The organism is Candidatus Curculioniphilus buchneri endosymbiont of Curculio glandium, from assembly GCF_964275155.1.
GTDB lineage: Bacteria > Pseudomonadota > Gammaproteobacteria > Enterobacterales > Enterobacteriaceae > Curculioniphilus > Curculioniphilus buchneri.
In genome coordinates this window covers 173,014-230,684 of the sequence record NZ_OZ193413.1, presented here as the reverse complement: position 1 = coordinate 230,684, position 57,671 = coordinate 173,014, and the positions used below count along the sequence as shown (strand labels likewise).

The following is a 57,671-nucleotide window of genomic DNA, read 5'->3' as shown; positions in this document are numbered from 1 at the left end:
TGATGGATTTTTTTATCGCAACGAAAAGGTTGCGATAGTTGGCGGTGGCAATACTGCTGTTGAGGAAAGTCTATATCTTTCTAAAATTGCTAAAGAAGTACATTTGATTCACTATCGAGATAGTTTTCGTTCAGAAAAAATTCTTATTAGCAGGCTGATGAACAAAGTAAATAATGGTAATATTATTTTGCATACCAATCGTATTCTAAAAGAAGTATTAGGCGATGGTATAGGAGTCACCGGCGTACGTCTTCAAGATATATCTGATACTCGCCTCCATGAGGATTTATCTATATCTGGATTATTTATTGCTATTGGTCATATTCCTAATACTACTATTTTCAATAATCAGTTAGCGCTCCAAGATGGTTATATCTGTGTACGATCTGATTTAAACAACATTAAAACTTCAACTTCCATCGAAGGGGTATTTGCTGCCGGTGATGTAATAGATTGTAATTATCGCCAGGCAATTACTGCTGCTGGAAGTGGTTGTATGGCAGCACTAGACGCCGAACGCTATCTCAATGGAGTATCATAGATTAATGTTTTATTACTGTTTATTATTTAATTGGATGCATGTAGAATGACTATCGGTTTTCATTAAAAGGATGTATAACGAATACGGCACTACCTATAGTATAGTAGTAAACATCCTATTTATTTTAATATGATTAAATAAAGAATATGTCTTTAATAGATATTAAATATATTCATAAATAAGAAAACATTAATTTTTTAAGCTTTAGATCCTTTTTAATTTGTGATGTTAATTTTTATTCCTTTATAAGGAATATGATTCTGAGTTTAAGATGAATACTAACAGGATAAAATTAAATTAGTTCTGTTATAATATGCTTATGTATTTAATCGAAATGCCTAAATGATTAATGTTCGGATCTACATCTTTTTTATAAGATCATAAATAGTGCGCATTCGATCTTTTTAAATAATCCATTCAGTTTAAAATTATTGAATTGATCCAAAATTCCTTATAATAACTTAGTATATTTACTATATAAGGTACTACAGTTCTAGGTCTCTAGACCTATTAACTCCATTTTTTAATTATCAATTTATTTTTCTTTTCTATTTATTTAGTGAAAAACACTATCATTGGATTAATGATCTTAGTTTTCAAAATAAATATCTTAAATAAAAACTAATTTATTAGAATAAGTATATTTATGATTTCTTCAAAAATTTATATAGTTAATAATACTAAAAAACTTAGTTTCTTATTTTATTAATATATTCTATTAGCATAGAATGCTAAGAGTTTTGTTATAATTACGATATAAAAATAAAATTTACATGAATTTAAATTCTTTTTGTTAACTTATATAATGAGTTAAAACAACATTCATAGATAATAAAAGTATTATTGGTTATAGAAAGATATAGTTTATTTATTTGAAAATCATGTGAATTCACATTCGAAATTTTTAAATAAATTTCATATAAAGTTTACAATACGCTCATTTAAAAGCTAAAAATGTCGTATATGCTAATTTATTTTACATAATCGGATTATGTGATTATTGTACTCAATTACAAATACAAATGATTTTAAATCATACATAATTACTACATAAAATTTGATATTTATAATAATATTGCAATTATTAATATCTACTATTGATAGATATTAAGCATTAACATTAATACTGATGGTAATAGCCGATCAATTAGTAAAGTACAAACCTAATGTTGTTAATAACAAATTTGATATTAACATTAGTTTTTATAGTTAATGAAGAATCACTTCAGCAATATATCATATGATCTAAAGAAGGTCATATATACGTTAATTTTTCCTATTTTAGCAATGTTGAAGTTATCTAGTATAGTTTTAATCTTATTAGGAAAGAGGTACACACAGAATATTTCTATGCACCTTAATCTTAATCTATTATAAATACTGCAAATAATTTGATTTCCTAAGAAAAGGTAATGCAGTTAAAATTTATAAAAATTGAATATTATTTTTCTAATGAATTGCCACTTCCATTAATAACAGTTAGGTTCGATTAATATATTTTAATTTTTAGTTATTTAGATAGTGATTATAAATTAATTATATGAATAATATTTATATAAAACTACCTTTTAGTAACGAAAATCATTATTAAGTTCATGCTATTTCGTTTGTGTTATAAAAACAAACAACATATTTTATGCTGTAATTATTATTACAGTTAATCTATAATTTTAATGGACTAATGTTTAATTTAAAGTTTTAATAAAGCTAAATGTTACATCCTGTATTATAGTTAATTAATTTTGTTATTTCTACCAATGATGTTAAAAAACCTTATGTGCTATTGCACAATATTTTTCATATTGACTTGTAGTAAATTTCCATGAAGCATACTGAATACAGAATATTTAGCTAAATTATGTTAAAAAAGAAATAATTTTATTCATATATTGAAAAAATAAAACATTATATCATACATATATTATGTATCAAAATGATAAGTATATCTAATTTACGATTATTAATCATATGGATCATCTGAAAAAATATACATTATATTGTGGTACGGGGTTAATAATAGTTAATTTTGATTTTCAATGAATATTTGAAGAAATTAAAAAGAACATTATTAAGCATAATATGTGAATAAAATTAGTGTAACTCTGAGCGTTTTTTCTATTAACAGATTAATCTTAATTAAATTTGATATAGAACATGTTAACATACTATTTTTTTAAATAGAGATAATTATTCCATGAATGTTGTGACATATTAAAAGTATTCTCCAATTTTAGGCTTTTCTTTTTAATGTAATGATTTTTCAATGTTTACTTTCAATGTTTACATTGAATCGATAAAATGTAACTTATGTGAAAATAGTTATTTTAAAGATCAATATTCATGAATACTAATGTATAGTACGATTATACTGTGATATACTCTTATATATCGAGATGTATAATAAATCGTTAATGCAATAATTGTCATTTAAAATCAATTCAGGTATTGTATTATATAATCAGTATCTATTTTTATTTTAAAATCATAATTTTTAAATTTTCATTTTTTATAAATCTTATGGATTATAAAATATAATATGATGTTACTTTGTTTAAATAAAAAAATTTTTTAATTTATTCCACTAACTAATTATTTCCATGAAAACTATTTAAGGGAATGCGATGCCTAAAGAAGAAAATATTGAAATGCAAGGCACAGTTCTAGATATGTTACCCAATACTATGTTTCGTGTGGAATTAGAAAATGGACATATCATCACTGCGCATATCTCTGGTAAAATGCGAAAAAATTACATTCGTATTCTAACTGGAGATAATGTAACTGTGGAGTTAACTCCATATGACCTAAGTAAAGGTCGAATCATATTCCGTAGCCGTTAAAAAATAAGTTTAATCATTATGATTTTATTTTTTATCATAACTCTAAATTACTTTAGTATTGCTTTCCACTATATGCATACTAACATATAATCCATTGAAAAATTTTCATATAAAAACTAGTGGTAGTGGTTTAAAATTGAAATGCGCGATCTACCATTGCTAAAACAGCAATTTTTTTGAAGTTATTTATTTTAAATGTATTTACATGTTAACATGTTAAAAAGAATGTTAGCCGATTTATTTTATGTTATATGCCCAATACTGATATTTGAATTTTTAATTATTTAGTTAAGTTAAATTTCTTTTGAAAAGTGATTAATTACTGTACTAAATAATTACTCATTAACTAATTATTTTTTTTGAAAAACTTTGTACCCCATGCAACTAACCATGCACCTATGCGAAGAACGAGTGGCCATCTTGTTATTGTAGAATTTATTACATGATAAATGGAATATACCAATTCTACATTTAATGTAACAACCTGATCATTGAAGCGTATTAAAAATACGATTATACAATTATCAATTTCCTATTGGATTATAGAGGTAAAAAAAATAATTTAGGAAAATTATATTATTTCAACAATTTTAAAATAAAATGTTGATATTTTTCAAGTTCTTTTAGACTATAAACTAATGATAATTTTTATCACTAAAATCACATTGTAAATATATCGCCTGGAAGTCATTATTTTTTAATACATCATCATACATAATCTATAATAACATATTAAATATACCAAAATGTACTTCTTTAATTCTATCTAAAAATCAAGTTTAGATACTAAAGCATAGTATCAGTAATTATAAGCCTTTGATTAAAACTTATACCACTAGGTGGTGCTACTTCTAACTATTTCTTATTAAACAATATACAGACAGTATGTGCTCTACATGTTCTTCTAATATATCAAATCATCAGACTTAAATATTTAATATTTTTGACAGTATGTATTGTCACTTCAGTTCAAAATATTTACTTTTTAATAAAAAAACACCCTACTTTATTTTATGGTGTTTTAATGTCTCGATTTTGATCAAATATCGTAATTTTAGATATTCACACTAGTTTTTAAGAACGTTATGCTTACTTATTAAAATATTTTTTTGAAATGTAACATACATAATGAACGAATATTGATTCAATCAATAAAATATCAGTAGTCTTTTGTGTCTATTGATTGGAATTAGACTACTATAAATTCTCGCTTCATCGATTATATGATTTAGTTTTTTATTAAAAATATAATAATCATTTATGTACTTTTTTAACGATTTTATTACCATACTATATTATCATTAACGTATTAGTACAAATCACTTTTTTATGGTCTAATAGATAGATAACATAAACTTTATTAAATTTATTAAATTGACTTTGATTACATTAATATGGTAAAGCATTCTTGAAATGGATATTATCCAAGTTGCCAATTTTGATAATGTAGTAAATAACTAACTAAAGAAATAGTAAGTCAATAAATTTTTATTATAACATCATACTTCGTAATAAGTATGACTAAATCAATGTTTCTTTTGAAGACTTGATTTAAGTTTCCATGGCTGTTTTTATATAAATTTTATACTAAAATAATATCTGTTATTTATATAGATACTTTATGGTACATTTTAAATAAATTAAGAACAACAGTCATACTAAACATCATGTAGTACAAAAGCGATATGCGTCTTCTATAAACTAACATGATGTAAACAGCTACACTTTGTAATCAGTACTTCATTCATCAACGAATGTTTTAGAAAAACAACATTTTTATTACTATATTTTAAAATGTTCATGTAATACATATAACCTGTATGTTGGACATAACTTTATCTAGTAAAAATAAAGTTATAATATAATTTACTTACACATAGCTATTATAAAAAAATAAATTTTTTTGAAAAATTATTCATTTTCTATGAAAACATTATAAAAAGATGAATAAAAATAATTTTTTCGAAAAAGAAAAATAAATAATCTATAATGAATATTACTATATAATATAAGTACCGTTATTTTTTTGTACTATATTTTATATTTTAACTTTAATAATATTAAAGGTAATTGATAGTACTACTAAATAATATGGATACAGTAAGACAAAAAGAGAATCATAACCGATGTTGAAGCTTTCTTAAAATAACAAGCCGTTTTTATTTCCGGGTCTATTCTTCATAATTTCTATCTTTTGTCAAAATAGTTGTTTTGATATATAGTTTTTTCAACCGTAAATCTATCCTGATATAATATTTTAAATAAATTACAATTTAATCTATTATTAACGTACAATATAATTTCACTCGGTGATCCAGATTTTATAACCATTCAATACTCAATTTTAGTAACATTATGGATAACCATTTGAAAAAACCTAAGATCTATCATGTAGATATCATCGCTAAGTCTCATTTATTTACTATCGAATCTGTTGCCTTGGAGTTTAGTAATGGAGTGCAACGAGTCTATGAGCGCATGAAACCATCTCAACGAGATGTAGTAATGATTGTACCGATAAAAAATAATCAGTTATTACTAATCCGTGAATATAGTGCTGGAATTGAAGATTATGAACTAGGTTTTCCAAAGGGATTGATCAATCCCAACGAAGGATTGATAGAAGCTGCTAATCGAGAACTCATGGAAGAAATAGGATTTGGTGCACAATGTATTACTTTTTTAAAGCGGTTAAGTATGTCGCCATCTTATTTTTCTAGCACAACTAATATAGTAATTGCCCAAGAGCTATATCCTAATCGTCTATTAGGAGATGAACCAGAGCCTTTATCTGTAGTACAGTGGCCAGTTCATCACATGCTTAAGCTTCTTGATGAACCAGACTTCTGTGAAGCACGTAACGTAAGTGCACTTTTTTTAACTCATGCTTATTTTAATTAAAGCATATAAGGTCATTAATTTTTAAATTACCAGTCACATACTTGTGAGTAAGTATGAATATAAAAATTATATTTTTAATAATATTACTTTCAAAATAATATTATTAAATTAATGATGGATTATCTTTTCCTATGAAAAACTTAATTAAAAAATGAAATTACAATAGAAGAAATATCTCTGTTTATTAGCCTATATTACTATGTAGAACTAATTATTAGTATAATTCTAAATAAAATTTATAGGCATAAGATATCATCGATATGACAATTTTTAGCTATATTCTCTTTGACTAGACAATTAATATAACATATTACTACTAGATTAATTTATATGTAATGATAGTGAATATTAAATTAATAAAAGATCTAATTGTGATTAGACATTATCTTAATTTTTATTGTTTATATAATATCTTGATTATATAACTTTCTTTCTATTATTATAGATAATAGCATGATTAAAGTTTAAAAATTAAGAATTTGGCAACAAAATTGCTTATATAATTTACAATATTAACATATTGTAAATACGATAATTCAACATTGCTTTTTAAATAAAAATTTTTAAAAAAAGATATTCTTTTAATATTACATCAAATTATAATATAATGTCATGAATTTAGAATTAAACAATAATAATAAATACTTGTATTTAGTAAAAATAAATACATCCTCGATTCATAAATACATCCTCGATTGAGGAAATGTCATTCTAATTTAATTAATCGCTATCTGTATTAAATATTTTGAATTACATACAAATAATGCTTGATATCTAGATCAAATAATTAATCATTATATTGATAATATTACATTCACAGTATGATATATTGATGTTAAAGGTGGCTTCAAAATGGTAAATAGTTATCTTAACTATTGGCAATCAATATAATATATTAATAAATTTAAACACTAGTGATGATATATCAAATAATATTATTATGTACGTTACATTCATATCTGTATGGTTTTATACAGATAAATTTTTATCAAAATGATGATAGGAAAATCTAAAAAATGTCTCCTTCAAAAGATTATTGGAAGGAATATTGAGTTCATCGTCTTTCAATAAAATGATGGGCCGTACAGGATTCGAACCTGCGACCAATTGATTAAAAGTCAACTGCTCTACCAACTGAGCTAACGACCCAATGCAATTGAAGCAATAATGGTAGGTGATGACGGGATCGAACCGCCGACCCCCTCCTTGTAAGGGAGGTGCTCTCCCAACTGAGCTAATCACCCAATGAAACAAATTTAGATTATAAAGAACATTTAAAGAATGAGTCAATCATTTTCTTATAAGTATGTATATTATCTCAATATATCTAATCATAAAAATTAAAAATAGTTAAAAAAGACCAAAATAAAAATGAATTGAAAATTCAACTTTTAATGGTAAAATGGTAAAATGTTTGGTCTTCTTACAGCACTATTGCTATAAAATTTATTATTTACATACGTCACGAAGGCATTCTGTTTTGATGCAAATAAAAACCCGTTTTGCCCCCAGTCCTACTGGCTATTTACATATCGGCAGCGTACGTACTGCACTTTATTCATGGCTTTTTGCTCGAAGCCAAGGAGGTAAATTTGTATTGCGTATAGAAGATACTGATTTAGAGCGCTCAACTCAACCAGCAATTGAAGCTATTATAAATAGCATGAACTGGTTGAATCTAGACTGGGATGAGGGCCCATATTTTCAAACAACACGTTTCAACCGTTATAACATAGTTATTGAAAATATGTTGTCTAACGGAAATGCTTATAGGTGCTACTGCTCTAAAGAACGAATAAATTCACTACGTAAAAAACAAATAGCACAATTGAAAAAACCACGTTATGACGGCCATTGTCGTAATCGTAATAGACATTATATTAGTAAGAATCCCTATGTAGTACGTTTTCGTAATCCACAAGAAGGTTCAATCATTTTTAACGACTTGATTCACGGACCTATTGAATTTAAGAACCAAGAGCTAGATGATCTTGTCATTCGCCGTGCTGATGGATCGCCTACTTATAATTTCTGTGCAGCAATTGATGATCATGATATGAAAATTACTCATGTAATTCGAGGAAATGATCATATTAATAACACGCCACGTCAAATTAATATCTTAAAATCATTAGATGCCCCAATACCTAGCTACGCTCATCTATCAATAATTTTAGGTAATGATGGTAAAAAACTTTCTAAACGACATGATGTGGGCAGTATCATACAATACCGAGATGACGGCTTCTTACCAGAAGCATTATTAAACTATCTTGTGCGTCTTGGATGGTCTCATGGTAATCAGGAAATTTTTAATTTAGAACAAATGAAGAATATGTTTAATTTGAAATCTGTTAGTAAATCGAATAGTACATTTAATGTAGAAAAACTACTTTGGTTAAACCAGTATTACATCAAGCATCTTCCTACAGAAGATATTGCTACACGCCTTCTCTGGTATGTTAAAAAACAGGAAATTAATATTTTTAATGGTCCAAAATTGACAGATATCTTAACATTGTTAAGCGGACGTTGCAGAACTCTAAAAGAGTTAGCCACTAGTTGTCACTATTTCTACGAAGATTTTAATGAATTTGACGTTAATTCTGCCAATAAATATTTATGCTCAACAGCAATAGAATCTCTAAATATGATACGAAAAATATTAGCATCACTGAATGAATGGACACCCGCTTCAATACATGAAGCGATTAAAAAGACATCCAAAGAATTACATATGAACATCAATCAGATAGGAATGCCCCTTCGTGTTGCCGTCATTGGTACTGATCGATCGCCATCATTAAACTTGACTATTCATGCTATCGGACGATCAAGGTCCTTAGCACGTATTGACAAAGCATTAGCATTTATTGCTACTACTATACATGCACATTCTCAGAAACATTAGAAGACGATACTGATCGAACAGTATTTTAATATTAAAAAAACACTTGATATTATTATCTTAATCAAGAATCACTAGAGATTTGATAATCTGTTATAAATTATTTTCCATAATATACGGGGCTATAGCTCATTTGGAAGAGCATTTGCATGGCATGCAATAGGTAGGCGGTTCAATTCCGCCTAGCTCCACTAAAAATTTTAACTATTTTTTATATTGTACTTACTGCAAAATAATATTGCGTTAAAGTATTCTCAAGAATCTTGAGTCTTTGCCAATTTATAACTTACCACCATTAATATGGATCAATGATTAACAATTACAACAAAACCTAATGATATGATATATTTTTTAGAGAATCTTTATATCAAATTACTAGACCAGCAACAGAAGAAGATAGCATACTAACTAACGTAGAACCATAGATAAGTTTCAAACCATAGCGTGAAACTACATTTCCTTGCTGTTCATGTAGTCCTTTTATAGCTCCTGCAATGATTCCAATAGATGAAAAATTAGCAAAAGACACTAAAAAGATAGATAAAATTCCTACTGAACGTTCTGATAACGTTTCAGAAATTTTTTGTAATTCAATCATTGCGACAAATTCATTAGAGACTAGCTTAGTAGCCATAATACTACCAACTTGTAATGCTTCATGCAGAGGTATCCCCATCATCCAAGCAAAAGGGAAAAAAATATAGCCAAGTATACTTTGGAAACTAATATCAAATAACATAGTAAATAAGGCATTAATTGCAGCAAGAAATGCTATAAATCCAATAAGCATTGCAGTAATAATGATTGCTACTTTAAAACCAGCAAGAATATATTCTCCTAACATTTCAAAAAAACTTTGATTTTCATTTAAATTAGCCATTTGAAGAAGATCGTCTTTTTCATCTATTTGATAAGGATTCAGCAACGATAGTATAATAAATGTACTAGACATATTCAAAAATAGAGCCGCCACTATATACTTTGGTATTAACATTGTCATATAAGCACCAACAATAGACATTGATACCGTGGACATGGCTGTAACAGCCATGGTGTACATGCGCTGCTCTGATATTTTTCCAAGAATATCTTTATAAGCAATAAAATTTTCTGATTGTCCAAGCATTAATGAACTCAATGCATTAAATGATTCTAGTCTTCCCATACCGCTAATTTTAGATAGCACGGTACCAACAATACGAACTACAATAGGTAGTACATGGATGTATTGTAAAACACCAATTAACATGGAAATAAAAACGATTGGACAAAGTACATTCAAAAAAAAGAATGCTAGTCCTTGACTATTCATATTGCCAAAAACGAAGTTTGTGCCTTCAGTAGCAAAGTATAACAATTTATCGAATAGGGAGGCACAACGTTGTACTAAAGTAATACCTATTTGAGAATGAAGAAAAAAATAAGCAAAGAAAATTTCAGTCATTAACAACTGAATAATAAAACGTACTCGGATCTTTTTATAGTCGCGGCTTACTAATATTGCTAAAATTGATATAATGGTAAACGAAAGAGTGAAATGCAATATTCGAGACATGGCTGCTCCGATAATAGATTAGAAATCATTCTTGGAGTATTGTATATGCAACTTTGATGAGAAAAATGAGTTACAAGTGATAAAGATAAAAATTTTTAAGCTATTTAGCGATAAATAATGTTAGAAAGGTTCTTCTAGAATATCCTTATATACTTAATTTTAAGATCAGTATCTGAATTATAATTCAATTATATTTTAGATGTCCATCTAATTGTTGTGTTAAAATCTCGACCTTTTTAACTAAAAATATAAATATTATAAATATTATAAAATCAAATACTACATACATAGCACTATGCTATTGATATTTTCATTGATATTAGTATTTTTTTCATAAAAATAATTATATTGTAAGAAGATACTAAAATCTACTCTTTACTAGATACATGTTCTACTGATTTCTCTGATTTCTTCAATTTTTGTTTCATATGTGACATTTAATAGCAATTTACAGGTTATCGATTTATGTCCGTTTTTATTATTATATGTGTACATATTATGTATATGTACACTTTTTTTATAATAGGAAATCTACTATAGATTTAGTTTTTAACACACTAAACTAGTTTACATTACATCTTAACATCTTAATTAAGATTAAGACCAAAAATTTATTAAAAACAACAATTTTTACATTAAAATGTACTTTTCTATACTAAACGTAGCTTGCTTAACTAATTTTTAAATTGAATGATTATTTATTGCTAATAATGTGTTTTTTTAAATCATTTAATTTGATTGAATCATCACTACAAATAAACAAATAAGTTAATAGTTAGTAACATATAATATATTAATGTTTTTAAAAACATTATGTAATAGTAAAATACTAAATATAGTGATAGCTAATATTATATGAAAATTTTAATCTATACAATTTATTTATGCTTTTTTATCTAAAAAATCATAAGAATCATATTACGCGTATGAAATTATTAAAAATAATAACATACTGGTCTTTATGACATAAATTTAATCGTCTTTATCCTATATAATGTTATTATAATTTAATCTGGATTCGATAATCCAATTACTCGAATACTTTAGAATTTAGATATGCTGTAACACAGACTTCAATTTAAATTATCCTCATAACTAATATGAATATAATTTTATATACACTAAACAATACTTTTACTTCAAACAATACTTTTACTTCTTAAGCTAATTTTATAAAAACATTATCTTACCTATCATCAAACAATAATGATGTAATCATAATTATAAAAAAATATATTCATAGTGTAAGATATGAAAACAATTATTAATCACCCTAATACTAATATATACGATATATATAGTAAATCAAAACCATGTAGCTAGAGCAGAAAAACTAGCTGCTGCAATTATAATTTAGTAAATTCGTGTGATATAATTTTTTTATTACAATTAATCTTCTATTGCTAAACGTAATTTTTTCATTGCGCTTTTTTCTAGTTGACGCACACGTTCTGCAGAAACCCCATAGCGGTTGGCAAGCTCTTGCAGCGTACTTCTATTATTGTCATCTAACCAACGTAACCGAATGATGTCCTGGCTCCGTGTGTCCAAACTTTTTAATGCTGCACTTAATTTATCTGTAGTATGATTATCCCAGTTATTTTCTTCAATATCATCAGCAAAATCAGATGTTTTATCTTGTAAATAAAGCATTGGTACTATGAACTGCCCTTCGTTTATTTCATCTTCCGGAGCTGGATCAAAAGTCATATCCTGTGCTGACATACGAAATTCCATTTCACGGATATCTTTGCTAGTCACACCTAACTCTTTAGCTACCATTTCTACTTCATCTTGGTTAAACCAGCCTAAACGCTGCTTTGTTTTACGTAAATTAAAAAATAATTTTCGTTGTGCTTTAGTAGTTGCTACTTTGACAATACGCCAATTTCGTAAAACGTATTCATGAATTTCTGCTTTAATCCAATGCACAGCAAAAGATACTAATCTCACGCCTACTTCCGGATTAAAACGGCGTACAGCTTTCATCAAACCAATATTACCTTCCTGAATTAAGTCAGCTTGAGGTAAGCCATAGCCTGAATAGGTACGTGCAATATTAACAACAAATCGCAAGTGAGATAGAATTAGACGCTTAGCTGCTTCTAAATCGCCATGATAATGCAGCCGTTCAGCCAAAGCACGTTCTTCTTCTGCTGTAAGTATTGGATAAACATTAGCAGCTCTAAAATAGTCTTCCAGACTACGATGAGGAACATAGGCTGAAATTTGCATATCTTTTATCATTCATAACCTCTCGATAAAATGTAAGTACCTTTTGATTCAGACTTATATGTAGACATAACATATAAAAAAGATATAACTAATAATAAAATTACAAATTACTAGTTAACTAAAAATAACATATTCTCTAAAACTTATTCAATAAAAATACATATCAATAACGTATGAATTATAAAAATATTATTTATATATTTGTCTAGTGAGACAACGAGCTAGTATAGCTTAGCCTATCAATGTTAATTATATAACATTTTAAATTTAAATGATAAGTGTGAACATAGCAAATATTGCTAATATGTTCACTTCCGTCAATTTTAACTTCTGGACTAGGTAATAAAATATATGATGACATATATATTATGCTTGTTTAAATAGAATTTAATTCTATAAAATTTAATTTTAAAGAAAGTAAAGTAAGATAGTCACTGTAATTTCATTAATACATTCAATAAGTTAATAATATATATCTTAATATAACACGCTAGCTTAATGTCATACATTATATAACAATGTTATTTTTGATAATTCTTATAATACCATTTATAGTAAAATGTTATATCGCTTTAATAAACTACTACTGTTATGGTATAGTAGTGCACTAGCTATGAATGGTACTGAAATCCCATTTGTATTCTATGTTATAAAAATATAATTATCAAAAAACTTTAATATCTAAGATACTTTGTTATCTATGTTCAAAGAACAATATATTTCTTTGGATCAAAATATTTTCTACATATATTTATCCTTTATCTAAATTAAAAGTGCTTAAATATCGGCTCATTACTTGTTCATACGATAAATAGTTAGATATTTTCTCAGTGTTTACTGAACAAACACTAATGATTGTCATACATTGGCAACGAATGGCATGACTACATTATATCAATATACTTTGACTAAATAATCAATATAATCAATAATGTGAAAATATAACATATATTATATATATCTTAAATACGTACAAATTATATTATGTTTCATAGTCAGTTACTAAGAATAATACAACATACAATGATGACGTATCATCCTATAAATAGTATAGTACGTTTAAATAATTAAGTATCTTTTTGAAAAGATGCGTATATCAAATAGTATCATTATTAAATGACGATTATTTATTTAAAAGTTATGGGAAATGTGATTAATTAAGATTAATTGTTATTACTACCATATTAGTGAAATGATGAAACTATCGTACATAATATCATGTATTAATAAAATAACAATGATTTTATAATTATAGAGAACTCTTTGATGAAATATGATAATTTAATAATTAGGACAACAGGTATATTTACTTCTATTTTATTTTATTCAAAAGATCATAATCTGATAATAAGAACTATTCATTTGTTAATAAATTATATTTCTTAATTACTTAGGAAAAAGGGCTTCAATAAAATCATCTGATTTAAAAGGTCGTAAATCATTAAGACCCTCTCCAATTCCAATATAGCGAATTGGAATTCTGAAATTATTAGCAATTGCAAAAATTATTCCACCTTTGGCAGTACCGTCTAATTTGGTTAATGTAATACCTGTTAAAGTTACTGCATCATTGAATAACTTGGCTTGGTTAACGGAATTTTGACCAATACTAGCATCAAGAATAAGCATAGTTTCGTGGGGAGCACTAAAATCTAATTTTTTAATAATCCGAATAATTTTTGTTAACTCTGCTATTAAATTGACTTTATTATGTAAGCGTCCTGCAGTATCTATTATTAGTACGTCAATATCATGTGCTTGAGCAGACTGAATAGCATCAAAAATTACGGATGCGGGATCAGCTCCAATATGTTGTGCCACAACAGGTATATGATTATGTTTACCCCATACTTGAAGTTGTTCTATTGCTGCGGCACGGAAAGTATCTCCTGCTGCTAGCAGAACACGTTTGCCTTGAATTTGATATTGATAAGCTAATTTTCCAATAGTAGTAGTTTTACCAACACCGTTCACGCCAATTATTAATATAATAAACGGAGTGTTTTTTGTCACTATTAATGGTTTATCGACAATAGTTAGAATAGAAGTCATTTCTTCACGTAACTTGTTGTACAGTATGCTCGTATCCTTTAGATGATATTGAGTCATTTGGTTTATTAACTTTAACTTACTAATAATTTTATGTGTAGTTTCAACGCCTATATCAGAAACCAGCAATTGTTCTTCCAATGATTCAAAAAAAGCATCACTAATTTTCTCATTATTGAATAAGTTAATTAGCTTAGATCCTAAGTTATGTCGGGTATTCGCTAGACTATTTTTTAGTCGATTCAACCAAGTTCTACGCGTAGATATTAGAGATTTACAAGCAATATCTTCTTTCAATACAATAATTTCCTTATGCGACATAACGCAACATACTTTCTATAACTATAAGAGTCTAGTTAGTACTTGCGTTTGTTAAACGTTTTAACATTACAATATAAATATAGTACATATAATACGACTGTATAACAGAATTACGTCTAAATAACAAAGTATTATATTAACTATTTTTTGATTGAAAGTAATTGGCACTACGACCGGTTGAAAACTATATGACTTATATTATTTTATATAACATAACTTATATCGAATTTTTGATCACAAGTGATCTGAAAAACATGTAATTTCTATCGAAGTTTTTCTTTACCCTTTAATTCAATATTAAAACAAAGCAAAAAAAATACTCAATGTACATATTAATAATGTAGAATTAATAATTATTTAATTATTCTACTTAATTTATTAAACGAACGAAGTCAATTCTAAGGAAATTTTCTATGAATTAACCATTCTTAATATTAAGCATTACTTATCTTTGATGATAAGTATTTTATAATATTCTTCATTATGTCATCAATACTTTATCTGATGGTAAAAACGTTACGCATGTATTTCGATAGCATCAATTATTATTGAATCACTATTCATATTTTTTATGTAATAAATTTTATAATATATCAGTCAATCTCACTATATTCTTTAAATAACAGGTATTCTGTATATAATACGCTGAATAAAAAATAACAATCATTTATTATTAAATACTATAATTCATAATTATAAAATTATTCTTCATAGTACACATAGAAGTTACAAAGATAATAGTTACATTTCTTTACATAACGTATGTCATGAGATATGTAAATGTTATATTCTAATATACGCTATATAAAGAATTTAATTCGATGGTTCAATGTGGTCACATGTCGCAATTCATATTGAACTTAAGTATCAAAAAAATATCAAATGCCTTGCCACAGTACAATAAACTTTAAATAAAAATAAAAAAAGAACATATACTGATAGCCAATAATTATTATTAATGAACTGTTATAGTTCATTTTATCTTGCGTTACACGTAAAAGTGTAACTTAAACATAATATTAGAAAAATAAATTAATATTTAACTTAACTCTAAATTATAAAATATAATATTTAATTCACTTATAGTAATATTTCAATAAATATCTTTATTTATTCTAGTATGAACTATAATAGCATGGATCAATAAAAGTAACTGAGCATTATATATAGTACTTTCATATCTCGTCGACACGACGTTATATATATGATAATTCATCACAATAACTTTCTTAAAATTTAGAATAATGGAATTAGTTTTTTAGCATAATCATAACAGAGATAAATGAAATTGTTCAATGTAAGAAATAATGACTTAAATTTTAGAAAGTAACCATCTAGATTTTTAATATTACTAAGGGCACAAATATCTAATTGTTTTAAATTGTGTGATTAAAAAATGAAATTTTAAATGAAATAATTAGGAGGGATTATCAATCCATGAATACTTGATAGATATAATTAATTATCTAACTTGTGTTACTATAGTATTGAGTACTTTCACAACCTGTGTCACAGGAATTATTAAATTGCAACATTAGTAATATTACTAAGGATTACATTATATGGAGTATGATGAACTCTATCTTTCACGCGCTTTTGAACTTGCACGTCTAGGACGTTTTACTACTTCGCCTAATCCAAATGTAGGATGTGTAATTGTTCGCAATCGATGCATTGTCGGAGAGGGTTATCACCAACGAGTAGGAGAACCTCATGCCGAAATATATGCTTTACGCATGGCTGGAAAAGATGCACGTGGTGCAACTGCTTATGTTACTCTGGAACCTTGTAGCCATCAAGGTTGTACACCACCTTGTTCCGACGAGCTAATTAGTTCAGGCATAGCAAGAGTGGTAGTAGCAATGCCTGATCCCAATCCTACGGTAGCAGGTCGTGGCCTTTACCGACTTCAAAAAGCAGGAATTAATGTACGTCATGGTTTGATGCTAACGGAAGCTGAAGCAATTAATCTAGGTTTTTTTAAACGTATGCGCACTGGATTGCCATGGGTTAGATTGAAACTAGCAGCATCGCTTGATGGTCGTACTGCTATGTCATCAGGGGAGAGTCAGTGGATTACTTCATTTCAATCACGACAAGATATGCAAAATTTTAGAGCTGAAAGCGATGCTATTCTTTCAAGCGCCTCCACTATATTAGCAGATAATCCTGCTCTTACAGTACGCTGGTCATCGCTAACAGAAGAGATTCAAAATCTTTATCCAAAGATACAATTACGCCAACCAATACGAGTTATTGTTGATAGCAATAATCGTGTTACACCACAACATCGCATAATACAGGAAGATGGATTCACTTGGTTAGCACGTTTAACACCAGATACACAAATTTGGCCAAAGTCAGTGGAACAACTTATTTTTCCAAAAAAATCGTCTCAAGCAGTTAAACATTTAGATTTAGTAATGTTGATGATGAAATTAGGTCGCCGTCAGATTAATAACGTTTGGGTAGAAGCGGGGGCAACCTTGGCAGGAGCATTACTAACTGCAAGATTAGTGGATGAATTGATCTTATATCAAGCACCAAAATTGCTGGGTGAAAACGCTCGACCATTATGTCTTCTACCTAGTGTATCACAACTCAATGATGTACTAACATTTACCTTATTAAATATTCGTCAGGTAGGTCCAGACATTAGTCTACACTTAAAACCTGAAAAATAGCATAATACTCTTTATATATGGCAAGAAAGTCTTATGTAAAAATTTATATTTTTGTCATAACAACAATATCATTCAAGGACAAACATGAACCTTATTAAAAGTCTTGTTGCGGCACCTGATGCACGTTGTGCAATAGTTATTGCACGTTTTAACAATTTTATCAACGATAATTTACTTAATGGTGCCCTGGACATTTTGGATCGTTTTGGTCAGGTCAAAAATGAAAATATTACTGTCGTTTGGGTGCCTGGCGCGTATGAGTTACCATTAACAACGAGTGTTTTAGCTAACAGTAGACAATATGATGCTATCATAGCTTTAGGTACAATAATTCGCGGAAGTACTACTCATTTTGAACGCATTGCTTGTGAGTGCATTTCAGGCTTAACTACGGTGGCTTTAAAACATTCAATGCCAGTAGCATGCGGTGTATTGACTACTAATAGCATCGAACAAGCAATCGAGCGTGCCGGAACCAAATTAGGTAACAAAGGTGCAGAAGCTGCGTTAACTGCGCTGGAAATGATTAATGTATTAAAATTTATAACATAATGATTTAAAAAAGGAGAAAATTTGAAACTTATACGACGCCGTCGAGCGCGTGAATGTGCCCTCCAAGCGCTTTATTCCTGGCAATTATCACATAATGATATTATTGATACTGAAGCTCAATTTTTGAAAAATCAAAATACTTCAGACGTAGATATTGATTATTTTCACAAGTTGTATTTAGGCGTTGCGACTAATGCCGCCCAGCTGGATCATTTGATGATGCCTTTCCTTTCTCGTCAACTAAAAACATTGGGATATGTGGAACATGCTGTATTACGTATCGCATTATTTGAGTTAAGTAACCACCATGAAGTTCCATATAGAGTTGCTATTAATGAAGCGATTGAATTAGCCAAAATTTTTGGTGCAGACGAGAGCCATAAATTTATTAATGGTGTCTTAGACAAAGCAGCTTCCCGAGTTCGTCCTAACAAAAAATAAATACTATACTTATTTATTGCCATTGCTTTGTATTTGATTGCAATTAATATTTCAGCGTTTGCATGAGTAATATTATTATAGCATAAATGGGATATGATCCTATCTGCATTATCTATATTTTTTAATTGTTTCTGAAAGCTAATCAGAGTTAGTGGAAATATATTAATAACGGATATATATCTTTTGGATAATTTTATAGTTTGATAGTTTATGGTTCATTATAGAATAATTTCTTTTACAATCTAGCAATAATTTTATTCAATAGTTAACCATTTTTTAGTTAAATTAATTTATGAAAATATTAGTTTTTTATTTTATATTACTGACATTGTTCAAATATAATTTGATCGTTCTAATCAACTAGAAAATTAATGTTGGTTTATGATACTGCTAAATAGATAAATAGTTTTTTATCTATGATAATTAAATATTAGCGATTGCTTACAGTTACAATTTCATTAGTCTTTGTTGACTGCCATGTTATATAAGTTAGTTAAATGTAATTTAACGGAAAATATTAAATTTTTTGTAATTTTAATTTATAGAATGTACTGATATACAATTATAAATTACTGTAATTGGAATATGTCAAACATGAAAACAACGCTAGTTACCAAGTACAAGATTATAACACTTACCAATCCATGGCATTGGATAGCTACAGGTTTTGGTGCTGGAATGTGTCCTATAATGCCAGGAACAGTTGCTTCTTTAGTAGCAATTTTACTTTGGTTTTTTTTAGTATTATTACCTTGGGAATGTTACTTACTAGTAGTAATATTTATTATGTTACTTGGAATTTACTGTTGCCATCGAACTGCATGTGATATAGGTATACATGATCATAGTTGCATCGTTTTAGATGAATTTATTGGAATATGGATAACCTTAATGATGATATCAACAGATCATTGGAAATATATATTAATTGGGTTTTGTCTCTTTCGATTTATAGATATTTGGAAACCTTGGCCGATTCGTTGGTTAGATCGCAATGTACAAGGAGGGGTTGGAATTGTTATCGATGATGTAGCAGCCGGTATGGTTTCTGCCGGCATTCTATATTGTGCGGAATACTATTGTGTATTAAATTGAATATGAATATTTATCAAATGATAAAGAACAATTAAATAAATTTAAAGTATTTAAAAAATAGGCTATTTTAATTATTTTAATAGCAAACTACTGATGATCTTTGCATATATTTCTATGTGTTTTTCTGTGAAAAAATTTGTCATTTTTTTAATATTTTATATAAAAACCTTTTGAAGTTATTTATTTAAAATTTATCTAAAAATTTATCTATATGTAATATAATGGTATTATCGTGCTGTGTAGAATAGTCAATTTTCCTGCACCGAAAGTATATTACGCTAATGCAATATATGTTATATTGTTTTTGATCAACCTTTTTACATAACATATTATGTGTATCTGTTATTGTGCTTTAAAATACATTAAAAATTAACGTTCTATATAAAATATGACAGATAGCGCAAGTGACAAGTTTAATATTCATACAATCAATCATGATAATCATCATATCTTATGACCATAAAATTATTGATTCTTTTTTTAGAAAGCAAGTCAGGGCATAATTTATTTTTATTTTATTTATAGTCAATATAACTGTGACAAAATCAAAACCATTTGAGTGTGTAATTTTTATACAAGACGAATAAAGTCGATATGTATTAGTTTCGGTTTAAATGGATGACGCTGTATCGATTGAACTTTTACTGTAGTCATTATACCATCAATGATTAATGCCAAAATTTGGCTATAAAAATTCTCCTTAGTTTGGTTGTTTAATATTGCATTTTGATCTAATTCGATTGCAATCGAACCTTCGATGCCGCCATATACAATAGCAGGCACTCTGTTTGTAAAACGTAAGCGACGACTGGCTCTTGTTCCTTTTTTTTTACGGATGTCAGCGTTAATAGTTAACATATTTTACTCCATAAAATCACATTTAATCCAAAAGATATATTTTAAAAAAATAAAATCAACACATGTCACTATACTTAATAATGCAAGATTGGGATATTATATATATTATGGATGTAATGAAACAACTGAAAATGAATAAATATTTTTATATTTTATTATATTAAACTACATTGAGTTAATATTATTGTATTCATAATAAAATAAAAGTACAGCACGTGTATATTGTTTCATTTTAATATATCAAGCTAAGCTATTTGATATATTATTCCATAATAAAATAGAGCAGCTATCTACATCTAAAACTCATTCAAAATAAAATGGCCATGATTAAACGATATTAATATTCACTGACGTAAAAGTATTTTACTTTACTTAAAAATAAAAGATGTTTTTAGATAAAAGAACGTCAATCGTTAATAATTTATTACCTGTAATAGTATAAAAATATACGATCACTTCAAATTCATTTATTTCTACTATGAGCGTTTTTGAACGTTGGTTCAATTTAAAAAATATTAATCGAGTCTATTTTACTATCATAAATTACTGTTTTTTATCCACTCTTTTCGCCAGCTAGCTAATGCATGCTGTCGTCTATACATCAGTTCAGAACTGATATGCATTCCATGAAAGCCGGCTTCTATTACTTCATATGCAGTAACAGAACGTGATATTTGATAGGCTTGTCGTAAATAATCTCCTTGAAAATATGAATAATTTTCAAATCCGGTACGTCCACGAGCGTCGGATTCACTAACTAAGATTATTTTTTCAAGACGTTCTGGTCGTCGCCATACGTCAATAGCATTGAAAAGTTTAATTAAAGCTTTGGGCGATAATTTGTCTGCATTATGCAACAAATCATGATATTTTGTAACAACTATTGCGAGTTCACGTATTGAACTAGGTATTTTTAATCGTTGGCATAGGTTTTCTATTAGTTTTACACCAGCAGGACCATGACCATGATGCTGAGGCCATAATTTACTTGGAGTTAACGCTTTACCTAAATCATGAGACAGTGCAGCGAAGCGTACTTCAATATCATTTGATAATTGAGCTGAGATTGATACAGTCATTAAAGTATGCTGTCCAGTATCAATCTCAGGATGCCATTTTTTTGGAGCAGGAATACCAAATAATGCATCTATTTCCGGAAATAAGATTTTCAATGCACCACAATCGCGTAGTACCTGAAAGTATACTTGTGGATTTTGAGTTAACAGCGCCCGTTCCGTTTCTTTCCATACTCGTTCAGGAGTCAAAAAAAATAGCTCGTTGCGCATCTGTTGCATAAGAGATAAAGTTTCTGGTACAATAACAAAATTAAGATGAGCAAAGCTTGCAGCAAAACGTGCTGTACGCAACACCCGTAAAGGATCATCTCTAAAAGCATTAGAAATATGGCGTAATCGGCGAAATGTGATATCTTGCTGTCCTTGATAGGGATCAACTAAATTGCCTTGTTCGTCTCGGGCTATAGCATTAATAGTGAGATCACGTCGACAAAGATCCTCTTCCAACGTTACTTTTGATGAAGTATAGCAAGAAAAACCAGTATATCCATGACCTAATTTGCGTTCTGTACGAGCTAATGCATATTCTTCATAGCTTTTTGGATGAAGAAATACTGGAAAATCTTTACCGACTTGTTGATAACCTTCTGCTAACATTTCTTGTGGAGTTGATCCTACTACGACCCAATCACGTTCTTTTATAGGAACTCGTAACAAACTGTCACGTACAGCGCCTCCAACTAAATATTTCTTCACATTCATCTCCTGACAATATAAAGATAACTTTAATTTTTAAACACTACTATATAAGTGACATTCTATTTTAGAATGCATCTTTTCAGTTATATTTTATTTATATATTGCCACATAACTGTATATGTATATATTAAGCAAAAAATATTAGATTTATCGGAGTTAATAAAAGTATCGAATATAGTCAACAAACGCTAGTATTATACTTAAATTTAGATTATTTAATGACAAATAATTTGAATCAATCAAAACTGAGATAAAAATAAAAATTTTTTATTTTTATAATGTTGTGTATAGTTAATATGTACCACCAACCAATGGTGAGTATAACTATTATGTTAAATATTTGTCCCTAATTTCAGTGAAAATACAATTAGTTTTATTCGTAACTATTCAATAATAATATTATATTGATAATTATCATTATGCTGTACTATACACACATATGATATGGATTTTGAACTCAAATAGTATTTAATCAATATGAAATATTATGTATAAGCTAGTGGCTATTTTACAGTATTTTAATTTTTAATACTGTACTTTGTTTAAGTTAATTAATCTTTAACTTTATATAATGCAAGATATGAATCTTATTTTTTATGCTTACATACAATACAAAATTAATGGTTTCGTTAAGCTATTTCATGAAATATGAATAAAATTCAATGTATTGAGATGGCAATATTTCCATTGTAAAGTTATATCTAAATACCAATTTATAGAATATATGTTATAATGTGACAATGGTGGAGATAAAATTAATCTTAGATTAATCATATTAAAGTAATACATTTTTATTACTAAAATTTCTTCTAGTCACTGCACAATAACATATTTAAATAATCATAAAATATTATTGGTGGATTTTAATAGGCTATAAGAAGCTACACACCATGTGTAATTAATGAATTAATTTATTATTTTAGTTTATTTATATGAAATATATATTTAGATTTAAAGTAATATATACCTGCATATTAATTAATAAAAATCAATAAAAATAATGGTATTCATATGCAATCTTTTATCAATTAAAAAATTTGATTTAAAAGAACATGAAATCAAATTTTTTAAAAATTAAATATGTATTTTATATTAAATTATAGCAAAATATACTTAATATGTAATACACATTTCATTTTCTTAGCTAAGATATCGCATTTCACTTATTATACTAGAAACTAGTTTTTACAATATAAAACAATCAATATTAAATTATGAATACCAAAATATTCCAACTAAAACGTATTGCCTCACGAACATAATAAATTTATAGTTACGATGACGTGTTTTAAGTGAACAAGATTAAAATACTACAATTACTTAGTATTATAATCAGAAAATTTGACATTAAGCGATACTTATGATCGAACTATGAAAGTATTAACAGAATCGACTAACCTAACTAAAAACATGTAAATATCAATGTATCTCTATTTATATTTTTAGGAATTTTACTTAAATATTAAAATGTAAATAATAATTATACATTAGTAACGATTTTTTGTGCGATGACACATAAAAATTATACACTTTATCGCTTATTAGTATTTTACAATACTAAAAATCTAATAGAAATTAGATGTAGGATGTAGAAAGATTAGAGTAAATTGAATCTATGTTTATTTTATTAATTTCTAACGATATAATTTAATGATTATTTTAATACATAATTTGTATAGTCACGTAATCTTAATACACTTTATAGTATAAAACTAAAAGACACATGTATCAAATTTTACAATTTTTTAACTCTCGATGAAATAAATTTTTATCATTAAAATAGATATATAAGCTATAAGTGTTAATATTTAATTATAACATAAGTAATAATACTATTACGTTGTTTACAATAAAAAAAGAATGCTTGTTATTTAGCGTATAAATTATAAATTTATTATTTATGATCATAATATGTGTAGTTTTTAGAAATTGTATTATATATCAAAAATATAATACATGTTCTTATTGAATTTTAGTACTTTGTCCAATTATCGGTAAATCAAAATTAGAAAAACAATGTGTTGTGTGTTTCTAAAATCAATAATTTTATTAAATTACATGTATTTTAATAAGATGGAATAAAGATGTAAAGATAGTATCTTTGTCATTTAATTTTCAACAACACAATAGAAAAAATATACTTTATAAATAAAAATAGCATTTTTATAAAATAAACCTCTGTGGAGAAAGATAATGACAGTTACCTTTCCTGATTTCCAACAAGCAAATATACTTATTGTAGGTGATGTTATGTTAGATCGGTACTGGTATGGTTCCAGTAACTTGATTTCCACAGAAGCACCAGTACCCATCGTAAAAATAAATACTATTGAAGAACGACCTGGCGGTGCGGCCAACGTCGCAATGAATATTGCTGCGCTGGGTGCTCATGCACATTTAATTGGATTAACAGGAATTGATGATGCTGCTCAGACTTTAAATACTCTCCTAAGGAAAATGAATGTTACCTGTAATTTTATTGCTATTGCTACCCATTCCACCATTATAAAACTACGAATACTATCACGTAATCAACAACTCATGCGATTAGATTTTGAAAAAAATTTTGATGATCTTGATGCAATTCTTTTACTGGAACGAATTCAATTGGCTTTACCACAAGCTAATGCTCTAGTACTTTCTGATTATAAAAAGGGTTCATTGTCTTACGTACAAGAAATCATTACTCTTGCACGTGACGCTAATGTTCCAGTGCTAATTGATCCAAAGGGAATTGATTTCAATCGATATCGAGGTGCAACACTACTAACACCTAACTTATCCGAGTTTGAAGCTGTAGTAGGACCTTGTAAAGATGAAAAGACATTATTCAAACGTGGTATGAAACTTATTTTCGATAATAAATTGTCAGCATTGTTAATTACTCGTTCAGAAAAAGGTATGATCCTATTACAACCAAAAAAAAATCCATTATATCTAGAAACACAGACTCAGGAAGTATACGATGTTACCGGAGCAGGAGACACGGTTATTGGAGTACTAGCAGCATCGTTAGCTGCCGGAAATAATTTAGAAAAATCTTGTTTCTTAGCTAATACTGCGGCAGGAGTAGTAGTAGGAAAATTAGGTACATCTATTGTCAGTTCTGTTGAGCTAGAATCTGCTATTCGAAGTCATGTTAAAATCAGGTTGGGTGTGATGACTGAATGTGAATTAAAATATGCGCTTACGTTAGCACGTAAGCGTGGTGAAAAAATAGTAATGACGAATGGTATTTTTGATATTCTTCATGAAGGCCATGTCAGTTACCTATCCAATGCTCGTAGATTGGGCGAACGGCTTATTGTTGCTGTAAATAGCGACGAATCTACAAAACGCTTAAAAGGTGATAGCCGTCCAGTGAATCCACTAGCTCAGCGCATGGCCGTTCTGTCAGCTTTAAAAGTAGTAGATTGGGTAGTACCCTTTAATGAAGATACGCCTAAACGTATAATTAGTAATCTTTTACCTGATTTTTTAGTTAAAGGCGGAGATCATCAACTTGATACAATTGCTGGCAGTGAAATAGTATTGGCTAATGGAGGCAATGTAAAAACACTAAATTTCAAATATGGATGCTCTACAACTAATATTATTAATACTATCAAAAACAAAAAATAAAACTAATCTTGTTTAAAGCATGTTAATGCACAATTTCTAATTATAAGCGATCATGAGCTGTCTGTGACAATATATTAGCATAGTAAACTTACTCCTTATTTGGTGATAAATTTGTATTATCAATACATGTGTTTTGATGCGAATCAACGCTGCTGTTATTAATAATAGATATATTGTTATTATCTTTGTCATCTTTTACTTCATCTTCTATTAAATCGACAGATTTGTCTTCACATTTCGGCTGGACACTAACTACATTGTCTTTTAATATAGTTTCTATAGCATTAATGCGTACTTCAATTTGATTAAATTTTTCACATATATGCAATAATATTTGATGTTGTGTATCGAATTCTTCTCGACTAACCAAGTGCATACGATTAAATTGATTTTTTAGTATTTGGTAAAGTGCTATTTCTATGTTTTTGTCTAAATCTTGGAAACTTTTTGGTAAAGATTCTTGAATTTGACGTGCAATTTGTCCAAGCTTGTTTAGATCAAACATTATCAGTTTCCTTAAAAAAACGGAATAGGTTAAGCATAATAATTTAAATTTAAAAAAACAATTAAAATACTCAATCGGTTCATTGCCTCAATATCAGATTAATTTTATAGTATAACTGATGATTATAAAATAAGATGCGCGTGTATATTCTATTGTTTTATGAACATAGCTAAAATATCTAAAATAGATTATGGATATATTAATCCCTTATTTAATTTTTTCAATGGTTCAAATGCAACTAAATCTATCTTTTTCTTGTGCCCCGTATCAATTATAAGGTGTTATTTATCATGAATCAGATAATGATCTCTGAATTTGGTTCACCATTTCAACGTGTAGAAAATGCATTACATGCTCTTCGAAATGGTCGCGGTGTCTTAGTGCTTGACGATGAAGATCGTGAAAATGAAGGAGATCTAATTTTTGCAGCAGAAAATATGACTATTGAACAAATGGCACTAACTATTCGCCACGGCAGTGGTATTGTTTGTTTATGTCTTACTGAAGTACTCCGGAAGCAATTAGCATTGCCGATGATGGTAGAATATAATACTAATCATTATCAAACTCCATTTACTGTTACCATTGAAGCTGCACGAGGGATTACTACTGGTGTTTCTGCTGCCGATCGTTTAACAACCATTCAAGCTGCAATTAAACATAATGCAAAACCATCCGATCTTAACCGTCCTGGACATATTTTTCCTCTCTGTGCTCACGCTAGCGGCGTATTAGTAAGACAAGGACATACCGAAGCAGCAGTAGATTTAACTATTCTTTCAGGTTTAAAACCGACAGGTGTATTAAGTGAAGTAATGAATGATGACGGTACCATGGCACATGCACCAGAGATCGTTGCTTTTGCTCATCGTTATAATATGCCAGTACTAACCATCAAAGATCTGATGCTATATCGATTAACTCATCCTTACTGAGAACAACAGTACTAAATTTAATTGCCCTGATTACCTACCATTCATCTAGAATGATTACGTTTTCAATAAAAGCTTAGAACTTATCGAAAACTAGACAAATTAAATATTTTCTAGCATCTAACTTTATTAGAGCTGATTTAAAATGTAATTTTTAATTCAATTAACATGTAAAGAACAATTGTTTAATCATGCAATATACTGAAGTTGATTGTTAAAGAATATTAAAAGAATATTAATAGTATCAATTTGATAAATATATACTTGCCTTATTATTCTCACAAGTATTGTATAAACTTTTAGGAGTATAAAACCTTATGAACACACATCAAAATAATATTTCTAATAATATAATACTGTACTTGTACTTAATAGTTTAAATATTAAATTAGTACATATAATAAAATTTTATTTAAAACAAATTTTTCTTGATTATCTTATTTATTTTTAATTCATTTTTCGAATGTGTTGCAGTATTCTCAATTCGGTTTTTTAACTTTTGTCCAGGACGAAAGATGACTACTCGACGGGCGGTAATCGGAATGTCTTTACCTGTTTTAGGATTACGTCCTGGTCGTTGATTTTTATCCCGTAAATCAAAATTACCGAAACCTGATAATTTTACTTGCTCACCATTTTCTAATGCTTGTCGTAATTCTTCAAAAAATAATTCTATAATTTCTTTGGCATCCCGTTTTTTTAATCTCAGCATTTCAAATAAGTATTCTGACATTTCAGCTTTAGTAAGTACCATAACTTCAATCCCTCAAAGAGGCTTTGAATCGCTGTTTTAATACCGCTACACATTTTTCAATAGTTGCGGCAATCTCCTTTTTTTCTAGTGTATGAGTAGTATCTTGCAATATTAGACTAATTGCTAAACTTTTAAAACCTTTCGCTATACCTTCACCTCGATACACATCAAATACATTAATACCAACTAATTGATTTTTATTAATTTTTCTACATTCTTTAATAATATCTCCTGCAGCAACACTATCTTTTACTACTATGGCAATATCCCTTCGATTGGCTGGAAAGCGAGAAATATCATTAATTTTAGGTACAGCACATGCGGTAATCTTTTCCCAATATAATTCAAAAATTAGAGTCCGGCTATTTAAATTTAATTGCGCTTCCAATTGAGGATGAATCAGGCCAAAAAATCCAACAAGATCATCCATAATATAAGCTGCGGCACTTTGACCTGGATGCAGTGCTGGATGATTTTTTCTTCTGAACTCAATATCATCTAATTGTCTACTACACTCAAATATTGATTCAAGATCACCTTTAATATCATAAAAGTCTACTAGTTGAGATGTCATGTCCCAGTGTTCATTAACATTCGGTCCAGAAATTACACCTCCTAACATAAGATCTTGACGTATTCCTAAATTGGCCATGTTGTCAGGAACAAAGCATAATCCACTTTCAAACAAACGAATTCTTTTCTGCTGATGATTTTGATTATAAATTACTGCTTTAAGAAGACCAATGAATAATGATAATCGCATTGAAGACATATTGTGAGACACTGGATTAGATAAGAGCAATGGTACTAACTGCGGATGCAATAATGCCTGTACTTTGGGATCGACAAAACTATAGGTAATGATTTCTTGATAACCGCGATCTACCAATAATTCTTTTACACGCGTTAATGGTAAAGTTTTTTCATAGTGTATAGGCATTGCAAGATGAATATGTATAGGAGTATTTGGAATGAGTTCGTAGCCATATATTCGTATAATTTCTTCGATAATATCTTCTTCAATAGTTAGATCAAAACGCCAACTAGGTATTTCAATTTGAAAATCAGTTCCACATTGACTAATGTGGCATCCAAGACAAGTTAAAATTTCAATGACATCTGAATCAGGTATGATATAGCCAATTAATTTATTTAAACGATTTCGGCGTAGATGAATTATTTTAAATTGTGGCAGTGTACATTGCGTCATAACACTGCAAATTGATCCTGGTTTACCGCCACAAATAGATATTAACAACTCAGTTGTTCGTTCTATAGCATGTAATTGCAAGTTTGGATCTACCCCATATTCATAGCGACGAGAAGCATGAGTCTGTATATTATAATGGCGTACACTGTTAGTTATGATTAATGGATTAAAAAAGGCACTTTCTAAAATAATGTCTTTTGTTTCTGAACTAACACTAGATATAGCCCCTCCTAATATCCCTGCTAGTGCTAATATTTTATAGTGATCAGCAATAATTAATGTATCGGATGAGAGCACAACTTCACTACCATTTAATAAAATTAGCTTCTCACCAGAGAGAGCCTTACGTACGACAATCCCTCCATTGACATATTTAAGATCAAAAACATGCATTGGTTGACCTAGTTCTAGCAATACATAATTAGTAATGTCTACTACCACATTGACTGCTTGTAAACCACTACGACGCAGTCGTTCTGACATCCAAATTGGTGTAAGAACGCTAGTATTAATATGCTTTACTATTCGACAAAGATAACGTGGGCAAGCATGAGGCGCATCAACACGGACAGGTAGTATAGCGTCCTTTTCGAGAGGAATTGGTGATATGATTGCCTTCTTTACGGTTGGCTGTTGTAATGTTATACGATTAAATGCTGCAATATCACGGGCAATTCCGAGTAAACTAAGGCAATCAGCACGGTTTGGTGTTACGCTAATATTAATAATATTGTCTTCAAGTTTAAGATAATCTTGAACATCATAACCAATAGGAGCATCCATAGGTAATTCAATAATATTAGTAGTATAATAGCCAACAATACCTAATTCTTCAAAAGAACATAGCATGCCTTCTGAAAATTCACTAAACGCTTTGGTCATTTTAGATTTACAGTTTTTTTGTATTGACGAATCAAAATTAGCTACAACTACTCGAAGATCAGTACGGCAATTCTGGGCTTTACAAATAATATTTAATAGATGTTTTCTGCCAATATCCACTTTAGTAATTTGCCATTTATCAATATTAGGATGCTGTTGGCATGTTACGATTCGACCTATGACCATTTTTTCAATCAAACCACTGGTAACTGGTTCTACATTTTCGACTTTTAAGCCAGCCATAGTCATTTGATTTGTTAATGCTCTCATGTCAATATTTAAATTCACCCATTCTCGTAACCACAGCTCACTAAACTTCATTCCTACATCTCACACTATTTAAATTGTTTTAAAAAACGCAAATCATTTTCAAAAAATATTCGCAAATCTGTAATACCGTAACTTAGCATAGCCAGTCGTTCTATGCCCATACCGAATGCAAAGCCGGAGTAAATTTCCGGATCAATAGCAACATTGTGTAACAGGTTAGGATGTACCATGCCACAACCAAGGACCTCTAACCACTGACCATGTTTTCCTAGCACATCTACCTCAGCAGAAGGTTCAGTAAACGGAAAATAGGATGGGCGAAAACGAATCTGTAAATCCTTTTCAAAGAAATTTTGTAAAAAATTGTGCAATATATTTTTCAGATTACTAAAATTAATATTGGTATCAACGATCATTCCTTCCATTTGATGAAACATTGGAGTATGAGTTTGATCATAATCATTCCGATATACTCGTCCTGACGCAATAATACGTATGGGTGGCTGTTGTAACTTCATAGTTCGAATTTGTATACTAGAAGTCTGAGTACGTAAAAGTCGAGTAGTACCGAGCCAAAAAGTATCATGGTCTGTACGAGCTGGATGATGTGCAGGAATATTCAAAGCATCAAAATTATGATACTCATCTTCAATTTCTGGTCCAGTTTCTATTGAAAAACCCATCATGCAGAAAAAGTGTTCAATACGTGAAATAATACGAGATATAGGGTGAAGTCCACCATTTTCTATACGCCGTCCCGGCAACGTGACATCTAACATCTCAGTTGTAAGTTTCTTATTTAATTCTATTTGTTTTAGATTTAATTGATGATTGGTCAGAGCTTGTTGTATTTCTTGTTTAGCTTGATTGACTAATATACCTGCTACTGGACGTTCCTTCGAGTTCATATTTTTAAGTATTTTCATTTTTTGAGAAAAAATACCATTCTTACCAAAATGTTTAACTCGTATTAATTCCAGCGTATCTATGTCTTGAGATTGTGCTATAGCTAATTTAGCTTGTACAATCAACTCTGCAAGATTAAGAATAGATTCTATTTTAAGTTGACTATGAACAAATGCATCACGCATAGCATCGATCTCATTATTTAAATTTTCGACTAATGATAAAATTCTTTGCTATCGTACAAAGATAGCATCGTTTACTTCATTCAAAATACTATATGATAAATTAAAACCGACTCATCTACTATCAGAATATATTGATAATTATTTTTTATTAACATTTAAGTGTTTCGATAATGTATAGACATTACATTATATTTACTATGTAAATGTACTGTTCCAGTAAAAGGATATAATATGCCAGTATTTTTAACTTCAAAATAATACGATGCGCTACAGGGCATTTTTTGCTCTTTCAACTAGAACAGAAAAGTTTGATTTTTCAAAAATAGCAACGTCAGCCAGAATCTTACGATTAATTTTAATTGACGCTTTATTGAGGCCATGGATAAAGCAGCCGTAGGAAATACCATTTTGACGTGCTGCAGCATTGATACGAGAGATCCAAAGCTGCCGGAATTGACGTTTTTTATGTCGGCGATCACGATAGGCATATTGGGCAGCTTTTATTACCGCTTGGCAAGCAACACGGTAAACGCGTGAACGGGCACCTTGATAACCTTTCGCTTGTTTTAAAATCTTTTTATGACGTGTACGCGCTACTACACCGCGTTTTACACGAGTCATGTATTTCTCCTCTTAAAAAATTGTTTAAATTTACTAAAATAACGCTTATATGTAAGGAAGACAACGTACGACTAAATGCTGATCCCCTTTTGACAACATTATTTTCGATCGTAGATGACGTTTACGCTTAGTCGATTTTTTGGTTAGCAGATGACGCAAGTTAGCATGCTTATGTTTTAAGCCATTTGAGGCTGTTTTTTTAAATCGTTTTTCAGCACTGCGTACTGTTTTTATTTTTGGCATGAAACTCTCTCTACTTTAGATTATCAGTAATATTATGAGTGTAACAAAATTGTATATGCAGCAGCTGACTTACTAAGTTTTGTAACTTTTTTTGGGTGCAAGAACCATAATCATTTGACGCCCTTCAATTTTTATAGGAAAAGATTCCACAATTGCCAGTTCATTTAAATCATTGCGAATGCGATTAAGCATTGCGATTCCTATCTGTTGATGGGCCATTTCACGTCCACGAAATCGTAAAGTAATTTTAGTTTTATCACCATCTTCTAAAAATCGAACTAAGTTACGTAATTTAACCTGATAGTCGTTTTTATCGGTACTAGGTCTAAATTTTATTTCTTTAATCTGAATAATCTTCTGTTTTTTCTTTTGCTCTTTATTAGATTTGCTCTTTTCATAGAGAAATTTTCCATAATCCATGATACGACAAACCGGTGGTTCAGCATTAGGGCTAATTTCAACTAAATCCACACCCGCTTCTGTAGCTTTTTCAAGCGCTTCTTTTAATCCGACAATTCCAAGTTGCTCACCATTGATTCCTGTCAAGCGAATCGCCAAACTATGAATCTCTTGGTTGATACGATTAGGACGTGCCAATTGAACTCGTTTTCCGACTTTAATACTTTATTCCTCCAGTAGATCAAGACTGCGGTTATAGATTTCGTATTGCAGCTTGTTAATCAATTTATGAATATCCATGTTACCTAAGTGTTTACCGCGACGTGTACGTACAGTAACATTATTCATTTCCATTTCTTTATTTCCGCAAATCAGCATATAAGGTATCCTATACAAAATATGCTCCCGAATTTTAAAGCTTATTTTTTCATTTCTCAAGTCTGCTTTTACCCTAACGTCTGCTTCTGAAAGTTTTTTCGTAAGTTTTTTAACATAATTTGATTGATTATGGGTAATATTCATCACAACTACTTGTATCGGTGCTAACCAAGTCGGATAAAAACCTGCATATTCTTCTGTCAAAATACCTATAAAACGTTCCATTGAGCCTAAAACAGCACGATGGATCATGATTGGTACTATCCTTTGATTATTTTCATTTACATAAAAGGCATTTAAACGTTCAGGGAGAGAAAAATCTAATTGAAGCGTGCCACATTGCCAAGTACGATTTAAGCAATCGAGAAAACTAAACTCTATTTTAGGGCCGTAAAAAGCACCTTCTCCTGGTTGGTAATCAAAAAAGATACCATTTTCTGTTAATACAGATACTAAATCCTGTTCGGCTCGATCCCAGATTTCATTACTACCAATGCGATTTTCTGGACGGGTAGATAATTTTACTGCTATTTTTTTAAATCCAAATATATCATATATGTCATATATCATTTGAATGCAATTATTCACTTCGTCACGAATTTGGTCTTCAGTGCAAAAAATGTGGCCATCATCTTGTGTAAAACTACGGACTCGCATTAGTCCATACAACGAGCCAGATGGTTCATTTCGGTGGCAATTGCCAAATTCCGCCATACGTAGCGGAAGATCCCGATAAGATTTCACCTTTTTTTGAAAAATTTGTATATGTCCCGGGCAATTCATTGGTTTAATGCAGTATTCTCTATTTTCTGATGAAGTGGTGAACATATACTTAGCATAGTGATCCCAATGTCCAGTTTTTTCCCATAACGTGCGGTCCATCATGAATGGTCCTTTGACTTCTTGATAATGATATTGTTTTAGCTTTTTTCGCATAAATGTTTTTAGTTCACAGAAAATAGTCCATCCATTATTGTGCCAAAATACCATACCAGGCGCTTCGTCCTGCATATGATAAAGATCAAGTTGCTTTCCAATGTTACGGTGATCGCGTTTTTCAGCTTCTTCAAGATGTTTTAGATAGCTGTTCAATTGCTTTTGATTTCCCCATGCAGTTCCATAAATACGCTGTAGCATTTTGTTTTTGCTATTACCTTGCCAATAAGCACCTGATATTTTTTGTAATTTAAAGTAATGACAAAACCGCGTATTCGGAGCATGAGGACCTCGACACATATCTACGTACTCTTCATGATAATACAATGTCAGATTATCATTATGATTGATCTTTTCATCTAAGATTGCTACCTTGTATTTTTCACCTCGTGCAATAAAAATATCACGTGCTTGCTGCCAGCTAACTTTTTTCTTGATAATATCATAATTCTTTTCCGCTAATTCATGCATCCTTTTTTCCAACAATACAATATCACTCTGTGAGAGAGTGTGTTCTAAATCCACATCATAGTAAAAACCTTGATCTATTACAGGACCTAGCGCCATTTTGATGTTAGGCCAAAGTTGTTTGATAGCATGTCCTAATAAATGTGTGCAGGAATGACGAATGATTTTAAGTCCCTCTGCGTCATTAATAGTAATAATACTAAGCTGACTATCGTTCTCAATGATGTCAACAACATCAATTAATTTCCCGTTAACGTAACCAGCGATACACGCTTCTGCTACATTAGAATTAATGCTATACGCAACTTCTAAAAGCGAAGGAGGATAATCAAATTGATGCTGTCTGCCATCAGACAGAGTGATTACAGGCATAGATTTTCCTCAATTTCTAATGTGGTAATATCCATATGTTAGATCATTTGATTTTCATTTATCTGCATTTTAAATTAAATTGTATAATTCAAGAAAATTACTACATTGTATTTCTGTTTGTATGTTACATAGTAACATGAGACCACAGAACAGATGAGGATTAACATTTAATAAAATTAGAATGGTTCCTTTTCAAGAGATACATTATTATATTGTATATCAAACATATAGTTAATTCACTTTGAATGACATAATTATATTATGATAGTATGATTAGAATCTATTGCCAACTGTTTTATGAATTTAATCTAATCTTTTAGAAATCATCTGATTTTGACATCTAGTCTTAAGAATGAATTTTATTAGCTTTGCATACAATTAGAGCGTATCATTATTTTTCAGTACTATATATGATATACTTGAACGATTATAACAATATAATCATCATAATATTCATGTTAAATAAATCATCCAATAATAAATATAAAATTTAATACAAATTAGTGAAGAAGAAATATATGTAACTTTACATCATGTTGCGTTTATTCAGATAATACTTTACTACTTCCATTTGATATCTAATGAAAAATAGAGATTAACCTTACCATAAGGTGCGTATTGTGCATATTATAATAAGTAATGTATCTAATAAGACGATGCAATAAGGTATTTTGACACTGATTATCAACTGATAATCATATAATTATAAATACGCTAAGTACATCAATAATCTTAATTTATTGTTAAATCTAATGATACTATTATATTCAGTATATTATATTCGAAATAGTCAATATTTTTATTACATGCTATAAAAAGCATAGCACTATGAAAAGTCTGTATAATATATTGAATTAGATGCATTTTACAATCTTAAATTTAAAGAATCATAAATCATACTTTATGTAAAAATATTTGAACTATGATTTTATTAAAAAATATAATATCTCATTTTTTTATATTTTAATTTAAACAGGTGTAAGAGATAGTATGGGAGTACTATTTTTAATTTGATTATGCCAATATTAAAACTAATAAAATGCAGTAAAATTACTAACAGTACATTAATAAATTTCAAGTTAATTTTGGCATATCCAGTACAGATATATAACAAAATGTTACTATAATGACGTATCTAAATTATAAAATTATAATTTTTAATTATGACAATCAATTTTTATTGATAGGATAGTTTAATGTTTATTAACACTAAATTTGTTGAATTTTTAATACTAAATAAGTGATAATCCATATAAAATTGATAATTAATAATTTTATATATAATTATGAAGTTATTTGATAAAAATATATTTTTTTAAAAAAATACGAATTCTAAAATTGACATTAGAGGCATCTAGAACTCTGAAATGATATTAATCATAAAAGAAATATGACATAAATTGTTATTGAATGTTTGAAACATTATTTCCCTTAAAAAGACAAAATAAAAGACTGAATGAGTCGACTACTAAATAACAGTACTGTATAAATTTATAAATTCGTTAGTAAGTATTGTTTAATACTTTTTAACTTTGAAAAAGCAATGTAAGATTATTCGAATTTATTGAATTAGGTAAATATGTGAATTTTATAATACATACGTTCTATATTACTAAAGAGATTAAAGTGAATCAACATTTTTTATGTGATAAATTTTTTTAAACAACGATTTTATTTACTATTTTGACTAATAAAAAATAACATGGGATTACTTATTACCTAATCTTTCTGATTTCATTACGGTATTTAAGCAACCCTGCTTACCCTTATCTAAACCTTTAGAGGTTCTTCAAGCTCGCTTAATGGATGGGTTGATATAGTTTTGTCATTCTTGTTCTTCCAGCCAATTTGTGTTGCTCAAAAGCACAGGAAAAAATTGAATATTTTGAATTCATTGTTGAGATAATTAAACAGCAATTACCAATTGCCTATCCGATAGGAAGCCACTATGTAATCACAAAGGAAAGAATTAACCAACAACCAAAGTACATTAAATGATAATTTCTGCCAAAGATGTTTGTATATAGCAATTTCAGGTAGAATATGAACAGCTGTTTAGCACGCTGCGTTTATCACCAGGATACAATTAATTTACAACCAGGTTTGGTGCATTATGCCAATGGTGGTGTGCTTATTATTGGAATCAGTTCGTTAGTTAATCAGCCTCTACTATGGCTATGATTAAAACAAATAATTTTGCAACAACGTTTCGATTGGTTATTATCAAATGATAGCCATCCATTGCCAATGAACATTCCATCAATGCGTTGGAATTTAAAAATAATATTGATAGGAAATCGTGAGACACTAAAAAACTTTGTTAATTTTAATCTTGAATTAACTCAATTAGGACATTACGGTGAATTTAAATCTGAATTACGTTTAGTAAATAACAAAGTTATGGAAATATGGTGCTCTTAGGTGCATACCCTTGCAACACGCCAGTCACTACAAGACTTAGTACAGATTTGGCCAATACTTATTAAACAGTCCATGCTACAGTGGAGATCAATATCAGTTACCATTATGTCCTCAGTGGCTTACCCACGCTGAAAGAAGCAACATTATACGTTCGAAACACTATAACCGCTTCTTCGTTATGCAATAGTGAAAAAATGAAAATTTGGAGGGAAAGTTATCTTAATGAACGAATGTGAGATAATATCATCGATAATCAGATCACGATAATAACTCAAGGTCAAGTGGTTGGGCAAGTCAATTTTATCAGTATTAGATGTGCCAGGCCATCCTCTACCATTTGGTGAGCCGTTTCATATCAGCTGTAGTATATTTAGGCAATGGTGAAAATAATATAGAACGATAAATAGAACTAAGCGGTAATATTCACTCTAAAGGCATTATGATCATGCAAGCGTTTCTTATGTCAGTGTTAAAACTAGATCAACAACTTCCTTTCTCTGCCTCTCTTGTTTTTGAACAATCATATGATGAGGTAGATGGAGATAGTGCTTCACTGGCAGAGTTAATAGCACTTATCAGTGCCTTGGCACTCAAGCCAGTTAATCAACAAATTGCAGTGACTGGATCGGTCGATCAATTTGGTCATATCCAACCTGTTAGTGGAATAAATAAAAAAATAGAAGGCTTTTATACCCTATGCAAAATGCGAGGACTAACCAGCAGGCAAAGAGTTATTTTCCCCACTGCTAATCTCCGTCATCTTTGTTTACATGATAATGTCATTGAAGAAGTACGCAAAGAGAATTTTTCTCTCTGGACAGTAGACACCATTAATAATGCATTAGAAATTACGATCGCAATGCCCTTTTATCATGATGAAATTCCAAACCTTTTGACATTTATACGTGAGCGTCTCAGCAATGTTAATTTACATGAACGTCATATTTTCTACAGAAGTTTTTGTTGGTTAACTAGTCGGTTAACCAAAGTTAAAGGTATTGTAAGCCGCCTGTGTATTAAGTAATTTGCACAATTCATTCATTAAGGTTTAGAAAAATTATGGTGGATAAGAACCAGTACTTTACAAAAAAAGATTTATTAGCATCTTCTCGTGGAGAATTATTTGGTAAAGACGGTCCGCAATTGCCTGCACCGAATATGTTAATGATGGACCGAGTAGTTAAAATGATCAAAGATGGTGGAAATTACAATAAAGGTTTTGTAGAAGCGGAACTTGATATTCATCCGGATATGTGGTTCTTTAATTGTCATTTTATTGGAGATCCAGTAATGCCAGGATGTTTAGGTTTAGATGCTATGTGGCAATTGGTTGGCTTCTATTTGGGTTGGTTAGGTGGCGAAGGTAAAGGTCGTGCGTTAGGTGTAGGCGAAGTAAAATTTATCGGACAAATTTTACCAAGTTCAAAAAAGGTAACTTATTACATTCATTTTCGCCGAGTAATTAATCGTAATTTAGTTATGGGTATGGCTGATGGTGAAGTATTATGTGATAAAAAAATAATATATACTGCACAATATTTAAAAGTTGGTTTATTCAAAGATACTGATTCCTTTTAGTCTATTGATTTGGATAAAATTCAATTGTATTATTTTCAAATTATATGTCTCTCAAAAATAATTGATTGTCATACTGTATAGTATAATCATCCAAAAAGATGCTTTGAATACGATCAAGATAATATAATTAATACAGTAATATTACTGAAAATACTTCATTTAAACTAATATTATTTAAACTACTATAATATATTGGTAATATGTCTGTGCACGAACAGTATTATATTTATGTCAATCAATTAACGATGTTTAATATGAAACGTGATTACTACATGCTATTTTAATATAGATAGTATTTTTTATTGAATCTTTAAGGGTATCCAATCAAGGCTTGACACTACAAATTATACAATAACATTTATATTCATAATACCGTTACTTTTTCTTAATATTACTTATCAAGAGAATAATAGTGCAGCACATGGTGACGTATGCATCTATATTAATGGTATGTAAAAATAAAATTTGATCGCTAAAAACATCTTTCCGTCAGAGGTACACATAAAAATATTTTTATATATCAATTATATTAATATATATAACATTCTTTTTTAGAGAATCTTTATGAGGTGTTGTATAGATACATAAATTAACATTAAGGATGTCTACAATATAACTGATTGATTTATATAAAAAAATATGAATAACGTAATAGATATATATTTTCATCGATTTAATTACTATTCCATATATTAATTAAAATTAACAGATGTGAATAACACACATAAAAAATAAATATAAAAAGTTTCGAATGATAAGATACTAAATCTTAGTATTTATTAAAATTTATATTTTATATTAAAATGGATCATCTGAAAAAATTAGTTTTCTTGATTATATTTTAATGAAAAATAAAAGCGACCATTCATATTTTTTGAATCCAATTTTATTGAACATTATAATCGTGATATGTTTGTTTACATTATGAAATACAAGAATATTGAATTATGTAATGACGTAACAAAACAATATATACACTAAAACTGAGTATCTTCATACTGATAAGATAATATTGTGATATAATTATCATGTTTATACCATTAGATATTTATTACTAATCTTTTTATATAAAATATACTTTATATTTTTTATGGAACTTACTGAGAAGTAAGTTTATTTATTTTAAAATAATGAATGTAAATATCACGTATGTTTACTTCTGATTGAATAAATTAAAATAAGATAATCAATCAATATGAAAATTAAACAAACAACATTAAAATAATGAATGGTAAATTCATTGTCCTGGAAGGTTTAGAAGGAGCTGGAAAAACTAGTTCTGTCATACAAATTGTAAAAGTATTAAATCAGCATGGAATTTATGATATACTTATGACTCATGAGCCAGGAGGCACGCCATTGGCGGAAACACTGCGCCAGCTCATTAAAGATGAAAAAAGTAATGAGTCGATTACTAATCATGCTGAAGTGTTACTTCTTTATGCTGCCCGAGTACAGCTAGTCGAACAAGTCATCAAGCCGGCGTTAGCGAGGGGTACTTGGATAATAGGGGATAGACATGATCTTTCTTCTCAGGCTTATCAGGGAGGAGGACGAGGTGTAGATGCTCATTTTTTAAAAATGCTTCGTACTACAATTTTAGGTACTTTTCATCCTAACTTGACATTTTATTTGGATATTCCACCAGCTGTAGGACTAAAGCGTATATATACTCACAGTAAACTAGATCGTATTGAGCTTGAATCGATTGAGTTCTTTGAGCGTGTCCGAGCGCGTTATCAAGAATTAGCAGTAGAAAATAAACGAATCATTACCATTGACGCTAGCCGATCTTTAAAAGTAGTCAACAATGAGATTCGATCAATTTTAACACTCTGGCTTCATACAAAAGAAGGTTGTTCTATGTCATGAATTGGTATCCTTGGTTAAATTATCCATATCAACGAATTATATCTTGTTATCAAAATGATCAGGGGCCGCATGTTTTACTGCTACATAGTAAAAAGGGTAACGGAGAAATCTCCTTAATGTATGCAATTGTTCGTTGGTTAATGTGTTATCAACCAAATGGAATAAAAAGTTGCAATCAGTGTTATAGTTGTCATCTAATGATGATAGATAGTCATCCTGATTATTATTATTTAGCTCCAGATAAAGTAGACCATCAGACCATAGGGATAGATAGTATCCGCATTGTTATTAACAGTATTCATTTTCGCCCTCGACAATCTCGTCGAAAGGTAGTCTGGATTCCTTATAGTAATCTATTGACTGATCAATCAGCTAATGCATTATTAAAAGTTCTAGAGGAACTATCGGACGAAACTTATTTCTTACTAGGCTGTCGAGAGTTATCCGATTTATTACCTACATTTAGAAGTCGATGTTTTTATTGGGCATTACCAGTACCCAAAGAATCGTTGGCTTTACAATATTTACACAGTACAGGTACTGTTTTTGATCCACAAGTGGTTTGTACAGCACTTAGATTATGCAGTGGTGCTATTCAAGCAGCGGAAGAATTGTTACAACCAACTCGTTGGAAGGAACGATTGACATTATGTGCAACAATAAGCAATACTATTACCAGTAGAGATATGCTTTTACTTCTACCTTTATTAAATAAATCTAAAGATCGTGAGCCTCTAAATTGGTTACTTAGTTTTCTAGTAGATACGTATAAATGGCAACAGGATATTAAGACGTCTTTAATTAATTCTGATATGTCTAATCTAGTGAAGACGCTGGCATCTCATTGGTCAATGGAATTGATGCATGTTCAATGGCAAAAATGGTTACGTTTTCGCCGACAATCTCATGAGATAAGTGGAATTAATCATGAGTTGTTACTAACACATTATTTACTAAGTTGGGAAAGAGATATTATCGATCATTGTGTGTAATAATATAAAGGTTATTATAGTATGTTTTTAGTAGATTCTCATTGCCATCTTGATATTTTAAATTATGAAACGTTACATCGAAATGTAGATGATGTAGTGGCACAAGCATATTCGTGTGATGTGAAGCTAATTTTGACAAATTGCATAACATTATCCAATTTTAATACTATTATTAAAATAATTGATCGGCGCAATGATGTTCTGTTATCCTGTGGTATTCATCCTCTTAAACTCGATCAACCTTATAATTTTACCGAACTTCGACGCCTAATTACTTCTCATGATAAAGTTATAGCAATAGGCGAAACTGGTTTAGACTATTATCATCAAGAAGATAATAAAAGACAACAGCAAACTGTATTCCGTGAACATATTCGCCTAGGACGGGAACAAAATAAACCAGTTATTATACATACTCGTGCCGCTTGTAAAGATACACTCTCTATCTTACATGAAGAAAAAGCTAGCGAATGTGGTGGTGTACTACATTGCTTTACCGAAAATCTAGATACTGCTAAGATATTGCTGAATATGGGTTTTTATATTTCTTTTTCTGGAATTATTACATTTCGTAATGCTGCATCACTACGCATAATAGCACGATATGTTCCTCTAGATTTATTATTAATAGAGACTGATTCGCCATATTTAGCACCGGTGCCTTACCGTGGCAAAGAAAACCAACCAGCTTATTTACGTAATATTGCTGAGTGTATATCAATACTGAAAGGCATCACTTTAGAGCAATTAGCTGATGCCACTACCAATAATTTTGGCCGGTTATTTCACGTAGACATTGCATCAATGACTCATTGATAATCAATCACATAATGTAATATATTGATTTTTTTAAAATCTAAATAATTTAGAGTCAGGTACTACTTTTAGTATGCTATCTACATCTTTTATCATAATATTTATTATATCAAAAGTTTTTAACTAAAATCATTTTGATGAGTTAATAATAAATATTATGCAAGTAAAGCACAACACTGATCATTAATCTTGTTATTAAGAGTGTGCGTTCCAAGAAACATTGCCCCATAGTAAAATTATGATCTTAATTATCATATTACATTATAGTTAAGTATACATCTTATTATATCGACATAAAACACTATGGTTGTTTCTATTTTTATTATTTTATAATAATAATTATCTTAATATTATACTAGTATTGCTTTTTAAACTATAAGTTTATCATAATATATTGTTATTATTATTTAATAATGTATTAAGTATTGAAGTAATTAGATCTAAGATACCTTAGATCTTAGATCATAAATCATAGACATATTGAATGATAGTTGTGTTATGACACTAATATTATAAGTATGAACCAATATGTTTATGTTTTAATAAAAAATTATCTTACTTACTAATAAGTATACTTAATAGATATTTATTTACTTTAGTCTTATGTTATTTTTGTTAATTTATGTAACAAAATTACTTTAAATATATTCTATTATTACTTGTACAGAGTGGTATTATGTTTTTAATAATCATTAGATCATAATGATACTTAATTATGTTAAATCAATATATTATTATCTTAGATAAATGTGAATGATAGTTATATTACAAATACGGATTTGTATATACATTTAAAAATAAAAATAATATATTTAATTTTATTTATAAAATAGATTAATTGAGATACTTTGAATCGTATTCAATACCAACGCATAACAGTAAATATAAAAGAATATAAAATAAAATGTAATGATAGAGTAGTAAGTTTTTAACTTTAACAAATAGAATGATGAAATACACATCTGTTTAGTAAAATTTAGTGATACATCCTATTGCTGTATAGGCTTTCTCTAGTGTCACACTGGCTTTAGCATGTGCGCTTTCTGCTCCTTTTCGCAGCACTTGTTGAAGATATGGTTCGTCGGCACGTAACATGTAATATCGGCTTTGTAATGTGTCTAATATAGACAATACTGAATCGATAACAGCAGTTTTTAGATGACTATACATTTTACCTGCAAATACATGCTCTAAATCTGATATTGGTATATCAGTTGCAGAAGATAGAATATTTAATAAATTAGAAATGCCAGGCTTTTTAATAGGATCATAACGTATGATTGGTGGATGATCAGAATCAGTAATAGCACGATTAATTTTTTTTACTACTGATTCAGTGTCATCTAAAAGAGTAATGATGTTACCATAATTTGTGTCTGATTTTGACATTTTTTTTGTTGGATCTAATAATGACATTATTCTTGCACCAGAATTGGCCATAAATAACTCAGGTACTGTAAAAATATTGCCATACAATGAATTGAATCTTTTAGCAATATTTCGACTTAATTCTAGGTGTTGTTTTTGATCTTCTCCTACCGGTACTTGATTGGTTTGATAAAGTAAAATATCTGCAGCCATTAATACTGGATAGTCGAAAAGTCCAGCATTAATATTTTTAGAATACCGAACCGACTTATCTTTGAATTGGTTCATTCGACTCAATTCACCATAATAAGTATGGCAATTCAGTAACCAACATAGCTGGCTATGCTCCGGTACGTGTGACTGTATAAAGATAGTACTTTTTATTGGATCAATTCCGCATGCCAAATATAATGCTAGTACGTCTAGAGACGTGGTACGCAATTTTTGGATCTCTTGACGAACAGTAATAGCATGTAAATCAACAATGCAATAAATACAATGATAATTGTTTTGCATTTTGACCCATTGACGTAATGCACCCATATAGTTTCCAATGGTTAATTTTCCTGATGGTTGTGCACCGCTGAATACTATAGGTTTATCCATTATTTTAAATATCCTAATTTAAAGAATTATTATTCATTTAATAGTAAAAAATTAAAAAAATAGTTTAATATTTAATGTTGAAATTTTAGGTATTCTAACATGTTAGAATATTTATAAGTAATGTCAGTAATGTAGATCATTTAATCAATTAATGGCATGAAATGGAAACTGTCATTTAAAAAATGTAATTTATAAAAATTAAATAATTATTTATTTCAAGTAATAAATTTAACAAATATGATCAAGTTCATAACTATATGATGTGCCATAGAATATTAATAACCAGTAATTGACTATAAATTAGTAGTAAGATATCTGGTTCATTGAGTTCTAATTTTAGTTCAACATGTTTCATACTATGCTGTCTTTCATCCAAACTACTTACTGTATAAAGTAATGCTATAGCGTAATAAATACGATTGATTGAATATATTAGAAAACAAAAGGCACAAGATCATCTTATTTAAGATCAAAAATAAAATTTGAATTCGAATGTACTTAGAAAAAATCGTAAGTTTTTAAAAAATTACGAGATATATTGTGATGCTTTTGATAATTGTAATCGCATTTCATCTATAACTACTTGATAGTTAGGTTGATTAAAAATAGCAGAACCAGCAACGAACATATCTGCACCAGATCGAGCAACTATACCAATATTATCTACTTTAATACCGCCATCTACTTCTAAACGAATATGCCTATTGCTTTGGTTAATGAGATCACGCACTTTACGTATTTTACTCAATGTTGAAGGCAAAAAGCATTGGCCACTAAAACCAGGATTAACTGACATTAATAAAATTATATCAATTTTATCCATTACATATTCTAAATAGCTAAGAGGAGTAGCGGGATTAAATCCTAAACCAGCTTTGCAACCGAATTCTTTGATAAGCTGTAATGAATAATCAACATGTTCAGTAGCTTCAGGATGAAAGGTAATATAATTAGCACCAGCTAATGCAAAATCCCGTATTAATCGATCGATTGGCTTAACCATTAAATGTACATCAATAAGAGAAGTTATTCCATAGCTACGTAGTGCTTTAAGTACCATTGGTCCTATAGTAAGATTATTGACATAATGATTATCCATGACGTCAAAGTGTATGCTATCTGCACCAGCAGATAGAACTTGAGTAATATCCTCTCCAAGACGTGCAAAATCTGCAGAAAGAATAGAAGGGGCTATCAAAAATTTTTTCATACAATATCTCTTTAACAATGTACTGTTTTATAGTTCAACAATTTATTTTAAATTATACAATGCTGATAAATTGGTTAAAACTATACGTTTGAACATATTACTATTAACAGTACAGCATACTGTGACGTAATGTAAACTAGAAAGGCATCAATGTACCATTTTAATACAGTTATTTTATGATTTTCAATGAGTACTGCTGGTGTATGATGAGTTTTGTGTGATAACTTGTTGCTATATACGCTACTTGTTATTCATTCAGTTAAACCAAAATTTTTGCATAGTAAGCTGTAAAATTTATACCATTTAAAAGTAGTACATAAGTAGTATCGTAATATTGCTTATCCAAGCAATGCATGTAATAAAGTTTATTGATACCATTCACATAAAAAATTGTGTTTCTAATTTGAATAGAAAATAATGAAATTTTATTTCATAAAAATAGAGTTTTTATAACGATCAAAAGAAATATTACATTTTTTATTCACATCATATGATGTCGATATAAAACATTATAATAGCAATGTATATTGAAATAAAGAAACAATATGGCATGACGATAGGCGTCAGTAAAGCAATGAAATTTCTTTCGAAGTGCACAATGTACTTTCAGAAGAAAGTATGAGCATTAACAAAAAATAATTATTCAAACATCTCGAATAAAATTTATCGGTTATCTTAATAATATTAAATAGATTGCTAAAATCACTTATGATGTTTATCATGAGGGTATAGCATACTTAATCAAGATTAACAAATCTTGAATCAATGCTAAAAAGAGGTTCAATTAAGCAATTTTCTGGAAAAAATTTTTAGATAGTCTTAATGAGTAGCTATTTCCAGCTCATTTTTAAATATATGATTTTTCTTCATAATTTAAACTATTTCTCATATTTTTCATATAAAGCAGTATACCATATCTTTTTATTAACAAACTCAAAGTTGTTCCCTTAAAAAATACTTATTATATTTTTCGTTTTAAGTTTCTATTTATCCTTCATCTGCTTTTTGTATACGCAGGAAAAAAATAATTTTGTTACTATGATGTATGCTATAAAAAGAACAATTTTCGTACATTAATGCGCATTAGGAATGATGATAGCAAAATTTTTTACTTTCAACAATCAGTAAAGTAATGTTGTTGTATATAAACTTAAATGTTATTAATTATAATGTATAATTAAATTGTAACGTATAATAATAATTGGTATTACACTATGTGGATATAATCCAAAACATATTATTTCTAATTATTTCTATTTGTTCTTCAATTGATATTGCATAAATTTTAATAATTTTTTATTAATAATGACTAATGTTAATTTTAACTGATGCAACCAAGAATAATGTACTCCATATGCTTAAATATTTGCTTAACGTAAGCAATGTAATAGATAATGAATTATGATTTTTCCATTTGAAAAAAAATGACGCCATTCATCCTTTTTTGCTAGCAATAAAGTATTATTGTATCTTTTAGTGAATAGATGTTCTAATTCACTGTGAATAAAATTAACAACGAGTTAGTAATAATATCATTTAAATGATTTTGGATACATTAGATATTTAATACATAGTCAATCTAATGCTATACCTAACAAGTATATGAGTATAGTAATTAATATTAGAATATTTTATTGCTAGAAATATAGGAAAACGTTTTAATGAGTGTTGAAAATTAATTAAGAACGATGAATACTGTTTTGAGAGTGCTCATCATTGTTCATTCCATTTCAATAAGAGTGGAAAAAATTTAATAAATAGGACTCTTAAAGCTAAGATACGTCTAATTGGTATTGGTATAAAGCTAACATAGCAATGCCTGCCATTAAGTGACATTTAAATATTATTTTTTTAAAAGTTCACGCTTTTCAAATACACAAAAACTTTTTATTAGAAGTTATGTATCTTTGACTAATTCATATTCTATTTTTAAATAAACGACCCATTTTATGGGGTGCTTCCTAAAAAAATATATTACTATTTTAATTTTAAATCCGACAGTCCTCAATAGATTGAATTACTATATCGTTTTCTACTTCTGCATATGTTACGGCATGACCTAGTGAGACTGGTAGCACTAGACGTAGTTGACCAGAAATCACTTTTTTATCACGTATCATGTGCGTAAGATATGCTGTTGAAGGCATTGTTTCTGGTCCTTTGATAGGTAAATGTGCGCGTAATAAAAGTGACTTGACTCGTTCAGTATCTATGTGACTAAATTGGCCTAGCCGACGTGCAGCGTACACAGCCATCATGATTCCGGCAGCTACGGCTTCTCCATGTAGCCAATTACCGTAGCCCATATGCGTCTCAATTGCATGACCATAAGTATGTCCAAGATTAAGCAGTGTACGCTGTCCTCCTTTCTTTTCGCGTTCGTCAGCAGCTATCACCTTAGCTTTTAATTCACAGCATCGGCGGATACAATACATCAATGTGTGAGGTTCTAATGCCAATAGCGACTCTATAGAATTTTCAAGCCACTTAAAAAGTGTAGCATCAAAAATGATGCCATACTTAATAATTTCTGCTAAACCTGAAGAGATTTCTCTTGGTGGCAAAGTATTTAGATAATCTACATTGATTACCACTGAAGCTGGTTGATGAAAAGCGCCGATCATATTTTTTCCAAGTAGATGATTTACTGCAGTTTTTCCTCCTACTGATGCATCAACTTGAGCGAGTAGAGTAGTCGGTACTTGAATAAAGCGTACACCACGCTGATAACTGGCGGCAGCAAATCCGCTTAAATCTCCAATTACACCGCCACCGAAAGCAATAATTGTAGTATCGCGTCCGTGATTTTTTGATAATAATGCAGAAAAAACTTGTTCTAAAATTACTAATGACTTATATTGCTCACCGTCAGGCAAAACCAAATGATCAACTTTGATACCAAATTGGGTTAATTTATTAACTAATACATCTAGATAAAGGTCCGCTAATCGATTATTTGTGATAAGCATGGCACTATCACCAGATGTGAGGGGCCAAAACGATGTATGTTTACTGAATAAATCAGTTCCGATGAAAATCGGATAATTGCATTCTCTTAATGTGACTTGAATTTTTTCCATAAGACGCTCAACATTGTTAAATGGCTTTTAATTTAAATCAGTTCTTTTTTAGCATGTTAATAATTTGGTTTACAACTACTTTAATACTTTGTTCATCAGTGCGAATAGTGAAATCGGCAATACTTTCATAAAGCGGATTTCTTTGATTTGCCAATGCTTCAAGTACTTCACGTAATGAGGTATTTACTTGTAAAAGTGGACGTTTTTTATCCCGTTGTGTACGAAATAGTTGTTTTTCGATAGTGGTTTCTAGGTAAATGACTACGCCTCGGGAAGAAAGACGATGACGTGTTTCACGTGATTTTATCGAACCACCGCCAGTAGCCAATACAATTCTCTGGTTTTTTGTGATTTCGTTGATAATTTTTTCTTCTCGATCTCGAAAACTATTTTCACCTTCTACGTCAAATACCCAGCTGATATCTGCTCCGGTACGTTTTTCAATTTCTTGATCTGAGTCAATAAAATCCATATTAAGTTGTTGAGCTAATTGACGACCAACAGTGCTTTTTCCAGCACCCATAGGTCCAATAAGAAAAATATTTCGTTTTTCTGCCATCTTGTTCGATATCACTAATATTATTTGTTAAGGATAACATCCTTCTCTAATCAAACTAGTTTCAGGAATGAATTAAACTGTCATGAAAATTAAGCACGAGAATCAGACGCAATTATCTTGATATTGTAGATTATTTAGTAACTAAATAGATTTTTATCTAGTTTCATAAAAAACCTCCGATGTCACGCATTAATTGAATTCTCGATATGTAATTGGAAAAAGCATGTTATTTAAAATGATATTTTAAATTCATATGATCATATAAATCATATAATAAATTAATTGAATTTTTAAAAAAAAATATTTATATATTAAGATAGCTAGCATTTTATATAACATATATTGATGTATTTATATAATGATATTAATATGTATGTTTCATTATATTCATACTTAATAAGATAATTGGAATTAATATCGTTTTAAATATTATATTAAAATTGTTTTTATTGTGTCTCATAAAATGTAATCAATCGAATTGAGTAAAATTCAACTAATATTTTATGTATTACTAATACAGATAGTGCATACATTCTCATAATGAAAGAGCATGCTCTCCGATTAATTAAATAATTACACATTCTAATTTACTTTAATCTTTTTGATAAAGAGAAAAACATAAAAAGTATTTTAACAAATTGTATTTTTGTTATGTTTAGATTATCAATGGATCGACTAATTTTCTCTTTATTTACAGTTAAATGATTATAATAAGCTATTATTTTTATTAAACTAAACGTATTGTTAACCATATTGTCAGATTACTAATCTTTCTGAGAGTTTATTGTATAATGAGTTTATTGTATAATGTAGATCTATACTCAGTATTAGAAATAATCAGAGATTTAACTAGATGTAATCTATACTATATTAATAGTGACATTATAAATATAAATTATTCGGAAAAATTTAAGTTTTTTATAGAAAAGTTAGTACTCAATAAATCACCAATATTCGAGTAAAATATATCTGAATTTTAAATACTAAATGAAGATCCACAGCTACAGGTAGTCTTGGCATTTGGATTCTTCACAATAAAACGTGAGCCCTCTAATCCTTCATTATAGTCTATAGATCCGCCTAACAAATATTGTAAAGTCATAGAATCAACTACTAAAGTGACACCTTTTTTTTCAATGGTAAAATCATCCTGATTAATTTTATCATCAAGGATAAAACCATATTGAAAACCACTACAACCACCACCAGTAATATATACTCGCAATTTCAAGTGGGGATTTTTTTCATTAGAGACTAAGTTTTTCACTTTATCTACTGCTGAGTCTGTAAATTGTAAAGGTAATTTTATTGTCTCAATCATAATATAATTCCAGAAAATCATAAAGCCGAATGATTCGTACTAAACTATGATGTAGTTTTTTAAAATTTAATTATCTGTAAATAAAAGTTTATATTGGCATTAACAATAATTAATTTTTATATATATTTATTATATGAATATTTTAAATATCCAATTTTATTGATAATTTTTGCGCATTAAGATAATTAAATGGATAAAAGAAATATTAATGAATAGCAATAGTATTGAAATTTTCAATTTTAGACTTAAATATTATCTAAAAATGAGAGAATTTTTAAAATTAAAAATACAGATCGCAATACTATTGATGTATTTTTTATCATTTTACCAATTATTTTAACTTCTAAAACAACTTTTTTAAAAAATTTAAATTTTAAATATACACATAAAGTATGTAATATTAACAGAATTCAATTAACAATTATTATAAATTGATATTTAGCCTGGTTATTGAAAAATGCCTATGAATCTGTTGATCATATTTCATATGTGAAATACCTATATGTTATAGAGCGAATATTAACAGAAAAATTAGACAATATCTAGTCTAACAAACTAGAAATATAGCATATATATGCTATATAATCTCATAACCTTGTGCTTTATATATGTTAATTTTATTAAAATTTAAGGATGTTTAAAAAATTATTAAATATGTAAAATATCACAATTTAAAATTAATCTTTATTATCTAATGTTATTTAAAACCATTTCACCTATGGATTGTGAATCCACTGTATTTGAAATTGTTTTTCACAGAATGGTTTAGATAACTTGTTTTCTATGTAGTGCATATTGTGTATATTAATTCAGTTTTGCACACTATATTCTCTACAATACAAATATATGATTATTGTTTTAGGACAATCATAATATTTACAGTGCGCTTGTTATTCAGTATATGAGAAACAGTCAATATGTTAAATAGGTAAGATAATGAATATTAAGTAATGATGTTACGTTATTTTAATAATCATTAACATTTGATGTATTACATATTATCAATATATTAAAAGGATACTTAGCAATGTAAAGATTATATTTTTAATTTACAGAAATTATAAAAAGATAATAATTCTAGATTATACATAAGTTTTTAAAAATTTTAAGTATAATTGTCATCCATTGATGATGTAAATTCACTCTGTTAAATAGAATGGATTCATTAAGCTAAATTAAATAATTAAACAAATCTCTATTTTATTAATACTTTTAACATAAATATTGAACTTTATTATGAAAAATATCAGACCGAATCGTACAAACGCCTGGCGAGCGTTGCAACAACATTTTAAACTATTAAAAAACGTTCATATTGGTGACTTATTTAAGCAAGATCCACAACGTTTTTCATCTTTTTCAGCAACTTTTAATGATGAAATTTTAATAGACTATTCTAAAAATCGCATAACTTCGGAGACTCTTACTAAATTAGTAGCATTAGCAGAAGAATGTGATTTAAAAAGTGCCATTCAATCAATGTTTAAAGGTACAAAAATCAATTGTACAGAAGATCGGGCAGTGCTGCATATTGCATTACGTAATCGTAGTAATACACCCATCAAGATAAACAATAAAGATGTGATGCCAAAAATTAATGCAGTTCTTATGAAGATGAAACAATTTTGTGAGAAGGTCATTAATGGTACATGGTACGGTTATACTGGTAAGACTATAACTGACATAGTTAATATAGGCATCGGCGGGTCTAATCTTGGTCCATATATGGTTACTGAGGCATTACAGCCTTACAAAAATCATCTTACGATGCATTACATATCTAATATAGATGGAACTCATATTGTAGAAACAGTAAAAAAGCTGAATCCGGAAAGAACTTTATTTTTAGTGGCATCCAAAACATTTACTACTCAAGAGACAATGACTAATGCCCATAGCGCTCGAGATTGGTTTCTAAAAAATGCTAAAAATGAAAAATATATTGCGCGTCATTTTGCAGCATTATCTACTAATGCTAAAGCAGTAGCTGACTTTGGAATCGATACCAATAACATGTTTGAATTTTGGAATTGGGTCGGTGGCCGCTATTCACTTTGGTCTTCTATCGGACTATCGATTGCATTATTTCTCGGATTTGAAAATTTTGAAAAATTGCTTAGTGGTGCTCATGCTATGGATAACCATTTTTCTAGCATGCCATTAGAGCATAATTTACCTGTGATACTGGCATTAATTAGCATCTGGTATAATAATTTTTTTGATGCTGCAACAGAAGCTATTTTACCGTATGATCAATACATGCATCGTTTAGCTTCTTATCTTCAACAGGGCAGTATGGAATCAAATGGTAAATGTGTTGACCGTCATGGTCGTGTTGTTAATTATCACACAAGTCCCATTGTTTGGGGTGAAACGGGAACAAATGGTCAGCATGCATTTTTTCAGTTTCTTCATCAAGGAACAAGAATAGTTCCTTGTGATTTTATTGCTCCTACTATTAGTCATAATCCAATTTCTAATCATCATGCTAAATTATTAGCTAATTTTTTTGCCCAAACTGAAGCGTTAGCTTTTGGAAAATCACGTGCAATGATAGAACAGGAATTGCTTAGCACTGGTCACACATCAGACCAAATAAAAAATATATTGCCATTTACAGTATGTGAAGGCAACCGCCCAACTAATTCGTTCCTTTTAAGGAAAATAACACCTTATAATCTAGGTGCTTTGATTGCGTTATATGAGCATAAATTTTTTACTCAAGGAGTTATTCTTAATATTTATACGTTTGATCAATGGGGAGTTGAATTAGGAAAACATCTTGCAGATTGCATTTTACCAGAACTATATCAAAATGACATAGTCACTACACATGATAGTTCTACTAATGGTTTAATTAATCGTTATAAGTATTGGAGACATTAATCAATTATTATGAAATTTAAGAAACGTTGTAAAATTAGCATATACTTTATATAGCTGAAAAATGAATAAACACACAATAATATAAAAATGAAAATATTTCGATATATTTGAAAATATATTTTAAATAGCTTGTTTAAAACATTGTCTCAGCTTCTTTTATATGAGAGAAGATTATATCAGTCTGACTAAGAATGAGATTAATAATTAATTCACTTCATTAGATAAATATTTAGTTTAAAATATTCATGTAACCTTTCATGTTGAAGTTGTATATCTTATTTTATAAACTTTTAAAAACCTTTCAGAACATTACGACATTATTAAACTAATTATAGTGCTAAAATTATTGAATATAATCTCCCTTGAGATATACAGTGTAATTTTCAATGTTATTGCATTGATGTTGATTGGTTAATTTAATATATTGGCAATGTTTTTAACATGAATAAATGATAAGTTCTTTCACTTTAATTTCAAAATTAAATGCTACATGAAACTGTACGTATTAAAATAGAATCATCAAATGTATCAGTAATTAATACTATATATAACTAAGTATTTAATTGTTTTAAAATCTAGAGTGAATATGCAATTTTCTGTTATTCTTTTTTATAGAAGCTATATGTATTATATAGCTTCGTCTTATCATTCATAATAAAACTATTAACAATTTTTGTGTTAAGGAATGTAAAAATTTTTGTTTTCGTATGTCTTTTGACGAACTCTACCATATCATTAAGATAATCTAGCATTATTTAATAATATGAACTATATATTGTTAATATTTAAAATATTTTAAAGATATAAATATAGAAAAGTACTATACTGTAACGAGTGTGACTGATTTGGTGTTATATAAAAGCGCAATGTTCTATTTAATGTCAAATAGATCCGACTAATTTAATTAAGATTAGAAGCTTACAGCTATTATATCCGTTTTAAGTACTTTTAATTTAAAAAGAAATTTTTAAAAAGTTTTATTGTCGATAAAAATCGAATTTTGATTTATATATATGGTCATACAGCCGAAGAGTTCTTTTCATAAATCACATAAGATGATTACATTGATAGCATAAAAATTAATAAATATTTTTTATCAATTCATATAAGGACCTAAATTCTGATTAATAATGTAACTCGGCCTTTCTTAAGAGAACCATGATTTTCAATCATGATTGAAAAAGCTAATAACGTCCATTTATTTGAGAGAGCATTCATATGAATATGACATTAATTAATAAATATTTACTCCCGTCGTATCATATACAACATAACGATCTTTTTTCCGTGTTGGAAAGAATGTATACGCGACATTTAGATTATGCAGACATTTATCTGCAGTCAAAGTATCAAGAAATTTTAGTACTTGAAAGCAGTATTATTAAAGATGGATTTTATAGTATTAATCAAGGTGTTGGTGTACGAGCGATCAAGGGCGAAAAAACAGGTTTTTCTTACGCTGATCAAATTACATTAACGGCACTAAAGAAAAGTGCTTTAACTGCTTGTAGCATTGTTAACGAATCGGGCAACACAAAGATAAAAAGATTAGAAACGATTAAATGTTATCCTACATATCCTCATATAAATCCATTGTCCAGCCTATCACGTGAAGAAAAAATATCACTCTTATATAGAATAAATAATGTAGCACGTTCTGTTGACACACGTGTGCAAGAAGTTACCGCTAGTTTATCTGGTATTTATGAGCATATTTTGGTAGCGGCTTCTGATGGTACTTTGGCCACAGATATACGTCCTTTGGTTCGTTTATCTATTCATGTTCATGTAGAACAAGATGGAAAAAGAGAATATGGTACTAGTGGTGGTGGAGGTCGATGCGATTATAATTTTTTCATGGAAAAAGATGTAAATGAAGCACGTGCTGATATTTGGACACGAGAAGCAGTACATATGGCATTAGTTAATCTTTCCGCTATTGAAACTCCAGCTGGTCCAATGCCAGTAGTATTAGGAGCTGGCTGGCCGGGAGTGTTATTACATGAAGCTATAGGACATGGTTTAGAGGGCGACTTTAATCGCCACGGTAATTCAATTTTTAGCGGACAGATAGGAAATAAAGTAGCATCTGAATTATGTACTGTAGTGGATGATGGGACGCTTAATAATTTATGTGGTTCACTGTCTATTGATGATGAAGGAGTGCCCGGACAGTATAATGTGCTCATTGAAAATGGTCAGTTAAAAGGATATATGCACGATAAATTATCCGCTCGATTTTTAGATAGTTCACCTACTGGAAATGGAAGAAGAGAATCGTATGCACATCTTCCAATGCCACGGATGACTAATACTTATATGTTAGCTGGCCAATCAAAACCAGCAGATATTATTTCTAGCGTAGATTATGGAATCTATGCACCAAATTTAGGTGGTGGACAAGTAGACATTACTTCAGGTAAATTTGTTTTTTCTATTACAGAAGCATACATGATTGAAAAAGGCCGCCTTACTCGTCCTATAAAGGGTGCAATGCTTATTGGATCTAGTATTGATATCATGAACAAAATTTCCATGGTCGGAAATGACTTAGCATTAGATAGAGGAGTAGGAATGTGTGAAAAAGAAGGACAAAGTTTACCGGTTAATGTAGGACAACCAACATTGAAAATAGATAAAATTACAATTGGAGGCACTACCTAAAATCAAAATGACGACAACAATACAATCAAACATAAAAAAATATCTGTCAATTATAATAATGAACGCGCAATATTAGATATGATTTTCACTTTGTAAAATTTTGTAAAATAATGTTGATAAAATAACACAGTGAATTTCTATATATTAGATATTGATTAATGAATTATTTATACTTCTCTAGGCATCACTACTAGGGCCATCTATATCAATGAAGATGTAGTTCATTAAAATAATATTTTCATTAGTAAGTTTTATGTAAAAAAATTATTGTTTCTTCTTTGCCTTAATATTTAACAAGTCGGTAATCGTGCCTTCATAAATTTTTGCAGCTAAATTTATTGACTCATGTAAAGTCGGATGAGCATGCATAGTAAGAGAAATGTCTCCTACATCACAACCCATTTCTATAGCTAAACCGATTTCACCTATAAGTTCACCTCCATGACTACCAACTATCGCACCACCGATTATTTGATGTGTTTCTTTGTTAAAAATTAACTTTGTCATACCATATGAGCAATTTGATGCTACGGCACGGCCAGAAGCTTCCCAGGGAAAAGTAGCTACTTCAAAGTTAATTTTAGTTTTTGTAGCTTCTTTTTCGGTCAAACCAACCCATGCTACTTCTGGGTCAGTATATGCTATGCATGGAATGATTTTAGAATCATAATAATATTTATTACCTGCTATTACTTCTGCGACCAAATGGCCTTCATACATACCTTTGTGAGCTAGCATCGGTTGACCAACAATATCGCCAACAGCATAAATATGCGATATATTAGTACGCATTTGCTTATCAACACTAATGAAGCCGAGATTGTCTACTTGTATTCCTGCTTGTTCAAGATTCAACAGTTT

At 29.2% G+C, this 57,671-nt stretch carries 34 protein-coding genes, 3 tRNA genes and 2 pseudogenes (2 of these 39 only partly in view); 18 read left to right on the top strand and 21 right to left on the bottom strand.

Annotated features, from left to right (window positions below):
• The 3 genes from trxB to nudE all read left to right on the top strand — a co-directional run.
• Window positions 1-541, top strand: partial view of a thioredoxin-disulfide reductase gene (gene trxB / locus ACICP0_RS00695; protein ID WP_395480045.1) — the 3' portion only. Its footprint begins 410 nt before the window's first position; the window shows 541 of its 951 coding nt (coding positions 411-951); the start codon falls outside the window, past its left edge; it ends in the stop codon at window positions 539-541.
• Window positions 542-3,162: 2,621 nt separating this feature from the next.
• Window positions 3,163-3,381 carry a translation initiation factor IF-1 gene (infA, locus tag ACICP0_RS00690; protein ID WP_395480044.1) on the top strand — a complete coding sequence of 73 codons (219 nt, stop codon included), beginning with the start codon at window positions 3,163-3,165 and terminating at the stop codon, window positions 3,379-3,381.
• A 2,355-nt stretch (window positions 3,382-5,736) separates the two neighbouring features.
• Window positions 5,737-6,282 carry an ADP compounds hydrolase NudE gene (gene nudE, locus ACICP0_RS00685; RefSeq protein ID WP_395480043.1) on the top strand — a complete coding sequence of 182 codons (546 nt, stop codon included), beginning with the start codon at window positions 5,737-5,739 and terminating at the stop codon, window positions 6,280-6,282.
• A gap of 1,076 nt (window positions 6,283-7,358) precedes the next feature.
• On the opposite strand, the gene ACICP0_RS00680 is transcribed toward nudE, so the two are convergent.
• Both ACICP0_RS00680 and ACICP0_RS00675 read right to left on the bottom strand, forming a co-directional pair.
• Window positions 7,359-7,431, bottom strand: a tRNA-Lys gene (locus ACICP0_RS00680).
• A gap of 19 nt (window positions 7,432-7,450) precedes the next feature.
• Window positions 7,451-7,526: transfer RNA gene (locus tag ACICP0_RS00675), tRNA-Val, on the bottom strand.
• Window positions 7,527-7,765: 239 nt separating this feature from the next.
• Between ACICP0_RS00675 and gltX the strand changes: the two genes are divergently transcribed.
• Both gltX and ACICP0_RS00665 read left to right on the top strand, forming a co-directional pair.
• The gene (gene gltX, locus ACICP0_RS00670; RefSeq protein ID WP_395480042.1) at window positions 7,766-9,193 is read left to right on the top strand and encodes a glutamate--tRNA ligase; all 1,428 of its coding nucleotides are present in this window, start codon (window positions 7,766-7,768) and stop codon (window positions 9,191-9,193) included.
• Between the two features lie 115 nt (window positions 9,194-9,308).
• A tRNA-Ala gene (locus ACICP0_RS00665) sits at window positions 9,309-9,381 on the top strand.
• Window positions 9,382-9,557: 176 nt separating this feature from the next.
• On the opposite strand, the gene ACICP0_RS00660 is transcribed toward ACICP0_RS00665, so the two are convergent.
• The 3 genes and pseudogenes from ACICP0_RS00660 to ftsY form a co-directional block, all read right to left on the bottom strand.
• On the bottom strand, window positions 9,558-10,745 hold the full coding sequence (locus tag ACICP0_RS00660; RefSeq protein WP_395480041.1) for a NupC/NupG family nucleoside CNT transporter: 1,188 nt from the start codon (window positions 10,743-10,745) through the stop codon (window positions 9,558-9,560).
• A gap of 1,389 nt (window positions 10,746-12,134) precedes the next feature.
• The gene (gene rpoH / locus ACICP0_RS00655; protein WP_395480040.1) at window positions 12,135-12,992 is read right to left on the bottom strand and encodes an RNA polymerase sigma factor RpoH; all 858 of its coding nucleotides are present in this window, start codon (window positions 12,990-12,992) and stop codon (window positions 12,135-12,137) included.
• 1,374 nt (window positions 12,993-14,366) lie between these two features.
• Window positions 14,367-15,272: pseudogene (gene ftsY, locus ACICP0_RS00650) on the bottom strand (signal recognition particle-docking protein FtsY); the annotation flags it as partial.
• A gap of 1,640 nt (window positions 15,273-16,912) precedes the next feature.
• Between ftsY and ribD the strand changes: the two are divergent.
• The 4 genes from ribD (at window position 16,913) to ACICP0_RS00630 (ending at window position 20,122) form a co-directional block, all read left to right on the top strand.
• Window positions 16,913-18,034 (top strand): bifunctional diaminohydroxyphosphoribosylaminopyrimidine deaminase/5-amino-6-(5-phosphoribosylamino)uracil reductase RibD, encoded by a 1,122-nt coding sequence (gene ribD / locus ACICP0_RS00645; protein ID WP_395480039.1) that lies wholly within the window; start codon window positions 16,913-16,915, stop codon window positions 18,032-18,034.
• An 84-nt stretch (window positions 18,035-18,118) separates the two neighbouring features.
• Window positions 18,119-18,586, top strand: a complete 468-nt coding sequence (gene ribE, locus ACICP0_RS00640) for a 6,7-dimethyl-8-ribityllumazine synthase (RefSeq protein ID WP_395480038.1) — start codon at window positions 18,119-18,121, stop codon at window positions 18,584-18,586.
• A 21-nt stretch (window positions 18,587-18,607) separates the two neighbouring features.
• Complete coding sequence (gene nusB / locus ACICP0_RS00635) at window positions 18,608-19,027, top strand: transcription antitermination factor NusB (RefSeq protein WP_395480037.1); 420 nt, start codon at window positions 18,608-18,610, stop codon at window positions 19,025-19,027.
• 594 nt (window positions 19,028-19,621) lie between these two features.
• Window positions 19,622-20,122, top strand: coding sequence for a phosphatidylglycerophosphatase A (locus ACICP0_RS00630; RefSeq protein WP_395480036.1), 501 nt, complete (start codon window positions 19,622-19,624; stop codon window positions 20,120-20,122).
• A gap of 570 nt (window positions 20,123-20,692) precedes the next feature.
• On the opposite strand, the gene rplY is transcribed toward ACICP0_RS00630, so the two are convergent.
• Both rplY and ACICP0_RS00620 read right to left on the bottom strand, forming a co-directional pair.
• On the bottom strand, window positions 20,693-20,980 hold the full coding sequence (gene rplY, locus ACICP0_RS00625; RefSeq protein WP_395480035.1) for a 50S ribosomal protein L25: 288 nt from the start codon (window positions 20,978-20,980) through the stop codon (window positions 20,693-20,695).
• 536 nt (window positions 20,981-21,516) lie between these two features.
• Window positions 21,517-22,758 carry a multifunctional CCA addition/repair protein gene (locus ACICP0_RS00620; protein ID WP_395480034.1) on the bottom strand — a complete coding sequence of 414 codons (1,242 nt, stop codon included), beginning with the start codon at window positions 22,756-22,758 and terminating at the stop codon, window positions 21,517-21,519.
• Between the two features lie 2,190 nt (window positions 22,759-24,948).
• Between ACICP0_RS00620 and hldE the strand changes: the two genes are divergently transcribed.
• Window positions 24,949-26,376: a bifunctional D-glycero-beta-D-manno-heptose-7-phosphate kinase/D-glycero-beta-D-manno-heptose 1-phosphate adenylyltransferase HldE gene (gene hldE, locus ACICP0_RS00615; RefSeq protein WP_395480033.1), complete on the top strand. Its 1,428-nt coding sequence runs from the start codon at window positions 24,949-24,951 to the stop codon at window positions 26,374-26,376.
• 88 nt (window positions 26,377-26,464) lie between these two features.
• Here hldE and ACICP0_RS00610 read toward each other — a convergent pair whose 3' ends face one another.
• On the bottom strand, window positions 26,465-26,881 hold the full coding sequence (locus ACICP0_RS00610; RefSeq protein WP_395480032.1) for an accessory factor UbiK family protein: 417 nt from the start codon (window positions 26,879-26,881) through the stop codon (window positions 26,465-26,467).
• Window positions 26,882-27,171: 290 nt separating this feature from the next.
• Here ACICP0_RS00610 and ribB point away from each other — a divergent pair, with 290 nt between their 5' ends.
• Window positions 27,172-27,816 carry a 3,4-dihydroxy-2-butanone-4-phosphate synthase gene (gene ribB, locus ACICP0_RS00605; protein WP_395480031.1) on the top strand — a complete coding sequence of 215 codons (645 nt, stop codon included), beginning with the start codon at window positions 27,172-27,174 and terminating at the stop codon, window positions 27,814-27,816.
• Between the two features lie 409 nt (window positions 27,817-28,225).
• Here ribB and ihfA read toward each other — a convergent pair whose 3' ends face one another.
• From ihfA to thrS, 7 genes are all read right to left on the bottom strand, one after another.
• Window positions 28,226-28,567 carry an integration host factor subunit alpha gene (ihfA, locus tag ACICP0_RS00600; RefSeq protein ID WP_395480030.1) on the bottom strand — a complete coding sequence of 114 codons (342 nt, stop codon included), beginning with the start codon at window positions 28,565-28,567 and terminating at the stop codon, window positions 28,226-28,228.
• A gap of 4 nt (window positions 28,568-28,571) precedes the next feature.
• Window positions 28,572-30,980: a phenylalanine--tRNA ligase subunit beta gene (pheT, locus tag ACICP0_RS00595; RefSeq protein ID WP_395480029.1), complete on the bottom strand. Its 2,409-nt coding sequence runs from the start codon at window positions 30,978-30,980 to the stop codon at window positions 28,572-28,574.
• Window positions 30,981-30,994: 14 nt separating this feature from the next.
• On the bottom strand, window positions 30,995-31,978 hold the full coding sequence (gene pheS / locus ACICP0_RS00590) for a phenylalanine--tRNA ligase subunit alpha (RefSeq protein WP_395480227.1): 984 nt from the start codon (window positions 31,976-31,978) through the stop codon (window positions 30,995-30,997).
• A gap of 309 nt (window positions 31,979-32,287) precedes the next feature.
• The gene (gene rplT, locus ACICP0_RS00585; protein ID WP_395480028.1) at window positions 32,288-32,641 is read right to left on the bottom strand and encodes a 50S ribosomal protein L20; all 354 of its coding nucleotides are present in this window, start codon (window positions 32,639-32,641) and stop codon (window positions 32,288-32,290) included.
• Window positions 32,642-32,686: 45 nt separating this feature from the next.
• Window positions 32,687-32,884 carry a 50S ribosomal protein L35 gene (gene rpmI, locus ACICP0_RS00580; protein ID WP_395480027.1) on the bottom strand — a complete coding sequence of 66 codons (198 nt, stop codon included), beginning with the start codon at window positions 32,882-32,884 and terminating at the stop codon, window positions 32,687-32,689.
• Window positions 32,885-32,956: 72 nt separating this feature from the next.
• Complete coding sequence (gene infC, locus ACICP0_RS00575) at window positions 32,957-33,505, bottom strand: translation initiation factor IF-3 (RefSeq protein ID WP_395480226.1); 549 nt, start codon at window positions 33,503-33,505, stop codon at window positions 32,957-32,959.
• A 3-nt stretch (window positions 33,506-33,508) separates the two neighbouring features.
• Entirely contained in the window at window positions 33,509-35,437 is a 1,929-nt protein-coding gene (gene thrS / locus ACICP0_RS00570; RefSeq protein WP_395480026.1) for a threonine--tRNA ligase, read from the bottom strand.
• Window positions 35,438-37,287: 1,850 nt separating this feature from the next.
• On the opposite strand from thrS, the pseudogene ACICP0_RS00565 reads away from it, so the two are divergent.
• From ACICP0_RS00565 to ACICP0_RS00545, 5 genes and pseudogenes are all read left to right on the top strand, one after another.
• Window positions 37,288-38,882, top strand: a pseudogene (locus tag ACICP0_RS00565) (AAA family ATPase).
• Between the two features lie 35 nt (window positions 38,883-38,917).
• Window positions 38,918-39,436 (top strand): bifunctional 3-hydroxydecanoyl-ACP dehydratase/trans-2-decenoyl-ACP isomerase, encoded by a 519-nt coding sequence (gene fabA, locus ACICP0_RS00560; RefSeq protein ID WP_395480025.1) that lies wholly within the window; start codon window positions 38,918-38,920, stop codon window positions 39,434-39,436.
• A gap of 1,224 nt (window positions 39,437-40,660) precedes the next feature.
• The gene (gene tmk, locus ACICP0_RS00555; RefSeq protein ID WP_395480024.1) at window positions 40,661-41,308 is read left to right on the top strand and encodes a dTMP kinase; all 648 of its coding nucleotides are present in this window, start codon (window positions 40,661-40,663) and stop codon (window positions 41,306-41,308) included.
• On the top strand, window positions 41,305-42,300 hold the full coding sequence (locus ACICP0_RS00550; RefSeq protein WP_395480023.1) for a DNA polymerase III subunit delta' C-terminal domain-containing protein: 996 nt from the start codon (window positions 41,305-41,307) through the stop codon (window positions 42,298-42,300). Before tmk ends, ACICP0_RS00550 begins: the two co-directional genes overlap by 4 nt.
• A gap of 21 nt (window positions 42,301-42,321) precedes the next feature.
• Complete coding sequence (locus ACICP0_RS00545) at window positions 42,322-43,116, top strand: YchF/TatD family DNA exonuclease (RefSeq protein ID WP_395480022.1); 795 nt, start codon at window positions 42,322-42,324, stop codon at window positions 43,114-43,116.
• A gap of 966 nt (window positions 43,117-44,082) precedes the next feature.
• Here ACICP0_RS00545 and trpS read toward each other — a convergent pair.
• From trpS to erpA, 5 genes are all read right to left on the bottom strand, one after another.
• Window positions 44,083-45,090: a tryptophan--tRNA ligase gene (gene trpS, locus ACICP0_RS00540; RefSeq protein WP_395480021.1), complete on the bottom strand. Its 1,008-nt coding sequence runs from the start codon at window positions 45,088-45,090 to the stop codon at window positions 44,083-44,085.
• Window positions 45,091-45,616: 526 nt separating this feature from the next.
• Complete coding sequence (rpe, locus tag ACICP0_RS00535) at window positions 45,617-46,300, bottom strand: ribulose-phosphate 3-epimerase (RefSeq protein ID WP_395480020.1); 684 nt, start codon at window positions 46,298-46,300, stop codon at window positions 45,617-45,619.
• Between the two features lie 1,988 nt (window positions 46,301-48,288).
• Entirely contained in the window at window positions 48,289-49,380 is a 1,092-nt protein-coding gene (gene aroB / locus ACICP0_RS00530; protein ID WP_395480019.1) for a 3-dehydroquinate synthase, read from the bottom strand.
• Window positions 49,381-49,417: 37 nt separating this feature from the next.
• Window positions 49,418-49,939 carry a shikimate kinase AroK gene (gene aroK, locus ACICP0_RS00525; RefSeq protein ID WP_395480018.1) on the bottom strand — a complete coding sequence of 174 codons (522 nt, stop codon included), beginning with the start codon at window positions 49,937-49,939 and terminating at the stop codon, window positions 49,418-49,420.
• A gap of 976 nt (window positions 49,940-50,915) precedes the next feature.
• Window positions 50,916-51,260 (bottom strand): iron-sulfur cluster insertion protein ErpA, encoded by a 345-nt coding sequence (erpA, locus tag ACICP0_RS00520; RefSeq protein WP_395480017.1) that lies wholly within the window; start codon window positions 51,258-51,260, stop codon window positions 50,916-50,918.
• A gap of 1,236 nt (window positions 51,261-52,496) precedes the next feature.
• Between erpA and pgi the strand changes: the two genes are divergently transcribed.
• Both pgi and tldD read left to right on the top strand, forming a co-directional pair.
• Window positions 52,497-54,146, top strand: coding sequence for a glucose-6-phosphate isomerase (pgi, locus tag ACICP0_RS00515; protein ID WP_395480016.1), 1,650 nt, complete (start codon window positions 52,497-52,499; stop codon window positions 54,144-54,146).
• 1,218 nt (window positions 54,147-55,364) lie between these two features.
• On the top strand, window positions 55,365-56,810 hold the full coding sequence (gene tldD / locus ACICP0_RS00510; protein ID WP_395480015.1) for a metalloprotease TldD: 1,446 nt from the start codon (window positions 55,365-55,367) through the stop codon (window positions 56,808-56,810).
• A gap of 264 nt (window positions 56,811-57,074) precedes the next feature.
• On the opposite strand, the gene lpdA is transcribed toward tldD, so the two are convergent.
• On the bottom strand, window positions 57,075-57,671 hold the 3' end of the coding sequence (lpdA, locus tag ACICP0_RS00505) for a dihydrolipoyl dehydrogenase (RefSeq protein ID WP_395480225.1). Its footprint extends 840 nt past the window's final position; the window shows 597 of its 1,437 coding nt (coding positions 841-1,437); its start codon lies beyond the right edge, outside the window — the gene reads right to left on this strand; it ends in the stop codon at window positions 57,075-57,077.

What these genes read in the sequence shown, in the direction of transcription:
- infA (WP_395480044.1), top strand. Translation starts at nt 3,163, where the DNA reads ATGCCTAAAGAAGAAAATATTGAAATGCAAGGCACAGTTCTAGATATG.
- nudE (WP_395480043.1), top strand. Translation starts at nt 5,737, where the DNA reads ATGGATAACCATTTGAAAAAACCTAAGATCTATCATGTAGATATCATC.
- gltX (WP_395480042.1), top strand. Translation starts at nt 7,766, where the DNA reads ATGCAAATAAAAACCCGTTTTGCCCCCAGTCCTACTGGCTATTTACAT.
- ACICP0_RS00660 (WP_395480041.1), bottom strand. Translation starts at nt 10,745, where the DNA reads ATGTCTCGAATATTGCATTTCACTCTTTCGTTTACCATTATATCAATT.
- rpoH (WP_395480040.1), bottom strand. Translation starts at nt 12,992, where the DNA reads ATGATAAAAGATATGCAAATTTCAGCCTATGTTCCTCATCGTAGTCTG.
- ribD (WP_395480039.1), top strand. Translation starts at nt 16,913, where the DNA reads ATGGAGTATGATGAACTCTATCTTTCACGCGCTTTTGAACTTGCACGT.
- ribE (WP_395480038.1), top strand. Translation starts at nt 18,119, where the DNA reads ATGAACCTTATTAAAAGTCTTGTTGCGGCACCTGATGCACGTTGTGCA.
- ACICP0_RS00630 (WP_395480036.1), top strand. Translation starts at nt 19,622, where the DNA reads ATGAAAACAACGCTAGTTACCAAGTACAAGATTATAACACTTACCAAT.
- rplY (WP_395480035.1), bottom strand. Translation starts at nt 20,980, where the DNA reads ATGTTAACTATTAACGCTGACATCCGTAAAAAAAAAGGAACAAGAGCC.
- ACICP0_RS00620 (WP_395480034.1), bottom strand. Translation starts at nt 22,758, where the DNA reads ATGAATGTGAAGAAATATTTAGTTGGAGGCGCTGTACGTGACAGTTTG.
- hldE (WP_395480033.1), top strand. Translation starts at nt 24,949, where the DNA reads ATGACAGTTACCTTTCCTGATTTCCAACAAGCAAATATACTTATTGTA.
- ACICP0_RS00610 (WP_395480032.1), bottom strand. Translation starts at nt 26,881, where the DNA reads ATGTTTGATCTAAACAAGCTTGGACAAATTGCACGTCAAATTCAAGAA.
- ribB (WP_395480031.1), top strand. Translation starts at nt 27,172, where the DNA reads ATGAATCAGATAATGATCTCTGAATTTGGTTCACCATTTCAACGTGTA.
- ihfA (WP_395480030.1), bottom strand. Translation starts at nt 28,567, where the DNA reads ATGGTACTTACTAAAGCTGAAATGTCAGAATACTTATTTGAAATGCTG.
- pheT (WP_395480029.1), bottom strand. Translation starts at nt 30,980, where the DNA reads ATGAAGTTTAGTGAGCTGTGGTTACGAGAATGGGTGAATTTAAATATT.
- rplT (WP_395480028.1), bottom strand. Translation starts at nt 32,641, where the DNA reads ATGACTCGTGTAAAACGCGGTGTAGTAGCGCGTACACGTCATAAAAAG.
- rpmI (WP_395480027.1), bottom strand. Translation starts at nt 32,884, where the DNA reads ATGCCAAAAATAAAAACAGTACGCAGTGCTGAAAAACGATTTAAAAAA.
- thrS (WP_395480026.1), bottom strand. Translation starts at nt 35,437, where the DNA reads ATGCCTGTAATCACTCTGTCTGATGGCAGACAGCATCAATTTGATTAT.
- fabA (WP_395480025.1), top strand. Translation starts at nt 38,918, where the DNA reads ATGGTGGATAAGAACCAGTACTTTACAAAAAAAGATTTATTAGCATCT.
- tmk (WP_395480024.1), top strand. Translation starts at nt 40,661, where the DNA reads ATGAATGGTAAATTCATTGTCCTGGAAGGTTTAGAAGGAGCTGGAAAA.
- ACICP0_RS00550 (WP_395480023.1), top strand. Translation starts at nt 41,305, where the DNA reads ATGAATTGGTATCCTTGGTTAAATTATCCATATCAACGAATTATATCT.
- ACICP0_RS00545 (WP_395480022.1), top strand. Translation starts at nt 42,322, where the DNA reads ATGTTTTTAGTAGATTCTCATTGCCATCTTGATATTTTAAATTATGAA.
- trpS (WP_395480021.1), bottom strand. Translation starts at nt 45,090, where the DNA reads ATGGATAAACCTATAGTATTCAGCGGTGCACAACCATCAGGAAAATTA.
- rpe (WP_395480020.1), bottom strand. Translation starts at nt 46,300, where the DNA reads ATGAAAAAATTTTTGATAGCCCCTTCTATTCTTTCTGCAGATTTTGCA.
- aroB (WP_395480019.1), bottom strand. Translation starts at nt 49,380, where the DNA reads ATGGAAAAAATTCAAGTCACATTAAGAGAATGCAATTATCCGATTTTC.
- aroK (WP_395480018.1), bottom strand. Translation starts at nt 49,939, where the DNA reads ATGGCAGAAAAACGAAATATTTTTCTTATTGGACCTATGGGTGCTGGA.
- erpA (WP_395480017.1), bottom strand. Translation starts at nt 51,260, where the DNA reads ATGATTGAGACAATAAAATTACCTTTACAATTTACAGACTCAGCAGTA.
- pgi (WP_395480016.1), top strand. Translation starts at nt 52,497, where the DNA reads ATGAAAAATATCAGACCGAATCGTACAAACGCCTGGCGAGCGTTGCAA.
- tldD (WP_395480015.1), top strand. Translation starts at nt 55,365, where the DNA reads ATGAATATGACATTAATTAATAAATATTTACTCCCGTCGTATCATATA.